The following is a 46,615-nucleotide window of genomic DNA, read 5'->3' as shown; positions in this document are numbered from 1 at the left end:
AGTTGAAGAACCTTCTGAAGAATCAGAAGAACAAGATACCACAGTGAACACGATTGCTAACGGCAACAATGCTCTAAACATTTTTGCTTTCATAGTAGTAGGTTAAGTTTTTAATAAAGTAGATGTGGGGCAAACACTTTATAGATATTAATAATTGACAGAACGTATTGTTTGATTTGGTTAGACAATTTTACACTTTTTAACGTTTAAAGTACAAATATAATCGATTAAATACACATATTTATATTTTATATAAGTAATTTTCCTATAATTAATGTAAATTAATTAATTTTTTTAACTTTTAAAAGCACTCACCTTTTCCATTTCCAATCTAAATTTTATAATTTTACAAAAAAAGCCATGCTTACAATAAATTTTCATCCTTTCCAAAACATAGAAACCGAACGATTGCTGTTGCGCCGTTTAAATAACGATGATGCTGCCGAAGTTTTATCCCTTCGCAGTAATCCGGATATCATGAAATATATTCCCCGGCCTTTGGCAAAAACTATTGAAGATGCTTTGGCGCATATTGCTATGATTGAAGATAAAATTGTCGACAATACAGGAATTAATTGGGGAATTACAATAAAGGGCGAATCAAAAATCATTGGAATTATTGGTCATTATAAAATTTCACCCGAGAATCATCGTGCTGAGATTGGGTATATGTCGGCCCCAGAATTTAATGGGAAAGGATATATGTCAGAAGCGATAAAAGCGGTGGTAGCTTATGGTTTTGAGCAAATGAACCTCCACTCTATTGAAGCTATTATTGATCCTGAGAATATTGCTTCTGAAAGGGTTTTACAAAAAAATTGTTTTGTGAAGGAAGCTCATATTCTTGAAAACGGGTTATGGGAAGGAAAATTTATAGATACGGTTATTTATTCTTTACTAAAAAGGAATTGGAAAAAATGATTAGTTGCTGAGCTTTGGTAAAGTTCTGATGTATATTTCTTCTACTTTTTTTCGTGCCCAATCTGTTTTTCTAAGGAATGTCAGACTTGATTTTACACTTGGGTTATCCTTAAAACATTTTATGTTTATCAATTCGCCTAAGGTATCAAATCCATAAAAGGAAACTAAATCTTCCACTATTTTTTGAAGTGTAATTCCGTGAAGCGGATCTTTAGAAGTATTGTTTTGCATGATGTAAAATTAGCACTTAATTTATAAACTTTCACATCTATACAATAAGCCTTTTCAATTACAAAGTGAGGAGGTGCAGGTTACAAACTGGGGTTCAGTTCATACAGAATAAGGGAAAGTACCTAAATTTGAACTTGTTTTTGCAGTTAAATCAGGAAAAAAATAAAAGCACTTATCCATCATGAAAAAACCACCCCGAAAATTGAGATGGTTTTTCATTATAAGAATGTATTTGTTATTGAACAGCTAAAAAAGCATTTATGTTTCCATAGCCATATTCATTGCTTTTGTTTGGATACAAACTTGCCGATTCTTTCATTTTTGCTAACACCTGATCTCTTGTCCAAAATGGATTTTTAGACCAGACTAAGGCAGCAATACCTGCAGTTGTTGCCGTAGCGACGGAAGAACCGCCAACGTAATCGGTTTGGTTTTCATAATAACTATCTACAGGAACGGTATTTCCGGAAGTAGCTCTTTGCATCACCACAGTAAAATCAACTTTACTTCCGGTATGACAAACGTCGCAAGCTTGGAAAGTTGCACCTTCTTTAACACCGGTTACTGCAACCGTTTCAGGCATCCATGCAGGGAAAATTACACCCGCAAAAGTGGTAAAACTTGTTGATGTTCCCGCAGCGCAAAAGATTAATTTTCCCTTTCCGTACGCAAATTTGATAGCATCTTCAATTTTTCCAACGGAGAAAACATAACCCATCGACATGGATATTATTCTAACATTAGCATTATTTCCTAATGCGGTGAACGCTTTTTTCACGCCTTCCTGCTCCTGATAACCGTCAAGAACAACATTATAAGCGGCGCGATACGTAACCAAATTAGCATTATAGGCGACTCCAACAGGTAATCCCCTATCGTTTCTTGGTGCAGTAGCAACCGAAGCCATGCTGGTTCCGTGTCCGCATAAATCATTTACACCATCAGTGGTGGTGCTCCACGGCCAAATAGAGTCGACATAAACACCATTTTTTTGAATCGTTCTTCCTGTTGAAAATCCGTTATTGAAATTAGCACCCAAGAGCGATTGGTTTGGTGAAACTCCGGTATCAATGATTCCAATGGTTATACCTCTTCCCGTGCTTACCGTCCATGCATTTGGAATATTATGCTGATAAAATGTCCAAGGCGCTTTTGCATTTGGCGTTACCGTTGTGTAATCTGCTGCAGCTAAAACTTCTGACTCATAGCCACAACCTGAACTTGTACCAACGCTCGAGTTTGCTCCCACCCCTGAACGGTATTGTGCATCCCGGACCGCTATGTATTTATAATCTCCAGGCTCGAGATATCTAATGTATTTGGATTCCCGCAATGCAATAATAGTTTCCTGCTTAGAAATAAGGACATCAATTAAATTCAAATCCGGATCAGCTGAAAGTAAAGCCTTGTCTAAAGTTGTGTCCTCATACTTTGTAATAATTGACAGCAATTCATTTTGAATTTTAATACTGTTGGACGTTTTAGCTCTTTCGAAATTAGCTTTTGAATTACCAAAACCTATGGTGACAACATTGTTCCCATTGACTACAGCGCTCCACAGCAAATGCGAATCGGCATCACGCCAATTGAAAGTACCTTTCGAATTCATTGCCTCATCAATTTTCGAATTAATTTGAGCAGGTGTTAAAGGTGTTTTTTGATTTTCGGGGATTACTATGGATTTATTGTCCGGAGAATCTTCTTTTGCACATGATAGAATCAATGTTAAAAGAAGTAATGAGAGTATTCTTTTTGGCATAATTAGTTGGTTTTAATTTGTTTGACTCAACTAATGTAATGATTTTATAATTAATTATATAATTTTCAAGAAACTTGATTTTACATTACATTTGTCCTTCCATGTTAAAGACAATAAACATATTAAATAAGCGCGCCAAGTTTGATTATGAAATAATTGAAAGCTATACGGCCGGCATAGTTTTAACGGGGACGGAGATAAAATCTATTCGTTTAGGAAAGGCTAATATTACTGAAGGTTTTTGCGAATTTCATAGCGGAGAGTTATTTGCCATCAATACTCAAATTGATGAATATCTTTACGGAAATCAATTCAATCACAAGGCAAAAAGCGAGCGTAAACTTTTATTAAATAAAAGAGAATTACGAAAACTCGAGAAAGCATTTGACACCAAGGGACTGACTATTATTCCCTTGAAGCTTTTTACCAATGAAAAAGGATTGGCCAAATTAGATATTGGTCTTTGTAGAGGAAAGAAAACCTATGATAAACGTGAAAGCCTAAAAGAACAAGATACGAAGCGTGATTTGGACCGAATTAAGAAATCGTTTTAGTTCTTAACAATTTTTTTGGTGACAAACTTTCCGTCTTTTTGAATTTTTACAAAGTACAATCCATTAGAAAAATTCGAAGTAGTTATAGTGCCTGAAATTAAATTTTCAACAACAAAAACTCTTTTGCCTAAGCTATCATAGATTTCAACTTTTGAATTTTCAGCATTTTCTAAACGGATGTAATCTGAAAACGGATTTGGCAAAGCAGTAAATTTTTCTAATTCATTTTCTCCCACGGCCAGCAGACAAGTTGTACTTGGGCCACCACCGGAAACTGTAGAAAAAACACCGTTGTTGACATTCCAGGTTTCCCAGCTTCCACCTGATAGTTGAGGATTTGGTGAATAATTCCAACCATTTGTAAGGTCAAAATAGTTGGTACCATTCATTGTGCCGGGAACTTTATAAGCCATTATTGAGTTCCACGACAAGGGCTGCCCAGGCGTACAGTATGGATCCGGCACACCCCAAAAGCAATTCGGACCAATAAAATAAGCAAACTCCTGATAATTTGGATAATCTCCATACACGTGTGCAATTCCGTCAGTACCAACGCAGACAGCAACATATTCGTTACACGCTATTCCGTAAGCTGATGGACTGTAATCTGTCATAATCCTTGCAATAAAAGCGGTATGACGACCTCTTCTGTCGGGGTTGTCGTAGTGTGTATCGGTTATTACGTTTCCTAAAAAAGGGACATTTAAAAAATCTCTATTTGGCGTTCCGGTAAAGCCGTCAATTGTAACATTTGATGCATAAGGGTTGTTCATTGCCTGAGCAGAAGTTACACTACCATTTTGTGCTGTGAAATAATACCCTCCGAGAATTGCCATTCCGGCACTTGTTCCGCCAATTGGCGCATGTTTTACATTAATATGTTGATTGAGTAAATCTTCTAACGCGTTATTCTTAAAATAAGAAATATAATCCCATTGATTACCACCAGCAAACCAAATCATTTCAGCATTGGCAATCTTGTTCAAAACATACGGATTTGTTGCACCGGCAACAGATGTAATTACTAGGGTTTCTACTGAATTAACAGTTGCACCCAATCCAGAATATAAATAATCATTGTAGCCATTACTTCCTGTAGAACGCAAGACGACAACATCTCCACCATTAGCCTTTTGCAATAACCATCGCATGGCATTATCGTTTTCTGTTGCTCCGCCCATCATGCAAACACCAAATTCCGGTGTTGTGGTAATGTTAGTTGCATTTCCTGTAAAATAAGAAGTGTATCCTTGTGAAAAGCTAAGTAATGGCAGGAGGCAAAAAAGTAGAAGTCTTTTCATAATTAGTTTTTATTTTCTAATAAAGGTACAAATCTAAAATCACCAAACTCATGTTTTTCAAATTGGGTTTCGTTTTTACGGATTAACAAAGTCATAATTTGTTCCTCTTTTCCTAATGGAATTACTAACCTACCTCCTATTTTTAACTGAGCCATTAATGGTTTTGGAATGATTGGTGCACCAGCCGTAACAATAATACTGTCGAATGGCGCATGATTTGGCAATCCTTTATAACCATCACCAAATGACAAATGTTTTGGACGGATTCCTAATTTTGGTAATAATGCCAAAGTGGTTTTGAACAATTCGTTTTGCCTTTCAACAGAATAAACTTTTGCTCCCATTGCAACAAGAACTGCGGTTTGATAACCTGAACCTGTTCCAATTTCAAGAATTTTATGTTCCTTTTTTACCTCCAATAACTGACTTTGAAACGCAACCGTATAAGGCTGTGAAATGGTTTGTCCGGCACCGATTGGAAAGGCTTTGTCCTGATAAGCAAAATCTTCAAAACTGGAATCTAAAAACAAATGCCTTGGAATTTTACGAATGGCATCTAACACGGTTTTATTGGTGATTCCTTTCGTTTCTAATAGTTTGGCTAATTGATTTCGAAGTCCTTGATGTTTGCTGGTATCTTTCAATTCGGGTAATAGTTTATTGCGTAAAAATAACTTTTAAATTTCAAAAAACAAATAAACATCGCTACACCTGACAGGTTTTTAAAACCTCTCAGGTATAGTAAACTTTTCTTTTAAACTTTAAACTAAAATGCTACTTTTGATAAAATTTATTCCTATGCTTAAAGTTGGCGTTTTAGGTGCCGGTCACCTCGGAAAAATACACTTGCGTTTATTGCAACAATCTGAAAAGTATGAACTCGTTGGTTTTTATGATGAAAATCACGAAAACGGAGCCAAAATCGAAGCCGAATTTGGATACAAACAATTTGATACTATTGCCAAATTAATCCATGCTGTAGATGTTGTAGACATTGTTACTCCTACTCTTTCACATTACAAATGTGCCAAGGTTTCTATCAAATCCGGTAAACACGTTTTTATAGAAAAACCTATATCCACAACAGTGGAAGAAGCCGAAGAAATTATTGCTTTGTCCAAAGAATACAATATCAAAGGACAAGTTGGACATGTTGAGCGTTTTAATCCAGCGTTTACTGCGGTGAAAGATATGATTGAAACTCCAATGTTTATCGAAACGCATCGTTTGGCGGAATTCAATCCGCGAGGTACTGATGTTCCCGTGGTTTTGGATTTAATGATACACGATATTGATGCCATTTTGAGTGTAGTAAAATCAAAAGTAAAATTCGTTCATGCAAGTGGCGTTTCGGTTTTGAGTCAGTCACCAGATATTGCTAATGCCCGAATTGAATTTGAGAATGGTTGTGTGGCTAATATTACTTCGAGCCGAATTTCGATGAAAAATATGCGTAAATCCCGTTTCTTTCAAAAAGACGCTTACATCTCTGTAGATTATTTAGACAAAACCTGCGAAGTAGTAAAAATGAAAGAAGCTCCGGAAACTCCGGGCGATTTTGATATGATTTTACAAAATGCAGAAGGCGACCGTAAACAGATTTATTTCAACAATCCTGAAGTTAGCCATAACAATGCGATTCTTGATGAATTGGAAACTTTTGCTGATGCCATAAATAACAACACTACTCCAATTGTAACGTTAGAAGATGGAACAGAAGCGTTGCGCGTGGCTTACATGATTATCGACTCCATGAATGAAAAATAAAAGTTAAACCGCAAATTCGCAAATTGAAACGTTTAATTTGCGAATTTGCGGTTATAAATTAAAACCAAAATAATGAAAACAATTGCTGTAATAGGCGCAGGAACCATGGGCAACGGAATTGCCCACACTTTCGCACAAAGCGGTTTTACCGTAAAATTAATTGATGTTTCTGAAAAATCATTGGAAAAAGGAATGGCGACTATTGCCTCAAACCTTGACAGAATGGTAAGCAAAGGCACTATAACCGATGTGGACAAACACAAAACAATTGCAAATATAATTACCTATACAGATATAAAAGATGGCGTTGTTGGAACAGATTTGGTTATAGAAGCAGCTACAGAAAACGTGGATTTAAAACTTCAAATCTTCAAGCAATTAAGCGATGTTTGTGAGCATAATGTAATTTTAGCAACCAATACGTCTTCGATTTCTATTACACAAATTGCAGCACAGGTTGTGCATCCGGAACGCGTAATAGGAATGCACTTTATGAATCCGGTGCCGATTATGAAATTGGTAGAAATCATTCGTGGTTATTCGACATCAGAGGAAGTGACTAAAATCATTATGAACTTATCAGTTAAATTAGGAAAAACACCAACCGAAGTAAATGATTATCCGGGCTTTGTTGCTAATAGAATCCTGATGCCAATGATAAACGAAGCAATCGAAACTTTATATAATGGCGTTGCAGGAGTTTATGAAATTGATACCGTGATGAAGCTTGGAATGGCGCATCCAATGGGACCATTGCAATTAGCAGATTTCATTGGATTGGACGTTTGCCTTTCGATTTTAAACGTAATGTACGACGGATTCAAAAATCCAAAGTATGCTCCTTGCCCACTCTTGGTGAATATGGTCATGGCTGGAAAAAAGGGAGTAAAATCAGGAGAAGGTTTTTATGATTATTCAGAAAGCAAAAAGGCTGAGAAAGTTTCAACCCAATTTAAATAAAATTAACCCCAAAGAACACGAAGAAGGCACTAAGCACACAAAACCCTTCGTGCTCCCCGTGAAAAACTTTAGTGACCTTCGTGGTTAAGTAACATGAGCAAAATAATCCCTTTTAAAGCGGTTCGTCCTACGCCAGATAAAGTAGCGCTGGTAACTTGCAGAAATTATGACGATTATAGTTCGGCTGAGCTTGCTGCTTGGTTGAGTTTTAATCCGTATTCTTTTTTGCACGTCATCAATCCTGCTTATATGCATTCGCAAAAAATCACTTTGGACAAACGTTTTAAAGGAGTTGCCCATAAATATCAGGATTTTAAAGAAGAAGGTATTTTTATGGAAGAAGACAAAGCCGTTTTCTTTTTATATGAAATTCAGAATAAAGTCCAGACTTTCACTGGCTTTGTTGCCGGAACTTCGATTGAAGATTATAAAAACAATATCATCAAAAAGCACGAAGACACATTGCAATATCGTGTGGAATATTTCAAGGATTATTTGCATCAGACAGGTTTTAATACGGAACCTGTTTTGATTACTTATCCTGATAACGAAATCCTGAATTCCTGGATTATCGAGAAGAAAAAAAGCAACCCGATTTACGATTATTCCACTACAAATAAAGAAAAACATCAGCTTTGGAAAATCGAAACTGATGAGGAAATTCAATGGTTGCAAAATCAGTTTGAAGAAATTCCGGAATTATATATTGCCGATGGCCATCACCGCTCGGCCTCCGCAGAATTATTATACGATGAAGACAAGCATCTTGGAAACCAAAACCTAAACTATTTCATGAGTTTCCTGATTGCGGAAAGCAATGTGAAAATCTACGAATACAATAGAATTATAAGGGATTTGAATGGTTTTAGCAAAGAAGATTTTCTGGAAAAGTTGGCCAAAAATTTCATCATCAAGGACAAGGAACTGGAATTGTGGAAACCCCAAAGCAAATTTGAATTTGGAATGTATCTTGACGGACATTTTTATGCTTTGTTTTACAAGCAGGGCTCGAGCGTTAGCGAACAGGCGAAGCAAAATAAACAACCTTCAATATTAGAAAATCTTGACGCGCAGATTTTATATGATAAGGTACTGAAACCAATGCTTGGAATAGAAGATTTGCGAAACGACGAACGCATTGAATACATTCCGGGAAAACAATCTATTTCAACCATAAAGGAATTGGTTGACGAAGGCGAATTTGAAGTCGGTTTTATGTTATTTCCATCCGATATTTCAGAAATCAAAGCTTTGGCAGATAACAATTTGATTATGCCTCCAAAAAGTACTTATATCGAACCAAAGTTCCGCAGCGGATTGATGGTTTATGAATTGTAATAAGAAATTAAAAATGTCAATCAAGGACAACTTACTTCAAATAAAATTTTCTCTTCCTTCTTCTGTTACTTTAGTAGCGGTTTCAAAAACCAAACCGGTTTCCGATTTAATGGAAGCTTACAATGCAGGACAACGCATTTTTGGCGAAAACAAAATTCAGGAAATGTCCGAGAAATGGGAAGAAATGCCAAAGGATATTCAATGGCATATGATTGGTCATGTGCAAACCAATAAGGTCAAATACATGTCGGAATATGTGAGTTTAATTCATGGAGTTGACAGTTTGGATTTATTGCAAAAAATCAATAAACAGGCTGCGAAACACAATAGGGTTATTGACTGCTTACTTCAAATTTATATTGCAGAAGAAGAAACAAAATTTGGTTTGGATGAAAATGAATTGAATGAGATTCTTCACTTCGTTCAGAATGGCAAAAACGGAATGCAAAACATAAAAGTCATTGGCTTAATGGGAATGGCAACATATACGGAGAATCACGAGCAAATCAAGAAAGAATTCCTGAATCTGAAATCAATTTTTGATAAACATAAACAACTCACAACGCTTTCAATGGGAATGTCCGGCGATTACAAAATAGCTATTGAATATGGAAGTACAATGGTTCGAATTGGAAGTAGTATATTTGGAGGAAGATAAAATTAGAAAACAGATAAAAGACTTTTGTACGCAATACTCGACATAGAAACCACCGGAGGACAATTTAATGAAGAAGGCATTACCGAAATTGCTATCTATAAATTTGACGGCCACGAAATTGTAGACCAATTCATCAGTTTGGTAAATCCTGAAAAACCGATTCAACCCTTTGTGGTAAAGCTAACAGGAATAAACAACGCGATGCTGCGTTCGGCACCAAAGTTTTATGAAATAGCCAAACGTGTCATCGAAATTACAGAAGATTGCATCGTCGTTGCCCATAATGCTTCGTTTGACTATAGAATCCTGAGAACAGAATTTAGTCGATTGGGTTATGATTACATAAAACCAACGCTTTGCACGGTTGAATTGGCACAGAAATTAATTCCGGGACAACTTTCCTATAGTTTAGGAAAATTGGTTCGGGCACTTGGAATTCCCGTAACAGATAGACATCGCGCCAGCGGTGATGCCTTGGCAACTGTGAAATTATTTAAAATGATTTTGGCAAAAGACACTGAAAAAGAAATTTTGATCAGTTTAATTAAGGCGGAAATTAAATCGGGTCTGACTCCGAAATTATTAGACATAGTAGAGAGTTTACCAAATAAAACGGGTATTTATTACATTCATAATGAGAAAGGTGATTTAATATACATCGGCAAAAGCCGGAATATCAAAAAGCGTATTAATCAGCATTTCACCGGAACATCAGGAAAAAGCAAAAAAATCCAGCGTGAAGTTTTTGCCGTTACCTATGAAGTTACCGGAAGTGAATTGGTTGCGCTTTTAAAAGAAAGTGAAGAAGTTAAAATCAACAAACCGGTTTATAACAGGTCGCAACGCAAGACTATTTTTGAATGGGCATTATATTCCGAAAAGGATGAAAATGGTTTTTTGGCTTTAAAAGTTCAAAAAGCTGATGGCCGAAAAAAAGAGATTACTTCCTTTACTTCTATACAAGAAGGCAAAAATTCGTTGTTGAAAATTACGGAAAAACATAATTTATGTCAAAAAATAAATGGCTTATATGAAACTAAGAACGGTTGTTTTCAGTATAAGATAAACGAATGTAAAGGCGCATGTTTAGGTAAGGAATTGCCCGAATTATATAACGAGCGCGTTCACGAGTTCATTCAGGAAATGAAATTCGAAAATGACAATATGGTCATTATTGATAGAGGAAGAACGGTTGATGAACGTTGCGCTGTTTTGATTGAAAACGGGATTTATAAAGGATATTGTTTTTATGAATTGAATTATCAGATTAACAATATCGAAATCCTGAAAAACATTATTATTCCGATGCAGAATAACCGTGACACGAGAACTATTATCCAGACATACCTTCGTAAAAATAAAGTGTTTAAAATCTTGAAATTTTAATTATTTGATATTATAAACTAAATCAATTTCAATGAAAAAAACCCTAATCATCTTTGCTCTTGTCATTATTTTATTGGGATGTTCTTCTTCACAAAAGACCTATACCAACACATTTAGTGAAAGTTTTTGTAAGGAACGGACAATAATTTTTACATTGAATCAGCCAAACTCCATCGAAATTGAAATGATTGGACCTACCGGCGGACAAATACCAAAGCGGCCCAACGCACGCAGGTGTTTTGCAAAATCGATCGAAAAATTAGCGGAAGAAACACACTTAAACATGCAATATCGGGAGCTATATCAAAAAAGTAATGATTCCGAAATTCATATTGAAGCAACCCTGGATCGCATTTTTTGGATTTTCACATTGTCTACAACTGAGATGAAGGCAAATATGAAATACACGGTTCCGGAATATGATTTGACTTATGAGTCTAGTGGTATTTTCAAAAAGTCACTAGGACTTTTAGGCGAGGAAAACACCTTAATTAAGGCAATGAAAAATGCGAATTATCTTTTACTGAAGGAATTCGATAAAAATAATGAGTTCAAATAAATAATCTTGAATTACCTAATCACAATTATTGGTCCTACAGCAATTGGCAAAACATCGCTGAGCATTGCGTTAGCAAAACATTTTGATTGTGATATTGTTTCGTGCGACAGCCGTCAGTTTTTTAAGGAAATGCGCATTGGAACTGCTGTTCCAACGGATAATGAATTAGCGTCGGCTCCACACCATTTTATTCAAAACAAATCAATTTTGGAAAATTATACTGTTGGTGATTTTGAAAAAGAAGCTATTCCAAAACTAGATAAATTATTCCTAAAAAATAACATCCAGATAATGGTTGGCGGGTCCGGTTTGTATGTGGATGCTATTCTGAAAGGATTTGATGATTTTCCGGAAATTGAAAATTCAGTTAGAGAAAATATAAACATTGATTTTGAGCGATTTGGAGTTGATTACCTGCAAAATAAGTTAAAAGAATTGGACACTGATTATTACAATGTTTTAACTGTTGAAAATCCACAGACATTGCAAAATCCGCAGCGAATGAAGCGCTTTATTGAAGTCTGCATTGGCACCGGAAAACCTTATTCCTCCTTTCTTAATCAAAATAAAACTAAGCGCCACTTCACTCCTATTATTATTGGGCTGGAAGCAGAAAGGAAAATTATGTACGACCGAATTAATCGGCGTGTAGACATTATGATGAAACTAGGCTTGGTGAAAGAAGCCGAAGGTTTGTTTCCAAATAGGCAGTTAAATGCATTGCAAACTGTGGGTTATCGGGAATTGTTTGACTGTTTTGAAGGAAAGATAACTTTAGATTTTGCCATCGAAGAAATAAAGAAAAACACACGTCGGTTTTCAAAACGGCAATTGACTTGGTTCAAGCGAACGGAAGATGTGAAATGGTTTGATTATTTAACAGATAAAGCCAAAATAATTGGGTACATTAATTCATTGTTGTAAAAGTTATTGCAACGCAACCCTATTCAAATAATGCATCCATAAAGAAAATATTTATGAAATCACAGATTACTTCGTCAGTTCGTTTATTAGGCTCGAGTTACGAATACCAAAAAAACAATCTTAAAATTATTAGTAAAAAATTACTCTTGCTCTTTTTTATATCTTCAGTAATTTCTTGTGAAGGTATTCAGTATGATGGCGAAACCAGATTAGTGTTTCAAACAGTGGTTTTAAATTCTAATGGAGAACCTTTAACCAACAGCCATGTAGAGATTAGTGTTGGTAACGCTTACTCCAGTGCATTAATCTCTAAAGGAAAAACAAATCAAAACGGAAGTATAACATTGGTTTTTCCTGCTCCAAAAGATGATTTAGGTATTAACCTTAAAGTTTATAATGATGATGCTTCTTATCTGCAAAAAGAAGTTTTAAATATTCATAAATCAGATTTTGAAAACTACAAATTCATTTATCAAAATGACTATCTCTTAAAAGCTGATGAAACCGCTCCTTTAGTATTAACTTACAATCATTCAAGTCCTTATACTGCCTTAAAAGTAAGCGTTAACGGAATATACTATATGGATCAGGAGCTATATAATTTTAATTATGATACTGATTTTAATATTTTACCATATGAAATTTTAATTAAAAAGAATCAGTCCTTCCAATTGAAATATACTGTCTTGAATATGCAGACAAATGTTGAAACCGAGTACATTGTTGATCTAACAATCGGAACCAATCCTTTGAATTATTCCATAAACTACTAGCCTCATGAAAAATAATATATGTCTTTTATTGCTCATTTATTCAGGCATTGCTTTTGCTCAGGACGAAACTAAAACTCCAAAACCTCAATTAGATTTTAAGGTAAATGCCCGATTTCACATGCTTTACCCAATTCAGTTTGGAAATACTGCGCTTGCCAAGGCGCATAAACCAAAATTAGGATTTTCAGCCCAAATGAACCTTTTGGATTATCGAAATTTTAAGGCAGGATTTGGTTTTGATTTTGTAACCTATGAAATAACAAATAAACAGGTTATTGCCAATTTAAGCACTTCAAAATATACGAGTGCTTATGTTTTGATTAGCTATGAATACAAAATAAATAACAAGCTACTAGTTACTCCCAATATCGGCTATGGATCGGCTACATTAGATTTAGGAAGTAGAAATTCCAGGTTTGGCAATCAAAATGGGAATGAAATCAGGATTGGTGGTATTTTAGATTATAAAATTGGAAGAACAATTTATGTTTTTAGTGGAATTAATTACATAACCAATACATTTAATGTAGAAACAGCACCAGAATACAAATCTTTTTTTTCAAAAGCAAATCAATTGCAATTGAGTATTGGAATTCGATTTGGGAACTAAATAATTTTTTGAATGGCAATAGCGACAAACTTCACTTCTATATTAAGCAAAGATTGGGAAATTAATTTTCTGCAATGTTACCCGAATGGTTACTTGAAATATACAGATTTGTGTAATATTTTACAGTTAACGGCCGCCGTTCATGCCGAATTAGGTGGAATTAGTTTTAGTGACATGCAACTTCATCATCAAGCCTGGGTTTTAAGCAGAATGCGGGTTGAGATAAAGCGATTGCCAAAATGGAGAGATATCATAACTGTAAAAACATGGATTAATTCGTTGGAAAACTCGCGTTCGATACGTTGTTTGGAATTGTATATTGGTAACGAAAAAATTGCAGGTTGCGAAACCTTTTGGGCGGTATTTAATACACAAACGCGTCGCCCGGAAAACTTGGCTTTGCCACATGAACATTTTGTAAAGTATCCAGACGATAAAGCAACTGAAATTCAATTTTCTAAAATTGACACTACGATTGACAAATCATTTGTAACAGAAAAGACCATTTATCTTTCTGACTTAGACATTGTAAATCATGCTAACAGTGTGAAATATTTAGAATGGTGTTTGGATTATGTCGAACCAAAACTTCTTTTAAATAAAGGTTTGGAAAGTTTTGAAATGAATTATCTAAAAGAAGTTTCTCATAATGAAACTATTTCGATTGAAAGCAGCAACTCAGAAAGCCCAATGATTTTTACGGTAAGTTTTGCTGATAAAACGTGTTTTGCTTTACAACTAAATTGGAAATAAGAATGGCTCCAGTTTCCTGAAGCCAATTGCTTATTTTTTTACAACTAATCTAAAACCTTCGCCATGAATATTTAGGATTTCTACCGTTGGATCTTCCTTAAGATATTTACGTAGTTTGGCAATGTAAACGTCCATACTTCTTGAGGTGAAGTAATTATTTTCTCTCCAAATTTTTGTCAATGCTAATTCCCTTGGCATCAAATCATTTTCATAAGTAGCCATCATTTTTAATAATTCGGATTCTTTTGGGGATAATTTGATTGGTTCGTCATTACGTAATTTCAAGTAACGAAGTTTTGAGTTCAAAAGAAAATTTCCAATTTGGAATTCAAATTTAGCTGGTTCATTTTTATTTTCCGCTGCTTTTCTTTGAATGATTGCCTTTACTTTCATTAACAACACATCCGAGTCGAATGGTTTGTTTAGATAATCATCAGCACCAACTTTGTAACCTTTTAATACATCTTCCTTCATTGATTTCGCGGTAAGAAAAATCAAAGGGACATCTTTGTTTTTTTCTCTTATTTCTTTTGCCAAAGTATATCCGTCTTTGTATGGCATCATGACATCTAAAATACACAAATCGAAATTGTCTTTTTTAAATTTCTCGAAACCTTCCATGCCGTTTTTGGCCAATGTTACTTCAAAATCATTTAATGACAGGAATTCTCTCAAAACTATTCCGAAGTTTTGATCATCTTCCACGAGAAGTATTTTTTTGTTATTTTCCATAGTTGTTTTTTATTTTAATTTATGAGTGGAACTTTAATTACAAATGTGCTTCCTTTTCCTTTTTCACTTTCTACAAATATTTCGCTGTTGTGATCCTCAACAATTCTTTTAACGTAAGACAAACCTAAACCGTGACCTTTTACGTTATGCAAATCACCTGTATGCTCACGATAGAATTTTTCAAATATTCTTTTTTGAGCTGTTTTTGACATTCCGGAACCTTGATCTTTAATTTTAATAATGATAAAATCCTTTACATTTTCAGTTTGAATGCCTATTACCGGTTCATTAGGCGAATATTTGATTGCATTATCCAAAATATTAACAATTACATTGGTAAAGTGAACATCGTTTAACAAAACCGAGGTTCGAGTTGCATCAAAATGTGTTGTTATTGTTCCGTTTCTATCTTCCATAATTAAATTCACATGTTCAATAGCATCTTCAATTATCTCGTGAATATTGTTAGATTCTTTATTTATGTCTAATTCTTTTTTCTCCAATTTGGAAATACGTAGAACATTTTCAACTTGGGCATGCATACGCTTATTTTCATCTTTTATCATTTCTAGATACCGAAGCACTTTTTCTTTATCGTCGATTACCTTTGGATTTCGAATTGCATCCAAAGCCAAATTTATTGTAGCAATCGGCGTTTTAAATTCGTGCGTCATATTATTAATGAAATCAGTTTTTATTTCAGAAATTTGTCTTTGCTTTATCAATTGGTTTAATGCACTTGTATATGCAATTATTATAATAAGCGTAAAAATGATTGATAAGATGCAAATTCCAATTAATTCAGAGAACAAAAATTTCTTTTTTTGCGGAAACGTTAATAGCAATTTGTACTTGTTATTCCCGTCATTATCAATAAACACTGGTATTGAATACGTTGATGGTTTGTCATATTTAAAACCTTCCGATTTTATTTTTGTTGCCAGGCCATTACTGTAAACATTGAATTCAAAAGGCGTTTTGACTCCATATTCATTGAGTTCTTCATTTAACACTTTTTGCATCATTTCATTTGAAACTCTTTCTTGAATTGGCTTTACGGCAGCAATATCTTTGTAGAAAATTTCAAATTCCGCATTATCAAGCAAATCCATCCGACCTGATTTTTCCATTTTAACATCCGGCGTAACAGATTGTTTTAAGGAATTATCAATGTTACCATTGTAAATCTCAGTCTTTCGCTTTGCAGTGAAATTTTTGAGTCGTACACTATCTAATTTTTTATCAAAGAACGTTGCCGGTATACCGTAGTCTTCCGAAATAATACTATTTGAATAAACTATCATTTCATTAGTCCGAGAATCACGCTGATAGTAACCAAATTCTAAAAAATCGCTTTTTTGCGGGGCTTTTCCAATGCTATCCTTCAGATGATTGTACATCTCTGCATAAGTAAACTTCTCCTGCTTTTGTAATTTATCAGCAACATTCCCAAGAACTTGTTTGACATGATATTTGAATTGTTCTTCATTATTTTCAAACGACTTGTCAAACCAGTAAACCTGAACAAGAATTATACCTATTAAGGATAAACTCATTAAGATAACAAGTAAGCGGAAAAACAATTTATTCATTATACAAATTTAACATTTTAACATTTATACAATAAATACATTAACCAAACATTAACATCTTGCTCATATATTAATGATTTTTCAATAATTTGAAAATTTCATCAACTCGCTTTTTGGTTGCTTCAATTGATATATTGTTAATTACATAATCGCTTTTAGCAACCCTTTGTTCATCAGTCCATTGGTTTTGCATTCTTTTAATAACAGATTCTCTATCGGTTTTATCACGTGCGATGACTCGTTGAAGTCGAGTTTCCTTTGGAGAAGTAATCGTAATAACGGCATCACAATATTTATTGCTTCCGGATTCGAATAAAATAGCCGCTTCCTTGACAACAAAAGGGTAATTGGTATATTTTTTAACCCAGTCATCGAAGTGTTTTTTAACTTCCGGATGAACGATGCTATTTAGTTTTTGTAATTTTTCGGGATTATTAAAAACAATTTGAGCCAGTTTATCCCGAAGAAGTCTTCCTTTGTCTAAAACTTCTTTACCGAATTCTGTGCTTATTGCTTTAACAACTTTATCAGTAGTCATTAATTCTCGTGCTTCATCATCAGCGATGTATACCGGAATTCCAAGCGATTTTATGTACTCCGCCACCATTGTTTTTCCGCTTCCAATTCCGCCTGTTAATCCAATTATTTTGGTCATATTTTTACGTTAAAAAACAATTCGGGAAATGCGCTTTCCGGCTTTTGTTTTAGTATAATCACTTTTAGATATGATACTAAAAATCCCTTTCCGTATCCAAAAAATTGTTTTGAAACCGCAATTACAGAAAGAAAACCAATCGTAAAATTTTTGTTTTCAATTGCAGCGGTTATAAAAATTAGCAGAAAATAAAATAAATAACATAAAATGGGAAAATTAAACCCAAAGGCTAAAAAGATAATCGCTATGTAAATCCCTATTACAAATAGCGTAGGAAGGAAAAACGTCAGTTTGCTGTATTCTGGATACCAACTATTTAAAATTGGTCGGGCTTTACCAAATTTATTCACCTGTATAGAAAATTTATCCCAGTCAATCCTGCGTTTGTGATAAACGAATGCTTTAGGGAAAAGTCTTGTTTCATAACCTAACTTCCATAATCTGATAGTCAAATCCGGATCTTCTCCCGGATGGATATTACCAAAACCTTGAGAATCTTCAAAGGCTTTTTTAGAAATTCCCATGTTAAAACTTCTGGGTTGGAACTTGTTCAGCTTCTCTGAACCGCCTCGAATTCCTCCTGTTGTTAAGAAAGATGTCATTGCAAAGTTTATTGCTTTTTGAATGTCTGAAAAAGAATCTAAAGCCGCATCTGGACCACCAAAACAATCAACATGATGTGTTGTTAATTCATTTTCGACCTCGTTGAGATAATGCCTTGGGATAATACAATCAGAATCGAAGATAATAAAGTAATTTCCTTTGGCAACTTTCATCCCATAATTTCTGGAATCTCCCGGACCAGAGTTTTCTTTGAAATAATAGGCAATATTGAGTTTCGTTTTAAACTTTTCAACTTCGGCTTCACAGCTATACGTAGATCCATCTTCCACGATTACAATTTCATATTCTTTGTTATAATCAGAAATAAGAAGACTTTCTAAAAGCTCTTTAATTTCATCGGACCTATTATAAACTGGAATAATAATTGAAAACATTGTATAAATTTTAACAAAGATAAGTTTTATACAAAAGAAAAACCACCTAAAAATTAGGTGGTTCTATCTATACATTTATTACAAACTATTCTTTAATAACTTTAATAGTTTTAACTAGGTTATTTGATGTCACTTTAACCATGTAAGCTCCATTCGATAAGTTAGACATATCTATTTGAGCCGTGTTAGCATTAACAGCATTTGAACTCACTTTTTGTCCTAACAAATTAAACACGTCTACGCTTGAAATTTCCTGGTTATAAGATAAATTAAAAATGTTTTTTACTGGATTTGGATAATAGGCAAAATTAGCATTATCAAATAAACCGTTTCCTAGAGAGCCATCATAAGCTGAAATAGCAAATCCTCCATCGTTATCATTATTATATTCATAAACTCTCAACAAAAGTATTGAACCTGGAGTTAGACCTGTAAGAGGTAATAGAGAATAAGCACCAGTGGCAGCACTATCATCATCACATCCAACTTGGATTAAACTTGAACAATCACCTGAATAAGCTGTAACAACTGTATCAAGACCTGTTGCTCCGGTAGTTGAATTACCCGTTTCAATTGTTATACTTCCACTTGCTGGAACAGTTACACTAAACCAAACATCTCCGCCTACAAAACCAAAACATGTTGTTGGAGCAGTTTGTGAAGAAGTCGTTGCAGATGAAGTAGTTCCATCGGTTAAATGATCTGAATAAATTCCTCCAGCAGTTAATGGAATAGCGGCTGAACATTCGTCATTAGCAGGAGCCGGTGGTGGAGTTCCGACACAAAGATTAAACGTAATGTTATTAGTTGTACCATAAGTATATACTCTAACATAATAAGTACCCCCAATTGTTAAACCTGTAGCAGTACCAGTGTCCGGATCACTACATAAAACTGAAGTTTGAGAACCACATACTCCGGATAATACTTGCATATAGGCATCAGTACTAGTACCAGTCCCTCCTACTGCCACTACATTTGACAAAACAATTCTATGACTTGTTGCAGTTGCTACAAAACTAAACCAAACATCATCATCAGGATTTCCAAAACAAGGTGTAGCTGCCAATGATTGAGTTCCTCCAAGAGTAGTTCCAGATGTTACAGTACCACAGGCATAATCAGGATTAACTGTTAATGCGATTGCAGCAGCGCATTCATCGTTCGCCGGAGGAGGAGGAGGATTAACAGTTAAAACACCATTAACTTTATCAGTTCCATTCCAAAAACCAAAATTAGTTGCTCCATAAACATAACCACCACCATTAAGTTGAAATCTCGTAGCATAGTAATAAGTTCCAACAGCTAAACCATTACCAAGATTAGCTTGATATTCATCATTATTTCCTACTTCAACATTAAAAGTAGCTGGAATCCAAGTTGTAAAAGTATTTGGATTGGCGTCAGTGGTACCATATCCAACCCAAGCTTGAATTCCTGGAGCTTGTCCTGACGTTGTATCAGTTAACCCTCCTTCATATACTTGACCATAAACGGTTACACTTCCTCCCTGATTAATTGTTGCAGTATAAGGAAATTGTAAATTAGCATAATCCGGCAAGTCAGCAGGAAGAGCGGCAACTGCGAGAGTGTAATCTTCCGTTTGTCCATAACCTGTTCCTGTCTGACAAGAAGTTCCGTATGCAGCATATCGCTTAATAACTCTCATTCTAGTGTTTCCGGTTAATGCAGTTGTGGGAACTGTTATGCTACCTACTAATTGAATTGCGTCAGCTCCGGTAGAGTTTGCAATTGTTCCAATATCATAAGATTCTCCAGCATCAGTAAAATCATTATTTTGATTCCAGTCAACATAGACTCTTAAATAGGTTATATAATTACCATCTGTATTACCTTTTATAGTAATTGGGTAAGAACTACCAGCTGTAACATTTCCAGTTGTAGTTGTGTAATCTTCGTGTGCAACAATTGTTGTTCCATTATTAGTGCCAACAAGCGCTGAAGTTGAATTATTAATGCCCGCAAAGTTCACTAACGTTATAGGTTCAACATTACTTGTAAATGTCATTGGACCACAATAAGGCAAGGGAAATTGGGCAAAACCCGAATAACTGACCAACATTAGCAGTAATAAAGTAATTTTTTTCATAAAAATTTAGTTTTAAAAGTTAATAACCATAAAAGTATGTATAAATAAAAAAACTCACAAGCATAATTTGTGAGTTTTTAATATAAATGTTAACAATTAATTACATACTTGGAATTTTGACTATTTCGTTAGTGTCTAAATTGTAATCAACTCCTGGAAATCCAAAACCAAACAGATTTTGAAAATCTTGCTTATAGCCAGCTAAGTCGCCAATTTCAATTAGATTTTCAGAAGTAGCTTTTGCCCATAAATCTTTTATTCTTTCTTGAATATCACCACGCATTTCCCAATCGTCAATTCTGATTCTACCTTTATCATCAGTTGGAACTCCATTTCCGTTATAAAGTCGCTGCTCAAACAATCTTTGTATTTGTTCAATACAACCTTCGTGAATGCCTTCCGCTTTCATAATTTTATAAAGTAATGAAATATATAATGGAATTACCGGAATTGCAGAACTGGCTTGTGTTACCAACGCTTTATTTACGGATACATAGGCTCTTCCACTTAAATCCTTCAAATCGTCCGTAATTTTGAAAGCTGTCGCTTCCAAATCATCTTTGGCTCGGCCAATAGTTCCTTTTCGGTAAACTGCTTCTGTAACCTCGGGCCCAATATAAGAATACGCAATGGCTATGGTTCCATTTGCCAAAACACCCGCATTTTTAAGAGCGTCCATCCACATCTTCCAATCTTCACCGCCCATGACAACAACGGTATTGTCAATATCTTCCTGATTTGCAGGATCAATGGTAACCTGAGAAACTAAACCAGTATGAAAATCAACCGTTTTATTTGAAAATGTTTGTCCGATTGGTTTTAATACCGAACGATGCAAAACTCCAGTAACAGGATGCATACGAACTGGTGAAGCTAAGCTGTAAATCACCATATCAACCTGACCTAAATCAGCTTTAATCAAATCTATTGTTTGTTGTTTCACTTCATTTGAAAAAGCATCACCATTAATACTCTTAGCATATAATCCGGCCTTTTGTGCTTCTTTTTCAAAAGCAGCAGAATTATACCAACCCGGAGTTGCGGTTTTACCTTCTGATGGTGGCTTTTCAAAGAAAACTCCAATTGTGCCGGCATCTGAACCAAAAGCGCTTGTTATTCTTGATGCTAATCCAAATCCAGTTGAAGCTCCAATTACCAATACTTTTTTAGCACCTTCTATATGGCCTTTTGATCTTACATATTCAATTTGATTCTTAACATTCTGGGCGCAACCTTCCGGATGTGCTGTCAAACAAATAAATCCCCGCATTCTTGGTTCTATAATCATATGATATGTATTTTATGTTAGTTTTTTTGAGTTACAAAAGTAATAAATTAGCATTTCAATTCAGCAATGCTTTGGCATGATTCATGGCCGAATGAGAAATATCTTTCCCTGAAAGCATCTCGGCAATTTCAATTATTCTTTCATCGCTATTTAATAATTTCAATTCTGAAACCGTAGTTTCTCCCACTACTGTTTTGAAAACTTTATAATGATTACTTCCTTTAGCAGCAATCTGTGGAAGATGTGTAATGGCAAAAACCTGCATCGTTTTGCTCATTTCTTTCATGATTTCTCCCATTTTATTGGCTATTTCGCCCGAAACTCCGGTGTCAATTTCATCAAATATAATAGTTGGAAGTTTTGAATATTGGGACAAAATAGACTTTACTGCGAGCATAATTCTGGACATTTCTCCACCGGAAGCTACTTTTTTTAACAATCCAAAATCGGTACCTTTATTAGCAGAAAATAAAAACTGAAGCGTGTCTTTTCCATTATTGTGATAACTGTCGGAAGGAATAATATCAATCTTGAATCGCACATTTGGCATGCCTAAGAGATTCAGAATAACAATAAGTTTCTCGCTCAAATTAGGGATTGCTTCTCTCCTACTTTGGCTTATTTTATCTGCAACTGCATCTAACTGCAATTCAAAATCTTTGATACTATTTTCAAGTGTTACAATTTCTTCTTCTAAAGTAGCAACCGAGACAACCTTATTTTCCAAATCCGTTTGAATTTGAATTAATTCTTTTATCGTTAAAACGTTATGCTTTTTCTGTAGGTTATATATCAGTTGCAGTTTTTGATTGATAGCTTCCAGTTTTTCAGGATCATTAGAAACCAAATCTGACTCTCGGTTTAACTCTTTGACAATATCATCAAATTCAATTAAAATGCTGTTTGTACGTTCAAAAAGGGATTGATAATCAGTCGAAAAATCCACATTTTTCTGAAGGGTAGCCTTGAATTCTTTTAAGTTTTTTAAGATTCCAAATTCATCTTCATTGGCAACAGCCAAAAGCTTATCCAGATTTTCCTTAATGAATTCAACATTATTTAACGTCTTATACTGTTGCTCTAATTCTTCTGATTCTCCTTCTTTTAATTTGGCAGATTCCAATTCCTGATACAAAAACTCGTTATAATCTTTTTCCTTTAAAACAGCAGAAAATTCATTTTTTCTAGATTCCAAAGTCGATTTAGATGAACGGTATTTTTTTAATCCGAATTGAAATTCAATAAGTAATTCTTGATTATTGGCAATAGCATCAATGATTTTGAATTGATATTCTTCTTCAGATAGCTCTAAAGTCTGGTGCTGTGAATGTACATCTATGAGATAAAAACTTAAATCCTGAAGTTGTTGGAGATTAACGGGGCTATCATTTACAAATGCTCTGGATTTTCCGGAAGGCAAAATTTCCCTTCGGATAATTGTTTCTTGTTCGTAATCCAAATCATTAGATTCGAAGAAGGATTTCAAATCGTATTTTCCAATAGAAAAATTGGATTCCACAATACATTTTTCATCCTTATTCTTAAGTGAAGTTAAATCGGCTCGCTTTCCTAAAACCAAACCCAATGCGCCAAGAAGTATCGATTTTCCTGCGCCCGTTTCACCGGTAATAATTGAAAAACCATTCGAAAAATCGATATCTAATTTTTCTATAAGGGCAAAATTTTCAATAGATAACGATGTAATCATATTCAGAAAATGAGGAAAAAGTTTAAGTAGTAAATGTACTAATTATAACTTAATCGTTTGCCATTTACTTACGTTGAGTGGCGACAATTTATTTAGATTATCTATAGTTTCTGTTAATGAAACTTTTGGCCCTCCCGATAAAATAGAAACCAGTTCATCTACTTTAGCATCAAAAAACACTCGGGTTAAGAAAGCATTCGGACGAACAGCATATAGTTTGGACAGTGTAGTAATTGCCCCAATAATTTTATCTTTTGAGCCTTTTACATCAGTGCTCATAGTATCTAAACCTTCTCTGTGGTATTGATATAATGCTTCTCTGTAAGCATCATACGTTCCACTAAGAATATCTGTGGTTAAGAAATACCTGTTTTGATTTCCGTCGGATTGACTCCACCCTTTATAACCACTTTGCTGCGCTACAGTTTGTATTTGTTGTGCAGTTTCATAATTTTTATTGCCACCCATCAACGAATAAGTATCGGCATCAAAACCAAGAATCATATAACTGTAATAAGCCAAAACGGAAACTAAATTTGAATCAAAATTGGAAGGATTAAATTGCAAGTTTTCAAATTCAACATACCGAAATGTAAAATCTTTGTCATTATAATTAAACACCGGAGACGAATAGGTGGAATTAAAAACCGGTCTTGTTGATTGCACCTGTATCGTTGCAGAGAATTGGTTCGAATCATAGCTATTCACTATAATAACCATGGAACACTCAATTTTCTCATTTGGTTTATATTCATCACCTGTCCAATCGGTTTTATTTACAAAATCACTTATCGAAGTTTTTAAGTTTTTGAATATCTGATTGTTAGTTGTTGCAACTTTATCCGAATTAATCTGAACTGAACAGTTTAATTGTTGTGCTTGTACCACTCCAACAAAAAGCAATAAAAGAAAACTAATCTTATTTTTCATAATGTGAAATTACTTTGTTCATTATATCGTTTGCAACCAATTCTTTTGATTTCAATTCCATTGGTTCAACCACAAAATCCTTATCAATAAATGTGATTTTATTGGTTGGTTTCCCAAAACCCGCACCTTTATCCTGAAGCGAATTTAGAACAATCAAATCTAAGTTTTTTTTCTGAATCTTCAACTTAGCATTTTCAATTTCATTTTCTGTTTCCAAAGCAAATCCAATTAAAAATTGATTTTGCTTGATTCTTCCCAAAGAAGCCAATATATCCTGCGTTTTTTCAAGTTCAATTGTTAAGGTAGCTTCTGATTTTTTAATCTTTTGTTCTGCTAAAACTTTTGGTTTGTAATCTGCTACAGCTGCGGCACAAATAGCAACATCAACGGAATTGAAATGGTTGTGACATTCATCATACATTTCTTTTGCAGAAGTAACTCGAATCAAATTAATAACGGAATTATTTGTGTTTAAGTGTGTTGGTCCCGAAATTAAAGTAACTTCCGCACCAAGATTTGCCGCGCTTGCCGCAATATCAAAACCCATTTTTCCTGAAGAATGATTACCAATAAACCGAACGGGATCAATAGCTTCATAGGTTGGCCCGGCAGTAATCAATATTTTTTTACCTTTTAATGGTAATTTACTTTCCAAATCCTTTTCCAAGAAAGCTATTATATTTTCTGGTTCGGCCATTCTTCCTTCTCCGGATAAACCGCTGGCAAGTTCACCGCTTTCGGCAGGAATAATTATGTTTCCAAATTTGTGTAAAAGCGAAAAACTGGAAATCGTTGAAGGATGTTTATACATATCCAAATCCATTGCCGGAGCAAAATAGACTGGACATTTAGCGGATAAATAGGTAGCAATTAAAAGATTGTCACAATTGCCATTTGCCATTTTAGATAAGGTATTGGCAGTTGCCGGAGCAATAATCATTATATCGGCCCAAAGTCCCAATTCAACATGGTTGTTCCATTGCGCGTTGGCATCTTCTTCATCAAAAAAAGTAGAATGAACCGGGTTTTTGGAAAGCGTGGATAAGGTTAACGGAGTTACAAAATCCTTAGATGCAGGTGTCATTATCACTTGGACATGCGCACCTGCTTTTATGAATAGTCTAACTAATGTTGCTGTTTTATATGCGGCAATTCCTCCGGAAACACCAAGTAGTATTTTTTTACCGCTTAAAACAGACATATTATTAGTCTTTTGTAGTATCTTTGTAGTAAATTTTGTCATCAAGCCATTCCTGAACAGCTAATGCATGTGGTTTTGGTAATTTTTCGTAGTATTTAGAAACTTCGATTTGTTCTTTGTTTTCAAAGATTTCCTCAAGACTGTCGTTGTAAGTTGCGAACTCTTCCAATTTCTCAGTCAATTCTTTTTTGATTTCAGAATTGATTTGGTTTGCTCTTTTAGCCATTATTGTTATTGCCTCGTAAACATTGCCGGTACGCTCTTCAATTACAGTTTTGTTGTATGTAATTGTGTTTACTGGTGCATTCGTCTTTTTTAAATCCATGACTTTCTTATTTAGTAAATTGTTTTAAATCGCTATCAATTCTGGCTAACATTTCGTCAGCTTTTGATTTGTATTGTGTATCAGCTTTAAATTTAATCAAACTCGAATAAGCCACTTTTGCAGTTTCAAGCCTTTCTTTCATTTTCGAAGGAATACTGTTAATCGCTAATAAATAGGCTGAGTCAAATTTATAATATAAAGCTTTTTCTTTATATACAGTTCCCGGAAAATTAATCATAAAGTTGTCAAATGCCACCATCGCCGCTTTATAATCAGATATGGTATTATAGATTTTAGCATTTTCGTATGCTTTTTTCTCTAACTTTTCTCTTAGGTTTTTTACTAACAAATTGGCTTCAGCCAAATTTTTTCCTTCCGGATAGGTATCAATATAATTTTGAAGTTTATCCACAGCTTTGTATGTATCCGTTTGATCTAAACTATAAACCGGAGATAAAAATGTAAAAGATTTTGACCCTAAAAAAGAAGCTTCCTCAATTTTTTCACTTTTTGGATAGCTGGCCGAAAAACTCTCAAACTGATAACCCGATAAATAATATTGCTTTGTTTTATATAACGCCTGTGCATACATATAAAACATTCTCTCAGCTTGAGGCTTTCCTTTGTACGCGGGAGCAATTTGTTCAAAAAGACGAATAGCTTTACCATATTTTTTTGCATCATACATTTTTGTAGCGGACGCAAATTTAACGGCAACATCTTCTGATTTTAATGCTTTTTGATAATCGCTACAAGACGATAAAAATATAATTACGGCAAATAAGGCTAAAAATTTCTTCATTTATTTATTTAATTCAGCTGATTTCAAAGCCATTTAGGGTTTAAAAAATCAACTGCAAATTTAGTTATTAATTGTGGAATACAAAATATTTTTTTAGACTTCAAAAAATCTACATTTTTGAAATTTTATTGGTGAAATCATGCAAGCGATTTGCTAAATCTTCATTGGCAGTCACTAATGGTAATCGCACATAATTTTCAGATAAGCCCAATGATTTAAAGACTTCTTTGATTCCTGCGGGATTTCCCTGCTCAAAAATCATATCGATTGCATCTGCTAAAAGATAATGGATTTTATAGGCATCGTCTACTCTTTTGTTTAAACCAAGATGCACCATTTCTGAAAATTGTTTTGGAAAACCTTCTGCAATTACTGAAATAACGCCAGAACCACCAGCCAAAATCATGGGCAACGTAATCATATCATCACCCGAAATTACTAAAAAGTCTTTTGGTTTATACTGTATCAGTTTCATGGCTTGAACAATGTCACCTGCCGCTTCTTTCACAGCAATAATATTTTTAAAATCAGTAGCCAATCTAATGATAGTTGAAGGCAACATATTGCTTGATGTTCTTCCCGGAACATTATATAAAACCACAGGAATTGGCGATGCTTCAGCAATCGCTTTAAAATGCTGATAGATGCCTTCCTGTGTTGGCTTATTGTAATAAGGAGAAACCGATAAAATAGCAACGAAATCTGAAAAATTACCTGATTTTAATTCTTCAACAATTTCTGCAGTATTGTTGCTTCCAACACCAAGAACCATAGGTAATCTTCCTTTATTGGCATCAACGATAGTTTTAATAACTAGTTCCTTTTCAGTTTTTGATAACGTAGCGCTTTCGGCAGTAGTTCCAAGAACAACCAAGTAATCTATTCCATTATCAATCTGGAAATTAACTATGGCTTTCAAAGCCTCAACGTCTACCGAGAAATCTTTTTTGAATGGTGTAACAAGCGCAACTCCGGTTCCAATTAATGATTGCATGTTATATTTTGTTTAGGATTTTTAAATACTTGAATAATTCGGACATAAAAACTTTATAGTTTTCGGCATTGGTATTAATCATGAAGTGATTTAATCGCTTGTCAATTGATGCAAAACCAACTTTGAAACTTGCCTTAGATAAATGAGAAACCAAAAGTAAGGCAACTTTTTCAGTATCGTAATAATTAATCAACAAATCGAATGTCTCAGCAACAAAATCTCTTACTTCTTTTTTATCTACTGTTCCTGTCCAGCTCAAATCCTTATGGCTGAAAACAGGATAATCAAAAATTTCATTCTTTTTTATTTTGTTTTTGAAAACCAAAACTTTGATATTATTTTCTTCAATTCCTTTTAGAATTAATTCTTTAACTAAGTCTTCTCTTTCATAAAAATAGGTTTCATCAAAGATAATCCCAACAGTTTTGATTACGTTATCTGAAGTAGAATGCTTAACATTGGATAAGCTATTTTTTACAATTTTTTTTGTTGAAAAATCCTTTAAGTAATTTAAAAACATCTTACTTTTACTTGAATTACAAATCTATTAAAATTAGTGCTAAAAAGCGATGGTAAAACTAAAAAACTATAACGGTGTAGTAAAGCATTTTGTTTTATTATTAACATTTATTTCAGTAATTTCTTGTGCCGAAAAGAAATATACTGTCATTAAAATTGAAGGCAAGGAAATTGGTATTACCGACAAGAATTCTGAAGTTGCTGCCATTGAAAACTTTATCAAACCGTATCGCGATAGAATTGATGCCGATTTAAATACGGTTTTAGCCAATGCCCCCGAAACTATTGACAAATCCGGTGAATGGCAAACACCAATGGGAAACTTTTTAGCAGATATTACTTTTGAAAAATCGGATAAGGTTTTTCAAATGCGCGAAAAAAAAACAATCGACATTTGTTTACTCAATCATGGTGGAATTCGAAGCATTATTCCGAAAGGAAATGTAACTGCAAGAACTGCTTATGAAGTCATGCCTTTTGAAAATAGTGCTATTGTAATTGGGTTGAAAGCAGAACAAATTATCGAAATGATAAATTATATTATTTCCGAGAAAAAACCACATCCTTTGAAAGGACTAACGTTTACAATCGATAAAAATAATCAGCCAAAAAACATTTTGGTAAATAGAAAATCATTAGATGCTAATAAAGTCTATAATGTTGTGACTTCCGATTATTTATCAAACGGTGGCGACAATATGCTTTTCTTTAAAAAAGGTGTTGCTCAATATGATTTAAATTATAAACTTAGGAATATCATCCTTGATTATTTCAAAGAAAACAAAACAATTGTGGCAAATACAGATATTAGAATCATAAAAGAATAGCATTATGAAAAGAAGAGATTTTATCCAAAACACAGCATTGACATCTACTTTTTTAGGGCTTGGAGGTTTGTCTTTTAGTAGTTTTAAGACGGTTGATACCAAACATTTAACCGTTCTTCATACGAATGATGTTCACAGCTATATTGATCCTTTTCCTCCAACGCATCCAAAGAATCCAAATATGGGTGGCGTCGCCCGAAGAGCTGCTTTGATTGAAACTATTCGCAAAGAAAGTTCAAACGTTTTGTTACTTGACGCCGGAGATATTTTTCAGGGAACGCCTTATTTTAATTATTATGGCGGCGAATTGGAATTCAAACTGATGAGCATGATGAAATATGATTTGGCTACGATCGGGAACCACGATTTTGACAACGGAATTGAAGGTCTGTATACTCAATTGCCAAATGCCAGTTTTGAATTTGTCAACGCCAATTATGATTTCAAAAATACTATCATGAATGGTCATGTAAAGCCTTATAAAATAATCCATAAAGATGGAATTAAAGTAGGTATTTTTGGAATTGGGGTTGAGTTAGAAGGCTTGGTCGACAAGAAAAATTATAAAGAAACGGTTTATCACGATCCTGTTAGCATTTCTCAGGATATGGCCCGTATTTTAAAGCATGAGGAAAAATGCGATTTGGTAATTTGTCTTTCGCATATTGGCTATCAATATAAAAACGACGCGGATAAAATTAGTGATATTAAATTGGCCACACTGACCAAAGATATTGATTTGATTATTGGTGGTCACACGCATACTTTCCTTGACAAACCAACGGTTTTAAAAAATGCTGACGGGAAAGATGTCCTGGTAAACCAAGTTGGTTGTTATGGAGTAAATCTTGGCAGAATTGATTTTTATTTTGATAACGATATTGCTAAAACTTCTTTAGGAAAGTCTATTATTGTTTGATTTTTTTTCTGCGACAATTATATATTTGTAAAATGAGAAGAAAGCCAAAGCATTGAATGTCATTGCTAATGGTCGGAATAATTCTTCAAACTCGTTGGTTAAAAAATACTTCTCAACAAAAATTACAAATTGCAACATCACAAATAGCAAAGCACTGATTAAAAGTATTGAATTTTGCTTGTTATCATTCATAAAATAACTTGAAAGCGCAATTCCGGCAAACATAGATATCAATAAATTTTGAAATATTATCAAATAAATACTGTTCTGTGGAATCTCCACGGTTTCTATAAACAAATAAAAAAATATCAATAAAAAAGGAGTTGTTGCAATTATTAAAGGAATAGAATCATTGATTCTTTGCAGGCTAAATATTAAATATATTACAATTACCCGATGTATTGTGAAAACCAATAAACCATAAAACAAATAGTTTGGAGTGTTTGGAATAAAAAGGATATTGGTTATTAACGATAGGAACAATGCAACAATAAAAAGCGGATTTTTTTTGTCTGATTCGATTGAATAGATTACTATTAAAAATAAAGGGATTACCGGTTTCAAAACACAAATCAATGGTCTGTTTCCAAAATACTCAGCTATCACTTCAAAAAAAGCTATTAAAAAATAACATATAGTTAGTTTTTTTATGTGGGTTACTTTTTTCTGCATCAATTGTAATTTCAAAAATTAGATAGATTCATTTAGATTGTCAATAGACTTGTAGTTACTGCTTTCTTCTGTTAAAATTATAAATTTTGACAACAAAAATTGACCTAATACAAACATTAACATAGCAATTGCATGAAAGAAATTGCCATTTTCATAATATACTTTTAGCACAAAAACGAACTGTGTTAATGCAAAAAGCATGGTACTTAAAAATAAAAGAAGATTTGATTTAATTCGGAAGCATTATATAATTTCCAAAGCTTAATCCTCCTAAATAAACGGTAAATATACCATGTATTAAAAACAAGTAAATCGTATCGCCCATAGCTTCAAAAGATAAAAAGCAAACCGTAGCATAAATAAAAATAAACGGGATAGAACCGATAATTAATGGTACTAAACTGGGCAATTTTACTCTGTTCATCGCTATGTAAATAATTAAAATTCTATAAATCAGAAAAAAAACAGAGCCATAAATTATCCAATTTAAAGTATTTTCTATAAACATTAAATTAGCAATCCAACTGCAAAACAAGGCACATATAAAAAAGTTGCACTTTTTTTTAGTCAGGCGTAAATAATAAGCCAATAAAAAAGGTATTATGAATGGCTTTGTAATCCATATCCAGGACTTGTTCTCATTGTATTCTGCAATGATTTCCAAAAAAGAAACAACAAAAAACGAAGATAACAAGAAGTTGCTTGAAACGTGTTTACTATAGTTAAAAAAGTTATCCCGATTCATTTTTTAATTTGAGGCCATTAATTTTTAAAATTAATCTAATATTTTTAAAAGCATCTATATTATTTCTAAAATTAATTAGACTATTCTTTAATCCGTAATCATAGCCAAAAATTCTGTTTCCGAAATGATGGAAACTTTTAGTTGATTCGCTTTTTCAAGTTTTGCCGGACCCATATTTTCTCCAGCAATTACAAAATCGGTTTTAGCAGAAATAGAACTTCCCACCTTTCCACCATTATCTTCAATTGCTTTTTTTAAATCATCTCGGGAGAATTTCTCAAAAACGCCTGAAACTACGAAAGTTTTGCCTGATAATTTTTCGGTAGCATTTGGATTAAATTTTTCAACCAATTCTAATTGAACTCCAAATTCTTTTAAGCGTTCGATTATTTTGACGTTTTCTTGATTTTCAAAAAACTCGATTACACTTTGTGCAATCTTCTCTCCTATTTCATCAACTAAAATTAAATCCAGTAATGAGGCATTTTGAAGTGCGTCAATATTTCTATAATGTTTAGCCAATTTTTTTGCAACGGTTTCACCAACATAACGAATTCCGATTGCGTACAAAACCCTTTCAAACGGAATTTCTTTCGATTTCTGAACGCCATTAATTAAATTTTCAGCCGATTTTTGCGCCATTCGTTCCAATGGCAGAATTTGATTAATCGTTAACTCATATAAATCAGCATAATTTTTAACCAAATTATTATTGAAAAGCAAAGCCACCGTTTCTCCGCCAAGGCCTTCAATATCCATCGCTTTACGCGAAATAAAATGCTGAATTCTACCAATAATTTGCGGTGGACAACCATAAAAATTAGGGCAGTAATGATTTGCTTCGCCTGGAATTCTTATTAGTTCCGAATCACATTCAGGACAATGTGTGATGTATTCTGTTTTTTCCGATTGAGGATTTCTTTTTATGAAATCTACTTCTATTATTTTAGGAATGATTTCTCCGCCTTTTTCGACAAAAACAGTATCACCAACACGTATATCTAATTTTTCTATCTGATCCGCATTGTGTAAAGAAGCACGTTTTACAATCGTTCCAGCTAATTGAACAGATTTCAGATTGGCAACCGGAGTTATCGAACCTGTTCTTCCAACCTGATACGAAATCGAATTTAATGTTGTAGAAACTTGTTCGGCTTTAAATTTATAAGCCATTGCCCATCGTGGTGATTTGGCGGTATACCCTAATTCGTCCTGTTGGTGCAGGTTATTTACTTTTATTACAACGCCATCCGTTTCATAGGGCAAATCGTGCCGGTGTGTATCCCAATAATCAATATATTCAAAAACTTCTTCAATAGTATTGGCCAATTTGGCTTCCTTGGGAACTTTGAAGCCCCAATTTCGTGCAGTTTTCAATCCCTCGAACTGAGAGTTGAAATTCAAATTATTGCCTACAATAAAATATAACAAACATTCCAATGGTCGCTTGGCTACTTCGCTACTATTCTGCAGTTTTAAACTTCCCGAAGCAGTATTTCTTGGATTAGAATAAGGCGTCTCCCCAATTTCAATCAATTCGTGATTCATTTTTGAAAATCCTTTAAAAGGCAAAATAATCTCCCCTCGAATATCAAATCGTGACGGATATTCCCCTTTTAATTCTAATGGAATTGATTTTATGGTTTTAATATTATTGGTTACATCATCACCCTGAAAACCATCACCTCGCGTAACTGCACGTTTTAAAATTCCATTTTCATAAGTTATGGAAATTGAAGCGCCGTCATATTTCAGTTCGCAAGTGTATTGTAATTGGACATTTCCTAAGGTTTTTTGGATTCGGGTTTCCCAATCGATAAGATCTTCTTTGGAATAGGAATTGTCAAGTGAATACATTCGGTAATCGTGGACAACTGTGTTGAAGTTTTTGGTAATCGTTCCGCCAACTCTTTGTGATGGAGAGTTTTCATCAAAGAATTCAGGATGTTGAGCTTCTAATTCCTGAAGCTGTTTTAGTTTTTGGTCGAATTCAAAATCAGTGATTATCGGATTATCCAGCACATAATAGTTGTAGTTGTGCTGATTGAGTTCGTCACGTAAATCCTGAATCGTTTTCTGAATATCCATAAAATGAATTGGCTATTTTAGTTGCGAATTATGTGCACTAAAATAGCCAATATTTTTTAAAACGGACTACACTTTATGACTGAATTATTCCGTTTATCTGAAGATATAATTGTCCGTCGCTCAAAATAGCTCCTTCCTTAATCAAATCGAAAATGGCGGCATTTCGTTGGTCTTGGTATTCTTTTTTACCGAGATGAATTTCAACGGTATCCGTAAAAATATTATCCGTCAACCATTGCAAACCTTCTTTTTTCATAAAATCAACTTCCGGTTCCAATGCTTTTAAGACAATTGACTGGATTAGTTTTTCCTGACAGTGGAAAAGGAAAATATGGTTTTTGGAAAAATGCTCTAAGTAATTCGCTTTGGTTAAAACCCCTTCCCAAATCAAATCGGAGAAAACATCGAGTTCTTGTTCAGCAACTTCGGGCTTTTCTTTTTTTATTTTATCCCATTCGGCTTTATCTATGGATTGGGTTGCCAGGAAAGTTGAAAATTCCTTGTGCAGTTCTTCGAATTGTTCTTTTGTTAATCTTTTGTATTTCATCTTATGAGTTGCAGAGTTGCAAAGCTGCAAAGTTTTTGTTTTTAGTAATATCCCTAGCCCCGATAGTAGTGGAAATCCTTTTTATTGCTTTAAAAAAAGCATCTCGGCTGCGCTCGATGTGACAAAGCGATAAAAGATTGCAACGGATAGCGGGATTAGCTTCAAAAAAAAATCCCGATTCTCATCGGGACTTTTATAGTATATAGTGAAATATTAAACTTCAGCTACGATTTCGTATGGTAATTCAACAACCACGTCTCTGTGAAGTCTCACACTTGCAGTATATTTACCTGTACGTTTTACCAAACCGCTAGTGATGAATTTTCTATCAACCGTTTGTCCTGCTTTTTCCAAAGCGGCAGCGATATCAATGTTAGAGATAGAACCGAATAATTTATCTCCACCAGCTTTTGCTGTAATTTTAATTTCCAAAGCTTTCAGTTTGTCAGCCAATGCCTGTGCATCGTTAACCACTTTAGCTTCTTTATGTGCTCTTTGTTTTAAATTTTCGGCTAAAACTTTTTTCGCAGAAGGTGTTGCCAACTGCGCGTGACCCTGTGGAATCAAGAAGTTACGACCGTATCCGTTTTTTACGTTTACTACATCGTCTTTAAAGCCTAAATTTTGAACGTCTTGTTTTAAGATAAGTTCCATGTTGTTGTCCTTGTTATAGAAGTTAGGTTCCGCTTATCGGGAAACCAACAACTGCGTTTATATTATTTTAGTAAATCGGCCACGTATGGCATTAAAGCTAAGTGACGAGCTCTTTTCACAGCTACAGATACTTTTCTTTGGTATTTTAATGAAGTTCCTGTCAAACGACGTGGTAAGATTTTACCTTGCTCGTTTACGAATTTCAATAAAAAGTCTGCATCCTTATAATCAATGTATTTGATACCGGATTTTTTGAAACGACAATACTTTTTAGTTTTGTTGGTTTCAATGTTTAAAGGCGTAAGATATCTGATATCGCCGTCTTTCTTTCCTGAAGCGGATTGTTGTAAGTTTGCCATGATTAGTTTGCTTTTGCTTCTTTTAATTTAGTTCTTCTTCTTTCTGCCCAAGAAATAGCGTGTTTATCCAGACTTACAGTAAGGAAACGCATAACTCTCTCGTCGCGTCTAAACTCAGTTTCAAAAGCAATAAGAGCTTCGCCTGATACTTGGAATTCGAATAAATGGTAAAAACCACTTTTCTTGTTTTGGATTTCGTAAGCTAATTTTTTCAAGCCCCAATCCTCTTTAGATACCATCTTTGCTCCTTTTGTCGTAAGAAAATCTTCGAATTTGCTTACTGTTTCCTTTACCTGAACTTCAGATAAAACGGGATTTAAGATGAAAACAGTTTCGTAATGATTCATAATTATATGATTAAATTTTAAATTGGGCGCAAAAGTACAAATTGATTTTTGATATCCAACGTCAATACCTAAGAAATCGTCTAAAAGTAAAAAATATCGTTTAAAAGCGAAAAAAAACGATGAAACGTTAGGTTGTTCCAAATAAAGGTTCTATTTTTACAACTCCAAATCTATAATAAATAATATTATGAAACTAAATTGTGTTGTTGTTGATGATAGTTCCATCCAGAGAATGATCATTGCAAAGTTAGTAAACAATCATCCCAATCTACATTTGGTAGGTGATTTTTCTAATGCAATTGAAGCCAAAAATTGCATGTCGGTTCATACCGTGGACTTAATTTTTCTTGATATAGAAATGCCGGTCATCAGCGGTTTTGATTTTCTTGACGGTTTGAAAGTAAAACCTCAAATTATTTTCATCACGTCAAAAGCAGAATATGCTATGAAAGCATTCGATTATGACGCTACGGACTACCTACAGAAACCGATAGCTTTGGATCGTTTTAATGCATCTGTCAGAAGAGCAATGGATTTCCATATGCTTAAAAAAGAAAATCAGGAAGAAGAAGGAGAGCATATCTTTATCAAGAGTAATCTTAAAAAACTTAAAATTTATACTAATAAAATTAAGTGGATTGAAGCTTACGGAGATTATGTAAAAGTAGTGACCGAAGAAGACAGCAATCTTGTTCTTTCTACTATGAAATCTTTTGAAAATGATTTATCAAAGGAGAAATTTATCCGTGTTCATAAATCCTATATCATTAATATCGATAAAGTGGAACGTTTCAACAGCAAGTTTGCTGAAATTGGAGTTACCAAAATTCCTTTAAGCCGAAATAAGAAAGAAGATTTAATAAAAGCATTAGCTATTGCATAAATCTACTCAATAAAAATCCACATTTACAGTAACTTTAATTGTTCTGTATTGTGAAACCAAATCAAAACTATTCAGTATTTTCTGGATAGTTTTTTTTGTGACCTGAATTGAAGTATCACCTGGCATCTTTATCATTATTGTCCGAATGTATTCGTTTCTGATTCTGCCAATCGCTGGTTCTTCCGGACCAAGAACCGGAATGGTTAAGTTTTGCTGCAAAACCTGATACAACCACATCGATCCTTCCTTGAGCTTTTCAAAATCACGATGTTTTAATGTCAGTTTTATCAAACGGTAAAATGGCGGATAGTAATATGTCTTTCTCTCATAAAGTTGCTCTTTATACATTCCTTCATAATCGTTATTGGTCACTTGTTGGATAATATTGTGCAGCGGATTATAGGTCTGAATAATCACTTTTCCTCTTTTTTCTGCCCTACCTGAACGACCTGCAACCTGCGTCATCATCTGAAAACTTCTTTCGAAAGCCCTAAAGTCGGGATGATATAACATATTATCCGCATTCATAATTCCCACTAAGGAAACATTATCAAAGTCCAAACCTTTGGCCAGCATTTGCGTTCCCACCAAAACATCTATTTCCCGATTTTTAAATCCGTCAATGATTTTCTCAAAGCTGTATTTCCCCCGAGTAGTATCCTGGTCCATACGTTTGATATTCTTTTGCGGAAATAACTCAGCTAATTCCAATTCAATTTGTTCCGTTCCAAATCCTTTGGTTTCCATATCTACACTGGAACAAACATGGCAATTTGTCGGCTTCCCCATATTATAACCGCAATAATGACAACGCAGTTGATTCTTATATTTATGATACGTCAAACTCACGTCGCATTGCGGACATTGAGGCACATGGCCACAAGTCATACATTCCAACACAGGCGAAAAGCCACGGCGGTTTTGGAAAAGGATTACTTGCTCATTATTAGCAAAAGCCTGCGTGATTTCATCAATCAATGTCATACTGAAATGACCTTTCATTTTTTTTCGAAAATAAGCGTCTTTCAAATCAACCAATTCTATTTCAGGCATTTGAACATTACCGAAGCGTTCTTTTAAAGTTACTAATCCAAATTTTTCCGAAGTTGCATTATAATAAGTTTCAATGCTTGGCGTTGCCGAACCTAGTAAAACTTTTGCCTGATGTGAATTAGCTAAAACAATCGCAGCATCGCGGGCATGATATCTTGGCGCCGGATCTTGCTGTTTAAAAGTTTGCTCGTGTTCTTCATCAACGATGATTAAACCTAAATTATTAAATGGTAAAAACAAAGCCGACCTTGCTCCTATTACAATTTGTGCCGCTTCTGAATTCTGAATAACATTGTTCCAAACTTCTACCCTTTCGTTATTGCTGTATTTAGAATGGAAAACGGAAACTTTATTTCCGAAATGCTGTGTTAACCTGGCAACCAATTGTGTTGTCAGAGCGATTTCGGGCAGTAAATACAAGACTTGTTTGCTTTCAGCGATAGAATTTTCAATCAGTTTGGTATAGATTTCAGTTTTACCGCTTGAGGTTACGCCATGCAACAGGCAAACTTCTTTTTCTTCAAACAAACTGACAATCTCGTTAAAAGCTTCTTGTTGAGCCTTACTTAAGGTCAATTCATTTTCGACTTTATTTTTATCAAAATTTATTCTGTCTTCCTGGATAAAATATTCCTCAAATATTTGTTTGTCAACCAATACTTTGACAATGGCAGCAGAACTTTTAGCCGCTTCTGTCAATTGCTTAAAGGAAATAGGCTTCTTTTGAGCCTGCAATTGAAAATACTGAAGCACTAGATTTTTTCTCTTTTCAGATTTTAAATTATCCAGTAATTCAATAAGTTTTTCTTCTGCAAGATAATTTTCGTGCAAACGAATGTAGCGTATAAGCTTTGGCTTGTATTCTTCCTGAATTTCCTCCTGAAGTGAAATGATGTTTTTATTAATCAGTTTTTGGATCACCGGCAGAATCGTTTTCTTATTAAGAATAGCAATAATATCCTGAACCTTCAACGAACTCTGGTGCTGCAACGCTTCATAAATCAAAAACTCATCATCTGTAAGTGACGTTTCATCTACAAATGTTTCTTTATTTTGGGAAATAATAGTTTCGCTTTCTAATAACAATGCCGAGGGCAGAGCACCGCGATAGACATCCCCAATGTTACACATATAATAAGAGGCAATCCAAAACCAATGATTGATTTGAAACTCGTTTACAATGGGCTTTTCGTCAAGAATCTGATGGATTTCCTTTGCCTCATAAAGTGTTGGTGCTTCCTGATGCAAATCGATAACTAAGGCTGTATAGATTTTGTTTTTACCAAAAGGTACAGCAATCCGCATTCCTTTTTCAATAAAAGCAAATTCACTTTCTGACACCTTATAAGTAAAGGTTTTAGGCAACGAAAGCGGAACGATAACTTCAATAAAGAAACTCATTTTAAGAGCAGTTATTTTTGTCTAATCCAAGTTTGTGACCTTCCGAAAAGCGGAATTCCGATATAACCGCGGACAATCAGTTTATCTTTTCCTTCGAGAGTTATTTTACAATGATACCATTTACCAATTTTTGGATCCAATACTTTTCCGCCACTATATATATCACCGTCTTTAGTCATTCCTTTAATGATATTCATTCCCATAACAGGCTTGTTCTTTTCATCTCCATCACACTTTTCGCACATGATGTGTTTTTTATCAGCTTCAAAGATTTCAATTACTTTACCATAGACTTTGCCTTTGTGTTCAAAGATTTCAACAACTCCTTTTTCCCTTCCTGTTATGTCATCGATGGTCTTCCACTTTCCAAAAATACTTTGGGAAAAGCTTAATTGAAAAACAAGGAACACAACAATGGATATCGTAGGTTTCATGGTATTTTGTTGTTATCTATTTCTTTTTGTTTCTCGCGTTTGATATGATGAATGGAAGCATTTAAGTCAAAACCAATAAGCAATACCATAGAATTTATCCAAATATAAAACATTACAATCAACAAAGTCCCAATAGAACCATAAAGCTCATTGTATTTTGAAAATTTAACAACCCAGATACCAAAAAAATACGACGATATAATAATTAAAATGGTTGTAACAACTGAACCTATTGAAACTAAAGTTCTCTTTTTATCATGCTTAATCCCATACCTGAACAATATAGAGGTCGCCATTAATATCATTAAAATAACAAAAATATATCGTCCCATTTCTATGAGCGGAATCTTGTCAGATAAAACATCCTGAAGTTTTGTTTTCTGAATGAAAACCTCAAAGATTAAAATCGCCGCTACCGTAATTAGCAGTAGAAAAGCAAGTATTATTGACAATGCTAAAGCAACAACATATTGCCTGAAAAATTTTCGCTTTAAGGAAATATGAATATGATGCGACGCCTCAAATCCGCCCAAAATTGCGTTTACACCATTGGTCATCAAAAAAACAGCCATTACAAAACCGGTAGAAAGTAATCCACTGTGGCTGTTGTGCAGAATATCATTGATGATTTTATAAATTGCGTCATAAGTTGTTGGCGGTACGCTTCCTTTAACAAATCCCAAAAAGTCATTCTGGAATCCTTCAATTGGTATATACGGAATAAGATTTAGTATAAAAAGCGCAAACGGAAACAACGCCATAAAAAAACTAAACGCAATCGCCGTCGCCCTGTAGGTAATCTCTCCCTCAAAGATTCCTGTAAAATAGAAATCGAGCAAGTCATACAGCGACATACCGTGAAGCCATGGCAACCGAATTTTTCTTAAGAAAAACACCAGCTGTTTAATGACAGGAATTTTTATGAATGTATTTTCTGTTGCTGTTTCTGACATTTAAAAGGCTTTTAAACTTAAATCCATATTACAAACTGAATGTGTCAAAGCTCCTGAAGAAATATAATCAACGCCACATTCTGCATACTCACGAATGGTTTTTTCGTTAATGTTTCCCGATGATTCCGTCAGGCATTTGTCGCCAATCAATTCAACAGCTTTGCGTGTGTCGTCAAAATTGAAGTTGTCAATCAGGATTCGGTATACTCCATCGTTTCGCAAAATTTCTTTTATTTCGTCAAGGTTTCTGGCTTCTACAATGATTTGTAAATCTAGATTGTTAAACTTCAGAAACTCCTTGGTTTTGTTTATAGCATTCGTAATTCCACCAGCAAAATCATTGTGATTGTCTTTCAGCATCACCATGTCATACAGTGCAAAACGATGGTTTTCTCCACCACCAATTTTAACAGCCCATTTTTCACAGGCACGAAACCCGGGTGTCGTTTTACGGGTATCTAAAATCTTTGTTTTTGTACCTTCCAATAGCTTTACATATTGTTTGGTCTTGGTCGCAATAGCCGACATGCGTTGCATAGAATTCAGTACCAAACGTTCCGCTTTCAGAATAGACTGAGAACATCCTGAAACATGAAAAACGATGTCGCCATGCTTTACATCCGTCCCGTCTTCAATGAAAGTTTCGACTTCCAGCGTTGGATCAATATTCTGGAAAATCATTTTAGCGAATGCTACTCCGGCAATGATTCCGTTATCCTTAACCAAAAGTTTAGCTTTTCCTAGAGCAGCGTTGGGAATGCAAGCCAACGAACTATAATCACCCGGACCAATATCCTCGCGGATTCCGTTTTGTATAATTAGTTGAAGCTCTTTTTGAAACTGTTCTTCTGAAATCATCTGAAAACTATTGATTGGCTAAAATAGTATTTAATTTACTGATTTTAAAAAGAAAATTGATTTTGAATTTCTATTTTTGCAGCACAACGACACAACACATGTACAAGTTACTCATTCGTCCCATTTTATTTTGGTTTGACCCGGAAGAAGTGCATTATTTCTCTTTTAGTTTTATCCGGTTTATCTCTAAAATTCCTTTTGTTCCTATTATTTTAAAATCTATTTATGAAGTTAAGGATGCCCGATTGGAGCGTGAAGTCTTCGGACTCAAATTTAAAAATCCTGTGGGATTGGCCGCCGGATTTGACAAGGATGCCAAATGCTATCAGGAACTTTCCAACTTTGGCTTCGGCTTTATAGAAATCGGAACACTAACACCAAAACCTCAGGGCGGAAATCCAAAGAAACGTTTGTTTCGTCTAAGACCAGACGGCGCCATCATTAACCGAATGGGCTTTAACAATGGCGGCGTTGATACAGCTGTCTTGAGATTAAGGAAAAATAAAGGTGTTCTGATTGGCGGAAACATTGGTAAAAATAAGCTTACGCCAAATGACAATGCTGTTTCAGATTACCTGATTTGCTTTGAAACACTGTTTGATTATGTTGATTATTTTGTAGTAAATGTCAGTTCGCCAAACACACCTAACCTTCGTGAACTTCAGGACAAAAAACCTTTAACAGAATTATTAACCAAACTTGAAACCCGAAACTCGGAACATAATACAAAGAAACCAATCCTCCTGAAAATCGCTCCCGATTTGACTGATGAACAATTATTGGATATTATTGATATCATAAAGGAAACCAAAATAGCAGGCGTGATTGCAACCAACACAACCATTTCAAGAGTAGGTTTACAATCGGAAAACAAAATAGAAACTGGAGGCTTATCGGGAAAACCACTGACAAAACGATCAACTGAAGTCATTCGTTTTCTCTCAGAAAAAAGCAATAAAGCATTTCCAATTATTGGTGTAGGCGGAATTCATTCACCCGGAGATGCTTTAGAGAAACTGGAAGCCGGGGCAAGTCTAATACAATTGTACACCGGATTTATTTATGAAGGTCCAAAGTTAGTTGCAGATATCAACAAGGCTATTCTGAAAAAATCTTACTAACTTAGCCATCCCGAAACATCGGGACAACGCCTAACTTTTGAAACAAATCAAAATCATAGAATGTCCACGCGATGCCATGCAAGGCATCAAAAACTTCATTCCAACTAAGGAGAAGGTTGATTATATTCAATCACTGCTTCGTGTTGGTTTTGACACTATTGATTTTGGAAGTTTTGTTTCGCCTAAAGCTATTCCGCAAATGCAGGACACTTCGGAAGTGTTGGCACAACTTGATTTATCACAAACGCAAAGTAAACTATTAGCCATCATTGCCAACACGCAAGGTGCTCAAATAGCATCAACACATGCAGCAATTCAATATTTAGGATTTCCATTTTCGATTTCTGAGAACTTTCAAATGCGGAATACACATAAAACTATTGCCGAAAGTTTAATTACCCTGCAGGAGATTTTAAACATTGCTGATGCATCCAATAAAGAAGTGGTAACTTATATTTCAATGGGATTCGGTAATCCGTACGGTGATCCGTGGAATGTGGAAATTGTAGGTGAATGGACAGAAAGACTCGCCCATATGGGTGTAAAAATCCTATCGCTTTCTGATACGGTTGGAAGTTCAACCCCAGATGTCATTACTTATTTGTTCTCGAATCTGATCCCGAAATATCCCGATGTCGAATTTGGTGCGCACCTTCATACAACGCCGGACAAATGGCACGAAAAAGTTGATGCTGCATACAAGGCAGGCTGTGTTCGTTTTGACGGAGCGATTCAGGGTTTTGGTGGTTGCCCAATGGCAAAGGATGATTTGACTGGGAATATGCCTACAGAGAAACTCTTATCTTATTTCACTTCACAAAAAGCAGCTACCAATACAAGTCCGATGAGTTTTGAAAGTGCTTACAATGAAGCCACAAAGATATTTACCCACTATCACTGATAAATTAGGAATTTGTAATTCGTAATTACTAATTCGCAATTTTATCCTATATTTGCATGCAATTTAACTACAACTACAAATTGCAATGAAAGCACACACAACTAAAATCGTTGGAGAAGGGTTAACCTACGACGATGTACTGCTCATCCCAAATTATTCCGAAGTTTTACCGCGCGAAGTCAGTATCCAATCGAAATTTTCAAGAAATATTACGTTAAATGTTCCTATTGTTTCAGCCGCTATGGATACCGTTACCGAAAGTTTAATGGCAATTGCCATGGCTCAGGAAGGCGGCATTGGTGTCTTACACAAAAACATGACAATTGAACAACAGGCAGCGAAAGTCCGTAAAGTTAAACGTGCGGAAGCCGGAATGATTATCGATCCTGTGACTTTACCACTAACAGCAACTGTAGGAGACGCCAAAATGGCGATGAAGGAATTTGGCATTGGCGGAATACCTGTTGTAGATGAAAACGGAATCTTAAAAGGAATTGCCACCAACAGAGATTTGCGTTTCGAAAAAATAAACTCCCGTTCCATATTAGAAGTCATGACTTCAGAAAACCTGGTAACTGCTGCCGAAGGAACAACACTGCAGGAAGCGGAAGGCATTTTACAGAAAAATAAAATTGAAAAACTTCCGGTGGTGGATGATGAATTTAAACTAATAGGATTAATTACTTTCAGGGATATAACTAAACTTACACAAAAACCAATTGCCAACAAAGACAAATTTGGGCGTCTTCGTGTTGCAGCTGCTATAGGTGTCACTCCCGATGCTTTGGAAAGAGCAACCGCTTTGGTAAATGCAGGTGTTGATGCCGTAATCATAGATACCGCACACGGACATACACAAGGCGTAGTTACTGTTTTAAAGGAAGTAAAAGCCAAATTCCCCAATCTTGATGTAGTAGTTGGAAACATTGCTACTCCCGAAGCGGCTCTTTATTTAGTTCAAAACGGTGCCGATGCAGTGAAAGTTGGTATAGGCCCAGGTTCTATTTGTACAACGCGAGTGGTTGCAGGTGTGGGGTTTCCCCAATTCTCAGCGGTTTTGGAAGTGGCTGCAGCTTTAAAAGGAACCGGCGTTCCCGTTATTGCTGACGGTGGAATTCGTTATACGGGTGATATTCCAAAAGCGATTGCTGCCGGAGCAGATTCTGTTATGTTGGGATCCTTATTAGCCGGAACAAAAGAATCTCCTGGAGACACTATCATATTTGAAGGAAGAAAATTCAAATCCTACCGCGGAATGGGCTCTATAGAAGCCATGCAGGAAGGCTCAAAAGACCGTTATTTCCAGGATGTTGAAGATGATATCAAAAAGCTGGTTCCCGAAGGAATCGTAGGCCGCGTGCCCTACAAAGGGGAACTAAGCGAAAGCATGCAGCAGTTTGTCGGAGGCCTTCGCGCGGGAATGGGCTATTGTGGCGCTAAGGATATACCAACCTTAAAAGAAACCGGGCGGTTTGTTAGAATTACTACAAGTGGAATTGGTGAAAGTCATCCTCATAATGTTACGATTACAAATGAAGCTCCGAATTATTCAAGATAGAATAAGGCAAAAAGTAAGGAAATAAATTTATTACTTTTTTGTTTGTATGATAATATTAAATCCCAGTATAATTACTCGGTGTGATTTGCATCAACTCATCCTTGATATTCTGAGTAACTTTTAGTGTTCCTATGAAATCATGAATCGCTTTTTTATCAATAACAGAATTGGTTCGTGTCAAACCTTTTAGAGCTTCATACGGATTTGAATAACCTTCCCTTCTTAAAATCGTCTGAATCGCTTCAGCCACTACTGCCCAGTTCTTCTCTAAGTCTTCAGCAAACTTAGCTTCGTTGAGCACTAATTTGTTTAATCCTTTCAGGGTTGCATCAAAAGCAATTAATGTGTGTCCAATCGGAACGCCAATATTTCTCAACACCGTGCTATCAGTAAGGTCGCGCTGCAGTCTTGAGATTGGCAGTTTGGCTGAAAGATGTTCGAAAAGTGCATTAGCAATGCCCAGATTTCCTTCCGAATTTTCAAAATCAATCGGGTTTACTTTATGCGGCATAGCCGATGAACCTATTTCGCCTGCTTTGATTTTTTGCTTGAAATATTCCATCGAAACATAGGTCCAAATGTCTCTATCTAAATCGATGATAATATTATTTATTCTTTTAAGCGCATCGAAAAACGCTGCAAAATGGTCGTAATGCTCTATTTGTGTGGTTGGATAGGAATGATGCAGTCCGAGAGTGTCTTCCACGAAAGTGGTGCCAAACTGTTTCCAATCTACATTTGGATACGCCACATGATGCGCGTTATAATTCCCTGTAGCACCGCCAAACTTCGCCGCAAACGGAATATTGAACAACAAACGCATTTGTTCTTCCAGACGTTCTACAAATACCAATATTTCTTTTCCTAAACGTGTTGGCGTCGCCGGTTGACCGTGGGTTCTGGCCAGCATAGGAATGTCATTCCACGCCATTGCCAGTTCTTTCAGTTTTGCTATTAAACCGATCAAAGACTTCATATATACATCCTGAAAAGCTTCCTTTGTTGATAACGGAATCGCTGTATTATTGATGTCTTGCGAAGTAAGCCCAAAATGGATAAACTCTTTATATGGTGACAATCCAAAACCTTCAAACTTCTCTTTGAGAAAATATTCAACCGCTTTTACATCGTGATTGGTGGTTAACTCAGTGTCCTTTATCCATTGCGCATCTTCAGTGGTAAAACTTTTGTAGAGATTGCGCAAGCTGTCAAAAACTTTTGAATCCATTCCTTTTAATTGTGGTAAATCGGCTTCGCACAACGCAATGAAGTATTCCACTTCTACCAAAACACGGTATCTTATTAAGGCTTCTTCCGAAAAATAATTGGAGAGGGATTTGGTTTTGCTTCTGTATCTTCCGTCAATGGGTGAAACGGCGTTTAGGGAGGTTAATGCCATGTTTAGTGTTGTTGTGTTGTAAGATGCAAAAATAAGTATTAGTTGTAAGTTATGAGTTATGAGTTGGAGTTATTTTACTTAAATTTTATCAACTTCTCCTTTAATAATGGAACACCAAGTTCGTCCAATGGAAGTTGATAATCTTCTGATGTAAGTCAATAATCTTCTGATGGAAGTCAATATATGGCCGATGGAAGTCAATAATCTTCTGTTGGATTGTATTACTATATTTGAAATAAATATATATAGTGATTGACCTTGATTACCTATAATATCTCGAAGGCTTTCTAACAGGAAAACTGCATGGAAATTGTGAAAAGGTGTTGGCAAATGGAACCGACCATTTTATGTAAGTGATTGATTAAAAAATCAAAAGTTTTTTATTATTTTTTTATAAACTTGGCGACTATAGCTTTATTAACGTCCCCAATCTCAATAAAATAAACTCCCGTTTTTAAAGCATTTATTGATACTCTGTCGTTTTCAATTATACCAGATGTAACTTTTTGCCCGAGCGAATTGACAATTGTATAAGGTTGATTATTTTC

Annotated in this window: 49 protein-coding genes; 18 read left to right on the top strand and 31 right to left on the bottom strand. The window is 34.8% G+C overall.

What is annotated here, in order from left to right; translation table 11 throughout:
* Positions 1-360: 360 nt before the first annotated feature.
* Entirely contained in the window at positions 361-921 is a 561-nt protein-coding gene (locus Q0Q99_RS06585) for a GNAT family N-acetyltransferase (RefSeq protein ID WP_293893244.1), read from the top strand.
* On the opposite strand, the gene Q0Q99_RS06580 is transcribed toward Q0Q99_RS06585, so the two are convergent.
* Both Q0Q99_RS06580 and Q0Q99_RS06575 read right to left on the bottom strand, forming a co-directional pair.
* Positions 922-1,152, bottom strand: a complete 231-nt coding sequence (locus Q0Q99_RS06580) for a VF530 family protein (RefSeq protein ID WP_293893242.1) — start codon at positions 1,150-1,152, stop codon at positions 922-924.
* A 235-nt stretch (positions 1,153-1,387) separates the two neighbouring features.
* A complete protein-coding gene (locus Q0Q99_RS06575; RefSeq protein WP_293893239.1) occupies positions 1,388-2,911 on the bottom strand; it encodes a S8/S53 family peptidase in 1,524 nt (507 codons plus the stop codon).
* A gap of 101 nt (positions 2,912-3,012) precedes the next feature.
* Between Q0Q99_RS06575 and smpB the strand changes: the two genes are divergently transcribed.
* The gene (gene smpB, locus Q0Q99_RS06570) at positions 3,013-3,465 is read left to right on the top strand and encodes an SsrA-binding protein SmpB (protein WP_293893236.1); all 453 of its coding nucleotides are present in this window, start codon (positions 3,013-3,015) and stop codon (positions 3,463-3,465) included.
* Here the strand turns inward: smpB and Q0Q99_RS06565 are convergent.
* On the bottom strand, positions 3,462-4,766 hold the full coding sequence (locus Q0Q99_RS06565) for a T9SS type A sorting domain-containing protein (protein ID WP_293893233.1): 1,305 nt from the start codon (positions 4,764-4,766) through the stop codon (positions 3,462-3,464). The two genes, smpB and Q0Q99_RS06565, sit on opposite strands and share 4 nt — an antisense overlap.
* A gap of 2 nt (positions 4,767-4,768) precedes the next feature.
* Entirely contained in the window at positions 4,769-5,410 is a 642-nt protein-coding gene (locus Q0Q99_RS06560) for a protein-L-isoaspartate(D-aspartate) O-methyltransferase (protein ID WP_293893230.1), read from the bottom strand.
* A 154-nt stretch (positions 5,411-5,564) separates the two neighbouring features.
* Here Q0Q99_RS06560 and Q0Q99_RS06555 point away from each other — a divergent pair, with 154 nt between their 5' ends.
* The 10 genes from Q0Q99_RS06555 to Q0Q99_RS06510 all read left to right on the top strand — a co-directional run bounded on the left by Q0Q99_RS06555 (position 5,565) and on the right by Q0Q99_RS06510 (position 14,494).
* A complete protein-coding gene (locus Q0Q99_RS06555) occupies positions 5,565-6,533 on the top strand; it encodes a Gfo/Idh/MocA family oxidoreductase (protein WP_293893227.1) in 969 nt (322 codons plus the stop codon).
* A gap of 72 nt (positions 6,534-6,605) precedes the next feature.
* Positions 6,606-7,493 carry a 3-hydroxyacyl-CoA dehydrogenase NAD-binding domain-containing protein gene (locus Q0Q99_RS06550; protein ID WP_293893224.1) on the top strand — a complete coding sequence of 296 codons (888 nt, stop codon included), beginning with the start codon at positions 6,606-6,608 and terminating at the stop codon, positions 7,491-7,493.
* A 93-nt stretch (positions 7,494-7,586) separates the two neighbouring features.
* On the top strand, positions 7,587-8,831 hold the full coding sequence (locus Q0Q99_RS06545) for a DUF1015 domain-containing protein (protein WP_293893221.1): 1,245 nt from the start codon (positions 7,587-7,589) through the stop codon (positions 8,829-8,831).
* A gap of 13 nt (positions 8,832-8,844) precedes the next feature.
* Positions 8,845-9,489 carry a YggS family pyridoxal phosphate-dependent enzyme gene (locus Q0Q99_RS06540; RefSeq protein ID WP_293893218.1) on the top strand — a complete coding sequence of 215 codons (645 nt, stop codon included), beginning with the start codon at positions 8,845-8,847 and terminating at the stop codon, positions 9,487-9,489.
* A 24-nt stretch (positions 9,490-9,513) separates the two neighbouring features.
* Positions 9,514-10,875, top strand: a complete 1,362-nt coding sequence (locus Q0Q99_RS06535; protein ID WP_293893215.1) for an exonuclease domain-containing protein — start codon at positions 9,514-9,516, stop codon at positions 10,873-10,875.
* Between the two features lie 31 nt (positions 10,876-10,906).
* Positions 10,907-11,434, top strand: a complete 528-nt coding sequence (locus Q0Q99_RS06530) for a hypothetical protein (RefSeq protein WP_293893213.1) — start codon at positions 10,907-10,909, stop codon at positions 11,432-11,434.
* A gap of 6 nt (positions 11,435-11,440) precedes the next feature.
* Positions 11,441-12,358, top strand: coding sequence for a tRNA (adenosine(37)-N6)-dimethylallyltransferase MiaA (gene miaA / locus Q0Q99_RS06525; RefSeq protein ID WP_293893210.1), 918 nt, complete (start codon positions 11,441-11,443; stop codon positions 12,356-12,358).
* Between the two features lie 53 nt (positions 12,359-12,411).
* Positions 12,412-13,131 (top strand): hypothetical protein, encoded by a 720-nt coding sequence (locus Q0Q99_RS06520; RefSeq protein WP_293893207.1) that lies wholly within the window; start codon positions 12,412-12,414, stop codon positions 13,129-13,131.
* A gap of 4 nt (positions 13,132-13,135) precedes the next feature.
* Entirely contained in the window at positions 13,136-13,741 is a 606-nt protein-coding gene (locus tag Q0Q99_RS06515) for an outer membrane beta-barrel protein (RefSeq protein ID WP_293893204.1), read from the top strand.
* Positions 13,742-13,753: 12 nt separating this feature from the next.
* Positions 13,754-14,494, top strand: coding sequence for an acyl-ACP thioesterase domain-containing protein (locus Q0Q99_RS06510; protein ID WP_293893201.1), 741 nt, complete (start codon positions 13,754-13,756; stop codon positions 14,492-14,494).
* Positions 14,495-14,524: 30 nt separating this feature from the next.
* On the opposite strand, the gene Q0Q99_RS06505 is transcribed toward Q0Q99_RS06510, so the two are convergent.
* From Q0Q99_RS06505 to Q0Q99_RS06445, 13 genes are all read right to left on the bottom strand, one after another.
* Complete coding sequence (locus tag Q0Q99_RS06505) at positions 14,525-15,226, bottom strand: response regulator transcription factor (RefSeq protein ID WP_293893198.1); 702 nt, start codon at positions 15,224-15,226, stop codon at positions 14,525-14,527.
* Between the two features lie 14 nt (positions 15,227-15,240).
* Positions 15,241-16,818, bottom strand: coding sequence for a HAMP domain-containing sensor histidine kinase (locus Q0Q99_RS06500; protein ID WP_293893195.1), 1,578 nt, complete (start codon positions 16,816-16,818; stop codon positions 15,241-15,243).
* A 70-nt stretch (positions 16,819-16,888) separates the two neighbouring features.
* Positions 16,889-17,473: a dephospho-CoA kinase gene (gene coaE, locus Q0Q99_RS06495; RefSeq protein WP_293893192.1), complete on the bottom strand. Its 585-nt coding sequence runs from the start codon at positions 17,471-17,473 to the stop codon at positions 16,889-16,891.
* Positions 17,470-18,471 carry a glycosyltransferase gene (locus Q0Q99_RS06490; RefSeq protein ID WP_293893189.1) on the bottom strand — a complete coding sequence of 334 codons (1,002 nt, stop codon included), beginning with the start codon at positions 18,469-18,471 and terminating at the stop codon, positions 17,470-17,472. Before Q0Q99_RS06490 ends, coaE begins: the two co-directional genes overlap by 4 nt.
* Positions 18,472-18,556: 85 nt before the next feature.
* Entirely contained in the window at positions 18,557-20,581 is a 2,025-nt protein-coding gene (locus Q0Q99_RS06485) for a T9SS type A sorting domain-containing protein (protein ID WP_293893186.1), read from the bottom strand.
* A 100-nt stretch (positions 20,582-20,681) separates the two neighbouring features.
* Positions 20,682-21,869 carry an enoyl-ACP reductase FabV gene (gene fabV, locus Q0Q99_RS06480; RefSeq protein WP_293893184.1) on the bottom strand — a complete coding sequence of 396 codons (1,188 nt, stop codon included), beginning with the start codon at positions 21,867-21,869 and terminating at the stop codon, positions 20,682-20,684.
* 55 nt (positions 21,870-21,924) lie between these two features.
* Positions 21,925-23,577, bottom strand: coding sequence for a DNA repair protein RecN (recN, locus tag Q0Q99_RS06475; RefSeq protein ID WP_293893182.1), 1,653 nt, complete (start codon positions 23,575-23,577; stop codon positions 21,925-21,927).
* Positions 23,578-23,619: 42 nt separating this feature from the next.
* Positions 23,620-24,507 carry a DUF4835 family protein gene (locus Q0Q99_RS06470; RefSeq protein ID WP_293893180.1) on the bottom strand — a complete coding sequence of 296 codons (888 nt, stop codon included), beginning with the start codon at positions 24,505-24,507 and terminating at the stop codon, positions 23,620-23,622.
* On the bottom strand, positions 24,497-25,708 hold the full coding sequence (gene coaBC, locus Q0Q99_RS06465; RefSeq protein ID WP_293893178.1) for a bifunctional phosphopantothenoylcysteine decarboxylase/phosphopantothenate--cysteine ligase CoaBC: 1,212 nt from the start codon (positions 25,706-25,708) through the stop codon (positions 24,497-24,499). Before coaBC ends, Q0Q99_RS06470 begins: the two co-directional genes overlap by 11 nt.
* A gap of 4 nt (positions 25,709-25,712) precedes the next feature.
* Positions 25,713-26,033 carry a DNA-directed RNA polymerase subunit omega gene (locus Q0Q99_RS06460; RefSeq protein WP_293893176.1) on the bottom strand — a complete coding sequence of 107 codons (321 nt, stop codon included), beginning with the start codon at positions 26,031-26,033 and terminating at the stop codon, positions 25,713-25,715.
* Between the two features lie 7 nt (positions 26,034-26,040).
* Entirely contained in the window at positions 26,041-26,835 is a 795-nt protein-coding gene (locus tag Q0Q99_RS06455; RefSeq protein ID WP_293893174.1) for an outer membrane protein assembly factor BamD, read from the bottom strand.
* A 109-nt stretch (positions 26,836-26,944) separates the two neighbouring features.
* Positions 26,945-27,829 carry a 4-hydroxy-tetrahydrodipicolinate synthase gene (dapA, locus tag Q0Q99_RS06450; protein ID WP_293893171.1) on the bottom strand — a complete coding sequence of 295 codons (885 nt, stop codon included), beginning with the start codon at positions 27,827-27,829 and terminating at the stop codon, positions 26,945-26,947.
* 1 nt (position 27,830) lies between these two features.
* The gene (locus tag Q0Q99_RS06445; protein ID WP_293893168.1) at positions 27,831-28,349 is read right to left on the bottom strand and encodes a hypothetical protein; all 519 of its coding nucleotides are present in this window, start codon (positions 28,347-28,349) and stop codon (positions 27,831-27,833) included.
* A gap of 49 nt (positions 28,350-28,398) precedes the next feature.
* On the opposite strand from Q0Q99_RS06445, the gene Q0Q99_RS06440 reads away from it, so the two are divergent.
* Together Q0Q99_RS06440 and Q0Q99_RS06435 are read left to right on the top strand one after the other, a co-directional pair.
* Entirely contained in the window at positions 28,399-29,175 is a 777-nt protein-coding gene (locus tag Q0Q99_RS06440) for a 5'-nucleotidase C-terminal domain-containing protein (protein WP_293893166.1), read from the top strand.
* A 4-nt stretch (positions 29,176-29,179) separates the two neighbouring features.
* On the top strand, positions 29,180-30,094 hold the full coding sequence (locus Q0Q99_RS06435; protein ID WP_293893164.1) for a bifunctional UDP-sugar hydrolase/5'-nucleotidase: 915 nt from the start codon (positions 29,180-29,182) through the stop codon (positions 30,092-30,094).
* On the opposite strand, the gene Q0Q99_RS06430 is transcribed toward Q0Q99_RS06435, so the two are convergent.
* From Q0Q99_RS06430 to rpsF, 7 genes are all read right to left on the bottom strand, one after another.
* Complete coding sequence (locus tag Q0Q99_RS06430; protein WP_293893161.1) at positions 30,071-30,766, bottom strand: lysoplasmalogenase family protein; 696 nt, start codon at positions 30,764-30,766, stop codon at positions 30,071-30,073. The two genes, Q0Q99_RS06435 and Q0Q99_RS06430, sit on opposite strands and share 24 nt — an antisense overlap.
* A gap of 229 nt (positions 30,767-30,995) precedes the next feature.
* Complete coding sequence (locus tag Q0Q99_RS06425; RefSeq protein ID WP_293893158.1) at positions 30,996-31,190, bottom strand: hypothetical protein; 195 nt, start codon at positions 31,188-31,190, stop codon at positions 30,996-30,998.
* Positions 31,191-31,598: 408 nt separating this feature from the next.
* Complete coding sequence (gene ligA, locus Q0Q99_RS06420) at positions 31,599-33,599, bottom strand: NAD-dependent DNA ligase LigA (protein WP_293893155.1); 2,001 nt, start codon at positions 33,597-33,599, stop codon at positions 31,599-31,601.
* A 73-nt stretch (positions 33,600-33,672) separates the two neighbouring features.
* The gene (locus Q0Q99_RS06415; RefSeq protein WP_293893152.1) at positions 33,673-34,146 is read right to left on the bottom strand and encodes a DUF6495 family protein; all 474 of its coding nucleotides are present in this window, start codon (positions 34,144-34,146) and stop codon (positions 33,673-33,675) included.
* A 213-nt stretch (positions 34,147-34,359) separates the two neighbouring features.
* Positions 34,360-34,800 (bottom strand): 50S ribosomal protein L9, encoded by a 441-nt coding sequence (gene rplI, locus Q0Q99_RS06410; protein WP_293893149.1) that lies wholly within the window; start codon positions 34,798-34,800, stop codon positions 34,360-34,362.
* A gap of 62 nt (positions 34,801-34,862) precedes the next feature.
* Positions 34,863-35,159: a 30S ribosomal protein S18 gene (rpsR, locus tag Q0Q99_RS06405; RefSeq protein ID WP_136152299.1), complete on the bottom strand. Its 297-nt coding sequence runs from the start codon at positions 35,157-35,159 to the stop codon at positions 34,863-34,865.
* Positions 35,160-35,161: 2 nt separating this feature from the next.
* Positions 35,162-35,506: a 30S ribosomal protein S6 gene (rpsF, locus tag Q0Q99_RS06400; RefSeq protein ID WP_293893144.1), complete on the bottom strand. Its 345-nt coding sequence runs from the start codon at positions 35,504-35,506 to the stop codon at positions 35,162-35,164.
* Positions 35,507-35,693: 187 nt separating this feature from the next.
* Between rpsF and Q0Q99_RS06395 the strand changes: the two genes are divergently transcribed.
* A complete protein-coding gene (locus Q0Q99_RS06395) occupies positions 35,694-36,389 on the top strand; it encodes a LytTR family DNA-binding domain-containing protein (RefSeq protein ID WP_136152297.1) in 696 nt (231 codons plus the stop codon).
* A gap of 6 nt (positions 36,390-36,395) precedes the next feature.
* On the opposite strand, the gene priA is transcribed toward Q0Q99_RS06395, so the two are convergent.
* Genes priA through nadC form a run of 4 tightly spaced genes read right to left on the bottom strand, consistent with a single transcriptional unit; the run spans position 36,396 to position 41,088 of the window.
* Positions 36,396-38,843 (bottom strand): primosomal protein N', encoded by a 2,448-nt coding sequence (gene priA, locus Q0Q99_RS06390; protein WP_293893137.1) that lies wholly within the window; start codon positions 38,841-38,843, stop codon positions 36,396-36,398.
* Between the two features lie 11 nt (positions 38,844-38,854).
* Positions 38,855-39,277, bottom strand: a complete 423-nt coding sequence (locus Q0Q99_RS06385; RefSeq protein WP_293893134.1) for a DUF2147 domain-containing protein — start codon at positions 39,275-39,277, stop codon at positions 38,855-38,857.
* The gene (locus Q0Q99_RS06380) at positions 39,274-40,230 is read right to left on the bottom strand and encodes a YihY/virulence factor BrkB family protein (protein WP_293893131.1); all 957 of its coding nucleotides are present in this window, start codon (positions 40,228-40,230) and stop codon (positions 39,274-39,276) included. The genes Q0Q99_RS06385 and Q0Q99_RS06380 overlap by 4 nt, the downstream gene beginning before the upstream one ends.
* Positions 40,231-41,088 (bottom strand): carboxylating nicotinate-nucleotide diphosphorylase, encoded by an 858-nt coding sequence (gene nadC / locus Q0Q99_RS06375; protein WP_293893128.1) that lies wholly within the window; start codon positions 41,086-41,088, stop codon positions 40,231-40,233. It abuts the gene before it with no gap.
* A gap of 98 nt (positions 41,089-41,186) precedes the next feature.
* Between nadC and Q0Q99_RS06370 the strand changes: the two genes are divergently transcribed.
* The 3 genes from Q0Q99_RS06370 (at position 41,187) to guaB (ending at position 44,668) form a co-directional block, all read left to right on the top strand.
* A complete protein-coding gene (locus Q0Q99_RS06370; RefSeq protein WP_293893125.1) occupies positions 41,187-42,209 on the top strand; it encodes a quinone-dependent dihydroorotate dehydrogenase in 1,023 nt (340 codons plus the stop codon).
* A 76-nt stretch (positions 42,210-42,285) separates the two neighbouring features.
* A complete protein-coding gene (locus Q0Q99_RS06365) occupies positions 42,286-43,110 on the top strand; it encodes a hydroxymethylglutaryl-CoA lyase (protein WP_293893247.1) in 825 nt (274 codons plus the stop codon).
* Between the two features lie 85 nt (positions 43,111-43,195).
* Positions 43,196-44,668: an IMP dehydrogenase gene (gene guaB / locus Q0Q99_RS06360; protein WP_293893122.1), complete on the top strand. Its 1,473-nt coding sequence runs from the start codon at positions 43,196-43,198 to the stop codon at positions 44,666-44,668.
* A 55-nt stretch (positions 44,669-44,723) separates the two neighbouring features.
* On the opposite strand, the gene purB is transcribed toward guaB, so the two are convergent.
* The 3 genes from purB to Q0Q99_RS12895 form a co-directional block, all read right to left on the bottom strand.
* Positions 44,724-46,067, bottom strand: a complete 1,344-nt coding sequence (gene purB, locus Q0Q99_RS06355) for an adenylosuccinate lyase (RefSeq protein WP_293893119.1) — start codon at positions 46,065-46,067, stop codon at positions 44,724-44,726.
* A gap of 78 nt (positions 46,068-46,145) precedes the next feature.
* Complete coding sequence (locus Q0Q99_RS06350) at positions 46,146-46,397, bottom strand: hypothetical protein (protein WP_293893116.1); 252 nt, start codon at positions 46,395-46,397, stop codon at positions 46,146-46,148.
* 53 nt (positions 46,398-46,450) lie between these two features.
* A partial coding sequence (locus Q0Q99_RS12895; RefSeq protein WP_367175000.1) for a T9SS type A sorting domain-containing protein occupies positions 46,451-46,615 on the bottom strand: 165 nt, incomplete at its 5' end.

Source organism: Flavobacterium sp., from assembly GCF_025352425.1.
GTDB lineage: Bacteria > Bacteroidota > Bacteroidia > Flavobacteriales > Flavobacteriaceae > Flavobacterium.
Note: the sequence above shows the minus strand (reverse complement) of the source record. Positions and strands in the feature narration are given on the sequence as shown.

Bases quoted from the DNA above. Each gene is read 5' to 3' on its own strand.
- Q0Q99_RS06505 (WP_293893198.1), bottom strand. From the start codon at position 15,226: ATGGAAAATAACAAAAAAATACTTCTCGTGGAAGATGATCAAAACTTC.
- Q0Q99_RS06460 (WP_293893176.1), bottom strand. From the start codon at position 26,033: ATGGATTTAAAAAAGACGAATGCACCAGTAAACACAATTACATACAAC.
- Q0Q99_RS06545 (WP_293893221.1), top strand. From the start codon at position 7,587: ATGAGCAAAATAATCCCTTTTAAAGCGGTTCGTCCTACGCCAGATAAA.
- Q0Q99_RS06440 (WP_293893166.1), top strand. From the start codon at position 28,399: ATGGTAAAACTAAAAAACTATAACGGTGTAGTAAAGCATTTTGTTTTA.
- rplI (WP_293893149.1), bottom strand. From the start codon at position 34,800: ATGGAACTTATCTTAAAACAAGACGTTCAAAATTTAGGCTTTAAAGAC.
- Q0Q99_RS06485 (WP_293893186.1), bottom strand. From the start codon at position 20,581: ATGAAAAAAATTACTTTATTACTGCTAATGTTGGTCAGTTATTCGGGT.
- guaB (WP_293893122.1), top strand. From the start codon at position 43,196: ATGAAAGCACACACAACTAAAATCGTTGGAGAAGGGTTAACCTACGAC.
- Q0Q99_RS06425 (WP_293893158.1), bottom strand. From the start codon at position 31,190: ATGAACAGAGTAAAATTGCCCAGTTTAGTACCATTAATTATCGGTTCT.
- recN (WP_293893182.1), bottom strand. From the start codon at position 23,577: ATGATTACATCGTTATCTATTGAAAATTTTGCCCTTATAGAAAAATTA.
- Q0Q99_RS06580 (WP_293893242.1), bottom strand. From the start codon at position 1,152: ATGCAAAACAATACTTCTAAAGATCCGCTTCACGGAATTACACTTCAA.
- ligA (WP_293893155.1), bottom strand. From the start codon at position 33,599: ATGGATATTCAGAAAACGATTCAGGATTTACGTGACGAACTCAATCAG.
- purB (WP_293893119.1), bottom strand. From the start codon at position 46,067: ATGGCATTAACCTCCCTAAACGCCGTTTCACCCATTGACGGAAGATAC.
- Q0Q99_RS06515 (WP_293893204.1), top strand. From the start codon at position 13,136: ATGAAAAATAATATATGTCTTTTATTGCTCATTTATTCAGGCATTGCT.
- fabV (WP_293893184.1), bottom strand. From the start codon at position 21,869: ATGATTATAGAACCAAGAATGCGGGGATTTATTTGTTTGACAGCACAT.
- nadC (WP_293893128.1), bottom strand. From the start codon at position 41,088: ATGATTTCAGAAGAACAGTTTCAAAAAGAGCTTCAACTAATTATACAA.
- Q0Q99_RS06555 (WP_293893227.1), top strand. From the start codon at position 5,565: ATGCTTAAAGTTGGCGTTTTAGGTGCCGGTCACCTCGGAAAAATACAC.
- Q0Q99_RS06370 (WP_293893125.1), top strand. From the start codon at position 41,187: ATGTACAAGTTACTCATTCGTCCCATTTTATTTTGGTTTGACCCGGAA.
- Q0Q99_RS06575 (WP_293893239.1), bottom strand. From the start codon at position 2,911: ATGCCAAAAAGAATACTCTCATTACTTCTTTTAACATTGATTCTATCA.
- rpsF (WP_293893144.1), bottom strand. From the start codon at position 35,506: ATGAATCATTACGAAACTGTTTTCATCTTAAATCCCGTTTTATCTGAA.
- Q0Q99_RS06385 (WP_293893134.1), bottom strand. From the start codon at position 39,277: ATGAAACCTACGATATCCATTGTTGTGTTCCTTGTTTTTCAATTAAGC.
- Q0Q99_RS06585 (WP_293893244.1), top strand. From the start codon at position 361: ATGCTTACAATAAATTTTCATCCTTTCCAAAACATAGAAACCGAACGA.
- Q0Q99_RS06470 (WP_293893180.1), bottom strand. From the start codon at position 24,507: ATGAAAAATAAGATTAGTTTTCTTTTATTGCTTTTTGTTGGAGTGGTA.
- Q0Q99_RS06380 (WP_293893131.1), bottom strand. From the start codon at position 40,230: ATGTCAGAAACAGCAACAGAAAATACATTCATAAAAATTCCTGTCATT.
- Q0Q99_RS06435 (WP_293893164.1), top strand. From the start codon at position 29,180: ATGAAAAGAAGAGATTTTATCCAAAACACAGCATTGACATCTACTTTT.
- Q0Q99_RS06510 (WP_293893201.1), top strand. From the start codon at position 13,754: ATGGCAATAGCGACAAACTTCACTTCTATATTAAGCAAAGATTGGGAA.
- priA (WP_293893137.1), bottom strand. From the start codon at position 38,843: ATGAGTTTCTTTATTGAAGTTATCGTTCCGCTTTCGTTGCCTAAAACC.
- Q0Q99_RS06430 (WP_293893161.1), bottom strand. From the start codon at position 30,766: ATGCAGAAAAAAGTAACCCACATAAAAAAACTAACTATATGTTATTTT.
- Q0Q99_RS06395 (WP_136152297.1), top strand. From the start codon at position 35,694: ATGAAACTAAATTGTGTTGTTGTTGATGATAGTTCCATCCAGAGAATG.
- Q0Q99_RS06565 (WP_293893233.1), bottom strand. From the start codon at position 4,766: ATGAAAAGACTTCTACTTTTTTGCCTCCTGCCATTACTTAGCTTTTCA.
- dapA (WP_293893171.1), bottom strand. From the start codon at position 27,829: ATGCAATCATTAATTGGAACCGGAGTTGCGCTTGTTACACCATTCAAA.
- coaBC (WP_293893178.1), bottom strand. From the start codon at position 25,708: ATGTCTGTTTTAAGCGGTAAAAAAATACTACTTGGTGTTTCCGGAGGA.
- Q0Q99_RS06550 (WP_293893224.1), top strand. From the start codon at position 6,606: ATGAAAACAATTGCTGTAATAGGCGCAGGAACCATGGGCAACGGAATT.
- Q0Q99_RS06490 (WP_293893189.1), bottom strand. From the start codon at position 18,471: ATGTTTTCAATTATTATTCCAGTTTATAATAGGTCCGATGAAATTAAA.
- Q0Q99_RS06415 (WP_293893152.1), bottom strand. From the start codon at position 34,146: ATGAAATACAAAAGATTAACAAAAGAACAATTCGAAGAACTGCACAAG.
- Q0Q99_RS06530 (WP_293893213.1), top strand. From the start codon at position 10,907: ATGAAAAAAACCCTAATCATCTTTGCTCTTGTCATTATTTTATTGGGA.
- Q0Q99_RS06455 (WP_293893174.1), bottom strand. From the start codon at position 26,835: ATGAAGAAATTTTTAGCCTTATTTGCCGTAATTATATTTTTATCGTCT.
- Q0Q99_RS06500 (WP_293893195.1), bottom strand. From the start codon at position 16,818: ATGAATAAATTGTTTTTCCGCTTACTTGTTATCTTAATGAGTTTATCC.
- rpsR (WP_136152299.1), bottom strand. From the start codon at position 35,159: ATGGCAAACTTACAACAATCCGCTTCAGGAAAGAAAGACGGCGATATC.
- coaE (WP_293893192.1), bottom strand. From the start codon at position 17,473: ATGACCAAAATAATTGGATTAACAGGCGGAATTGGAAGCGGAAAAACA.
- Q0Q99_RS06445 (WP_293893168.1), bottom strand. From the start codon at position 28,349: ATGTTTTTAAATTACTTAAAGGATTTTTCAACAAAAAAAATTGTAAAA.
- Q0Q99_RS06365 (WP_293893247.1), top strand. From the start codon at position 42,286: ATGCAAGGCATCAAAAACTTCATTCCAACTAAGGAGAAGGTTGATTAT.
- smpB (WP_293893236.1), top strand. From the start codon at position 3,013: ATGTTAAAGACAATAAACATATTAAATAAGCGCGCCAAGTTTGATTAT.
- Q0Q99_RS06520 (WP_293893207.1), top strand. From the start codon at position 12,412: ATGAAATCACAGATTACTTCGTCAGTTCGTTTATTAGGCTCGAGTTAC.
- Q0Q99_RS06540 (WP_293893218.1), top strand. From the start codon at position 8,845: ATGTCAATCAAGGACAACTTACTTCAAATAAAATTTTCTCTTCCTTCT.